This window comes from Nostoc sp. (genome assembly GCF_036919815.1).
In the GTDB taxonomy this organism is placed as follows: Bacteria; Cyanobacteriota; Cyanobacteriia; order Cyanobacteriales; family Nostocaceae; genus Nostoc.
On the sequence record NZ_JBALCE010000009.1, the window covers coordinates 1 to 47,942 of the forward strand.

General features: G+C 41.5%; 47 protein-coding genes. 20 read left to right on the forward strand and 27 right to left on the reverse strand.

The window, feature by feature from the left end; genetic code table 11:
- The first annotated feature begins 142 nt into the window (after window positions 1-142).
- Both V7K15_RS02535 and V7K15_RS02540 read left to right on the forward strand, forming a co-directional pair.
- Complete coding sequence (locus tag V7K15_RS02535) at window positions 143-1,069, forward strand: PstS family phosphate ABC transporter substrate-binding protein (protein ID WP_334902740.1); 927 nt, start codon at window positions 143-145, stop codon at window positions 1,067-1,069.
- Between the two features lie 14 nt (window positions 1,070-1,083).
- Window positions 1,084-1,629 (forward strand): FHA domain-containing protein, encoded by a 546-nt coding sequence (locus tag V7K15_RS02540; RefSeq protein ID WP_334902742.1) that lies wholly within the window; start codon window positions 1,084-1,086, stop codon window positions 1,627-1,629.
- Between the two features lie 167 nt (window positions 1,630-1,796).
- Here the strand turns inward: V7K15_RS02540 and V7K15_RS02545 are convergent, their stop codons facing one another.
- Window positions 1,797-1,991 (reverse strand): hypothetical protein, encoded by a 195-nt coding sequence (locus tag V7K15_RS02545; protein WP_334902743.1) that lies wholly within the window; start codon window positions 1,989-1,991, stop codon window positions 1,797-1,799.
- Window positions 1,992-2,151: 160 nt separating this feature from the next.
- On the opposite strand from V7K15_RS02545, the gene V7K15_RS02550 reads away from it, so the two are divergent.
- On the forward strand, window positions 2,152-3,234 hold the full coding sequence (locus V7K15_RS02550; RefSeq protein ID WP_334902745.1) for a hypothetical protein: 1,083 nt from the start codon (window positions 2,152-2,154) through the stop codon (window positions 3,232-3,234).
- 27 nt (window positions 3,235-3,261) lie between these two features.
- Here the strand turns inward: V7K15_RS02550 and V7K15_RS02555 are convergent, their stop codons facing one another.
- Window positions 3,262-3,555 (reverse strand): hypothetical protein, encoded by a 294-nt coding sequence (locus V7K15_RS02555; RefSeq protein WP_334902747.1) that lies wholly within the window; start codon window positions 3,553-3,555, stop codon window positions 3,262-3,264.
- Between the two features lie 340 nt (window positions 3,556-3,895).
- Between V7K15_RS02555 and V7K15_RS02560 the strand changes: the two genes are divergently transcribed.
- The 4 genes from V7K15_RS02560 to V7K15_RS02575 are packed head-to-tail and all read left to right on the forward strand — an operon-like array spanning window position 3,896 to window position 8,919.
- Window positions 3,896-4,312, forward strand: coding sequence for a GPW/gp25 family protein (locus V7K15_RS02560; protein ID WP_334902748.1), 417 nt, complete (start codon window positions 3,896-3,898; stop codon window positions 4,310-4,312).
- Between the two features lie 2 nt (window positions 4,313-4,314).
- Complete coding sequence (locus tag V7K15_RS02565) at window positions 4,315-6,525, forward strand: putative baseplate assembly protein (RefSeq protein WP_334902750.1); 2,211 nt, start codon at window positions 4,315-4,317, stop codon at window positions 6,523-6,525.
- A gap of 3 nt (window positions 6,526-6,528) precedes the next feature.
- Window positions 6,529-7,677 carry a phage tail protein gene (locus V7K15_RS02570; protein WP_334902752.1) on the forward strand — a complete coding sequence of 383 codons (1,149 nt, stop codon included), beginning with the start codon at window positions 6,529-6,531 and terminating at the stop codon, window positions 7,675-7,677.
- Window positions 7,678-7,719: 42 nt separating this feature from the next.
- Complete coding sequence (locus V7K15_RS02575; protein ID WP_334902753.1) at window positions 7,720-8,919, forward strand: DUF4159 domain-containing protein; 1,200 nt, start codon at window positions 7,720-7,722, stop codon at window positions 8,917-8,919.
- A gap of 273 nt (window positions 8,920-9,192) precedes the next feature.
- On the opposite strand, the gene V7K15_RS02580 is transcribed toward V7K15_RS02575, so the two are convergent.
- The 8 genes from V7K15_RS02580 to V7K15_RS02615 all read right to left on the reverse strand — a co-directional run bounded on the left by V7K15_RS02580 (window position 9,193) and on the right by V7K15_RS02615 (window position 15,968).
- Complete coding sequence (locus tag V7K15_RS02580) at window positions 9,193-9,894, reverse strand: transposase (RefSeq protein ID WP_334902755.1); 702 nt, start codon at window positions 9,892-9,894, stop codon at window positions 9,193-9,195.
- Window positions 9,830-10,390: a helix-turn-helix domain-containing protein gene (locus tag V7K15_RS02585; protein WP_334902757.1), complete on the reverse strand. Its 561-nt coding sequence runs from the start codon at window positions 10,388-10,390 to the stop codon at window positions 9,830-9,832. The genes V7K15_RS02580 and V7K15_RS02585 overlap by 65 nt, the downstream gene beginning before the upstream one ends.
- Window positions 10,391-10,678: 288 nt before the next feature.
- Window positions 10,679-12,646, reverse strand: coding sequence for a VgrG-related protein (locus V7K15_RS02590; protein ID WP_334902759.1), 1,968 nt, complete (start codon window positions 12,644-12,646; stop codon window positions 10,679-10,681).
- 106 nt (window positions 12,647-12,752) lie between these two features.
- Window positions 12,753-13,253 (reverse strand): CIS tube protein, encoded by a 501-nt coding sequence (locus V7K15_RS02595; protein WP_334902760.1) that lies wholly within the window; start codon window positions 13,251-13,253, stop codon window positions 12,753-12,755.
- A 33-nt stretch (window positions 13,254-13,286) separates the two neighbouring features.
- Window positions 13,287-13,910, reverse strand: a complete 624-nt coding sequence (locus tag V7K15_RS02600) for a hypothetical protein (RefSeq protein WP_334902762.1) — start codon at window positions 13,908-13,910, stop codon at window positions 13,287-13,289.
- A gap of 21 nt (window positions 13,911-13,931) precedes the next feature.
- Entirely contained in the window at window positions 13,932-14,447 is a 516-nt protein-coding gene (locus tag V7K15_RS02605; RefSeq protein ID WP_334902764.1) for a phage tail protein, read from the reverse strand.
- A 1-nt stretch (window position 14,448) separates the two neighbouring features.
- Window positions 14,449-14,643 (reverse strand): hypothetical protein, encoded by a 195-nt coding sequence (locus V7K15_RS02610; RefSeq protein ID WP_334902766.1) that lies wholly within the window; start codon window positions 14,641-14,643, stop codon window positions 14,449-14,451.
- 164 nt (window positions 14,644-14,807) lie between these two features.
- Window positions 14,808-15,968, reverse strand: a complete 1,161-nt coding sequence (locus tag V7K15_RS02615) for a hypothetical protein (RefSeq protein ID WP_334902768.1) — start codon at window positions 15,966-15,968, stop codon at window positions 14,808-14,810.
- A gap of 384 nt (window positions 15,969-16,352) precedes the next feature.
- Between V7K15_RS02615 and V7K15_RS02620 the strand changes: the two genes are divergently transcribed.
- On the forward strand, window positions 16,353-16,550 hold the full coding sequence (locus tag V7K15_RS02620; RefSeq protein WP_334902770.1) for an IS4/Tn5 family transposase DNA-binding protein: 198 nt from the start codon (window positions 16,353-16,355) through the stop codon (window positions 16,548-16,550).
- A 21-nt stretch (window positions 16,551-16,571) separates the two neighbouring features.
- Here V7K15_RS02620 and V7K15_RS02625 read toward each other — a convergent pair whose 3' ends face one another.
- Window positions 16,572-17,663, reverse strand: coding sequence for an iron-containing redox enzyme family protein (locus V7K15_RS02625; RefSeq protein ID WP_334902772.1), 1,092 nt, complete (start codon window positions 17,661-17,663; stop codon window positions 16,572-16,574).
- A 100-nt stretch (window positions 17,664-17,763) separates the two neighbouring features.
- Entirely contained in the window at window positions 17,764-20,130 is a 2,367-nt protein-coding gene (locus V7K15_RS02630) for an NACHT domain-containing protein (protein ID WP_334902773.1), read from the reverse strand.
- Between the two features lie 1,183 nt (window positions 20,131-21,313).
- Between V7K15_RS02630 and V7K15_RS02635 the strand changes: the two genes are divergently transcribed.
- Together V7K15_RS02635 and V7K15_RS02640 are read left to right on the forward strand one after the other, a co-directional pair.
- Entirely contained in the window at window positions 21,314-21,484 is a 171-nt protein-coding gene (locus V7K15_RS02635) for a hypothetical protein (protein WP_334902775.1), read from the forward strand.
- A 511-nt stretch (window positions 21,485-21,995) separates the two neighbouring features.
- Complete coding sequence (locus tag V7K15_RS02640) at window positions 21,996-22,310, forward strand: hypothetical protein (RefSeq protein WP_334902777.1); 315 nt, start codon at window positions 21,996-21,998, stop codon at window positions 22,308-22,310.
- A 266-nt stretch (window positions 22,311-22,576) separates the two neighbouring features.
- Here the strand turns inward: V7K15_RS02640 and menB are convergent, their stop codons facing one another.
- Window positions 22,577-23,410 (reverse strand): 1,4-dihydroxy-2-naphthoyl-CoA synthase, encoded by an 834-nt coding sequence (menB, locus tag V7K15_RS02645; protein ID WP_334902779.1) that lies wholly within the window; start codon window positions 23,408-23,410, stop codon window positions 22,577-22,579.
- A 279-nt stretch (window positions 23,411-23,689) separates the two neighbouring features.
- On the opposite strand from menB, the gene V7K15_RS02650 reads away from it, so the two are divergent.
- From V7K15_RS02650 to V7K15_RS02670, 5 genes are all read left to right on the forward strand, one after another.
- A complete protein-coding gene (locus V7K15_RS02650; protein ID WP_334902781.1) occupies window positions 23,690-24,163 on the forward strand; it encodes a hypothetical protein in 474 nt (157 codons plus the stop codon).
- 100 nt (window positions 24,164-24,263) lie between these two features.
- Complete coding sequence (locus V7K15_RS02655; RefSeq protein WP_334902783.1) at window positions 24,264-24,461, forward strand: hypothetical protein; 198 nt, start codon at window positions 24,264-24,266, stop codon at window positions 24,459-24,461.
- A 79-nt stretch (window positions 24,462-24,540) separates the two neighbouring features.
- A complete protein-coding gene (locus V7K15_RS02660; protein WP_334902784.1) occupies window positions 24,541-26,511 on the forward strand; it encodes an N-6 DNA methylase in 1,971 nt (656 codons plus the stop codon).
- Window positions 26,481-28,145: a hypothetical protein gene (locus V7K15_RS02665; RefSeq protein WP_334902785.1), complete on the forward strand. Its 1,665-nt coding sequence runs from the start codon at window positions 26,481-26,483 to the stop codon at window positions 28,143-28,145. The genes V7K15_RS02660 and V7K15_RS02665 overlap by 31 nt, the downstream gene beginning before the upstream one ends.
- Window positions 28,145-28,567, forward strand: a complete 423-nt coding sequence (locus V7K15_RS02670; RefSeq protein WP_334902786.1) for a type II toxin-antitoxin system VapC family toxin — start codon at window positions 28,145-28,147, stop codon at window positions 28,565-28,567. The genes V7K15_RS02665 and V7K15_RS02670 overlap by 1 nt, the downstream gene beginning before the upstream one ends.
- Before the next feature lie 51 nt (window positions 28,568-28,618).
- On the opposite strand, the gene V7K15_RS02675 is transcribed toward V7K15_RS02670, so the two are convergent.
- From V7K15_RS02675 to V7K15_RS02695, 5 genes are all read right to left on the reverse strand, one after another.
- Window positions 28,619-28,969 (reverse strand): hypothetical protein, encoded by a 351-nt coding sequence (locus V7K15_RS02675; protein ID WP_334902787.1) that lies wholly within the window; start codon window positions 28,967-28,969, stop codon window positions 28,619-28,621.
- 107 nt (window positions 28,970-29,076) lie between these two features.
- Window positions 29,077-29,823 (reverse strand): creatininase family protein, encoded by a 747-nt coding sequence (locus V7K15_RS02680; RefSeq protein ID WP_334902788.1) that lies wholly within the window; start codon window positions 29,821-29,823, stop codon window positions 29,077-29,079.
- 190 nt (window positions 29,824-30,013) lie between these two features.
- Window positions 30,014-30,286: a cupin domain-containing protein gene (locus V7K15_RS02685; protein WP_334902790.1), complete on the reverse strand. Its 273-nt coding sequence runs from the start codon at window positions 30,284-30,286 to the stop codon at window positions 30,014-30,016.
- A 22-nt stretch (window positions 30,287-30,308) separates the two neighbouring features.
- Window positions 30,309-30,668, reverse strand: coding sequence for a Mo-dependent nitrogenase C-terminal domain-containing protein (locus tag V7K15_RS02690; RefSeq protein WP_334902792.1), 360 nt, complete (start codon window positions 30,666-30,668; stop codon window positions 30,309-30,311).
- Between the two features lie 538 nt (window positions 30,669-31,206).
- A complete protein-coding gene (locus V7K15_RS02695) occupies window positions 31,207-31,410 on the reverse strand; it encodes a hypothetical protein (protein WP_334902794.1) in 204 nt (67 codons plus the stop codon).
- A gap of 463 nt (window positions 31,411-31,873) precedes the next feature.
- Between V7K15_RS02695 and V7K15_RS02700 the strand changes: the two genes are divergently transcribed.
- Window positions 31,874-34,588 carry a sensor histidine kinase gene (locus V7K15_RS02700; RefSeq protein ID WP_334902796.1) on the forward strand — a complete coding sequence of 905 codons (2,715 nt, stop codon included), beginning with the start codon at window positions 31,874-31,876 and terminating at the stop codon, window positions 34,586-34,588.
- 225 nt (window positions 34,589-34,813) lie between these two features.
- On the opposite strand, the gene V7K15_RS02705 is transcribed toward V7K15_RS02700, so the two are convergent.
- The 5 genes from V7K15_RS02705 to V7K15_RS02725 form a co-directional block, all read right to left on the reverse strand.
- Window positions 34,814-35,569, reverse strand: coding sequence for a superoxide dismutase (locus V7K15_RS02705; protein ID WP_334902798.1), 756 nt, complete (start codon window positions 35,567-35,569; stop codon window positions 34,814-34,816).
- Window positions 35,570-35,889: 320 nt separating this feature from the next.
- The gene (locus V7K15_RS02710; protein ID WP_334902800.1) at window positions 35,890-36,231 is read right to left on the reverse strand and encodes a hypothetical protein; all 342 of its coding nucleotides are present in this window, start codon (window positions 36,229-36,231) and stop codon (window positions 35,890-35,892) included.
- Window positions 36,232-36,578: 347 nt separating this feature from the next.
- A complete protein-coding gene (locus tag V7K15_RS02715) occupies window positions 36,579-37,364 on the reverse strand; it encodes a hypothetical protein (RefSeq protein WP_334902802.1) in 786 nt (261 codons plus the stop codon).
- A gap of 72 nt (window positions 37,365-37,436) precedes the next feature.
- Window positions 37,437-37,817, reverse strand: a complete 381-nt coding sequence (locus V7K15_RS02720) for a hypothetical protein (RefSeq protein ID WP_334902804.1) — start codon at window positions 37,815-37,817, stop codon at window positions 37,437-37,439.
- Between the two features lie 242 nt (window positions 37,818-38,059).
- Window positions 38,060-38,743 carry a Uma2 family endonuclease gene (locus V7K15_RS02725; RefSeq protein WP_334902806.1) on the reverse strand — a complete coding sequence of 228 codons (684 nt, stop codon included), beginning with the start codon at window positions 38,741-38,743 and terminating at the stop codon, window positions 38,060-38,062.
- 169 nt (window positions 38,744-38,912) lie between these two features.
- Between V7K15_RS02725 and V7K15_RS02730 the strand changes: the two genes are divergently transcribed.
- Window positions 38,913-39,155: a hypothetical protein gene (locus tag V7K15_RS02730; RefSeq protein ID WP_334902807.1), complete on the forward strand. Its 243-nt coding sequence runs from the start codon at window positions 38,913-38,915 to the stop codon at window positions 39,153-39,155.
- Here the strand turns inward: V7K15_RS02730 and V7K15_RS02735 are convergent.
- The 3 genes from V7K15_RS02735 to V7K15_RS02745 all read right to left on the reverse strand — a co-directional run bounded on the left by V7K15_RS02735 (window position 39,110) and on the right by V7K15_RS02745 (window position 41,442).
- Window positions 39,110-40,207 carry an ABC transporter ATP-binding protein gene (locus V7K15_RS02735; RefSeq protein WP_334902809.1) on the reverse strand — a complete coding sequence of 366 codons (1,098 nt, stop codon included), beginning with the start codon at window positions 40,205-40,207 and terminating at the stop codon, window positions 39,110-39,112. The genes V7K15_RS02730 and V7K15_RS02735 overlap by 46 nt on opposite strands.
- Before the next feature lie 310 nt (window positions 40,208-40,517).
- The gene (locus V7K15_RS02740; protein WP_334902811.1) at window positions 40,518-40,688 is read right to left on the reverse strand and encodes a type II toxin-antitoxin system HicB family antitoxin; all 171 of its coding nucleotides are present in this window, start codon (window positions 40,686-40,688) and stop codon (window positions 40,518-40,520) included.
- A gap of 25 nt (window positions 40,689-40,713) precedes the next feature.
- A complete protein-coding gene (locus V7K15_RS02745) occupies window positions 40,714-41,442 on the reverse strand; it encodes a GUN4 domain-containing protein (protein WP_334902813.1) in 729 nt (242 codons plus the stop codon).
- A gap of 276 nt (window positions 41,443-41,718) precedes the next feature.
- On the opposite strand from V7K15_RS02745, the gene V7K15_RS02750 reads away from it, so the two are divergent.
- Window positions 41,719-43,140 (forward strand): NADP-dependent isocitrate dehydrogenase, encoded by a 1,422-nt coding sequence (locus tag V7K15_RS02750; protein ID WP_334902815.1) that lies wholly within the window; start codon window positions 41,719-41,721, stop codon window positions 43,138-43,140.
- Between the two features lie 453 nt (window positions 43,141-43,593).
- On the opposite strand, the gene mtnA is transcribed toward V7K15_RS02750, so the two are convergent.
- The gene (gene mtnA, locus V7K15_RS02755; RefSeq protein WP_334902817.1) at window positions 43,594-44,664 is read right to left on the reverse strand and encodes an S-methyl-5-thioribose-1-phosphate isomerase; all 1,071 of its coding nucleotides are present in this window, start codon (window positions 44,662-44,664) and stop codon (window positions 43,594-43,596) included.
- Between the two features lie 1,530 nt (window positions 44,665-46,194).
- Here mtnA and V7K15_RS02760 point away from each other — a divergent pair.
- Together V7K15_RS02760 and V7K15_RS02765 are read left to right on the forward strand one after the other, a co-directional pair.
- On the forward strand, window positions 46,195-47,604 hold the full coding sequence (locus V7K15_RS02760) for a hypothetical protein (RefSeq protein ID WP_334902819.1): 1,410 nt from the start codon (window positions 46,195-46,197) through the stop codon (window positions 47,602-47,604).
- A 20-nt stretch (window positions 47,605-47,624) separates the two neighbouring features.
- The gene (locus V7K15_RS02765; RefSeq protein WP_334902821.1) at window positions 47,625-47,846 is read left to right on the forward strand and encodes a hypothetical protein; all 222 of its coding nucleotides are present in this window, start codon (window positions 47,625-47,627) and stop codon (window positions 47,844-47,846) included.
- Window positions 47,847-47,942: the final 96 nt, after the last annotated feature.

A 47,942-nucleotide genomic window follows, 5' to 3' on the forward strand; every position in this document is an offset into this window, starting at 1 on the left:
AAGCTAAGAACATCGGAAGCTGGGTGCGGTGAAAGTCGCACGCCCAGATTTAACTGAGAGGTGCGGGGAATAATATCCCCCATCGACTCAACCAGGACAGTATCCCTATACGGGAGAAGGGCTGGGAACTTGGACAACAGTCTTGGACAAGAAGCCCGTGAGCGATCGCAAAATTAGAGCGTTGCTGACCCAGCCAAAGTTGGATATAGCAGCTATTTTTAACTACCGAACTTATGCCCCTCAACGGTCTCCACTCAATGAAGTTCTCGAAGCGAACGCCAAGGCAAATTTTGCGATCGCTAGTTTATCAACCCAACTGCCCGAAGGGTTAATTCAGCAAACGATCGCCTACGATGGTCTTTTAGTCTATGTACCTGCCTATAAAAGTCAAAATCTCCCAAGTGCATTGCAAGGCAAGATCACTCTTGCCCAATTGCAGCAAATTTTTACAGGGCAACTTACCAACTGGAAACAGCTAGGTTCAAATTTTCCTGATTTGCCGATCAAACCCTATCGACCGATGGAACCTGAAGCATTACGCCTGTTCCAACAAAAAGTTTTAGGCAACGATCAGAGTCTGATTGCCCAATTTAACAAGATTGAGCAACGTTCAACCTTTGATACCTTGCGCTCCATCGCAGTTGGAGAAAAGCAGGCGCAAAAAACTGAAGCTGGCTCAATTAGTTTCGGACTATTGACCCAAACCTGGGATCAATGCAAGATTTACCCCCTAGCTATTGCCCAAGAAAATGTAGACCCAGTACAGCCCCTGCTAAAAGAGACCACCAACGGCACAATGCAACCTATTTCTCCATCAGACAATCTCTGTCTAGAGAAAAAGCCCTTACTTAATATATCGGCTTTTCATACAGCAACCTATCCACTCAGCGCCCCGTTGATTATTGCCTATCCTAGAGATAATAATTTGCCTGGGAATGTATCAGGGCCACTCTTCGCTAATTTTCTCAAAACTCAAGATGGGCAGTATCTCCTTCAGCAAGCGGGTCTTGTGCCTCTGCAAAATCCACCTAAAAACTACACATTATCGTCATCTATTCTGAATCGTTAGGGAGCGCAATTACTATGGCAATCCAAACTCATCGTTGTCCAGAGCCAAGCTGCTCTTTCTTTAATCAGGTACTACCTCACAACGCTAATATCTGCCCAATGTGCGGTACTTCTTTAGCACAGGCAGTACAACCCCCTGTTATGGTAGCTTCGGCAGCCCGCTATGCTCAAACCTCGACTCCTTCGCCCCAGCTCTCATCAAAAATCAATAGTCAGGAGCGTCCTCAGTTGAAGTTGCTTCATCCTAGCGAACAAAGTTTTCTATTACTTAAGGAGTCTGGCGTCATCGGTCGTCAAAATCTCTCTAACGGGATGCGGCCTGAAATCGATTTAACAGGACTGCCCCATGCAGGTATCGTCTCTCGCACCCATGCTCATCTCTACTGGGATCTTGCTCGACAAGCTTACATGATTGTTGATGATAGCCTAAACGGTAGCTACCTCAATGATAAATTATTACCTCGTGGAGCACCCCATCCATTGAGTCATGGAGATAAATTACAGCTAGGTCAAGAGCGGTTGATTTGCTTACAAGTTGAATTGAACCATACTTCAATTTAAATCGCAACGCATGAAACTCATCTTTGTTTAGTTAGCAAGTGAATCTAGAGGTAGAACATTAGTTTTGTAACTTTATTTTTAGATAAAACAGAAACCAGGGTGCTTAAAATATTATTAGACAGCAAAGAACAGAGCGATCGCTCTGTTCTTTGCTGACATATTTTTAATTAAGATTTTGTGTTTCTATCTGGATGTTCGGTTGTTGTTTGCTGGCTGGTTGTTGCACTTTGATTAAATGGTTTCTCAACCGTTTCTCTGATTTTAGATTCAGCAATATCGGTTATCTTGTATCTCATTTGATCAGATATCCTATCAATAAATCCGCCGAAAACTCTCCTAAAAAAGTATCCAATTGATTCCATGATTTTCACCTCATAGTTGAAACGACATTAGAAAGTGGCTTTAATTAAATTCATGCTAGTTCAGCAAACTATGAAATATCAGTAGACTTAGGTCTGATTTCAAATATATTCATACTTGTCAGAATATAGTTGCTAGCTAATCCTATATTTCCAAATCATTATGACTTATTCTCAACAGACACCTGAAGAAAGAGGTTTAAAGCGCGGTAGGGACAGTTCTGAGCGCTCGCCAACGCCCGGTTCCCAGAAGAAAACGCCCAAAACGGATGGGAGCAAGGCATTCTCTTCATCTAAGCTGCTACGCAGCAACTTACTGGAAAGACTCAGCCCTGCTCCATCTGCTAATCCTATACAAGGAGAAGTCCCCAAGTATAAAGATGCTGAAGTTGGCATCAATCCACCAAGTACAGACGTTCAAATGGGAGAATCCACGGATTCCCATCGAGATCCTTCTACTCGAATGTTAGATAGGGTCGGTCGACTGCTTCATGCTAAAATACCTCAGCGGAAGTCGGATAAAACCCCACACCTTGCTTCAGTTAAGCTAGGTAAAGATATATACATAGCAGGTAACTCAGGAAAGAAAAACGTGAGTTTGGCGAATTCCACGACAGCCGAAGAAAAAATGTTAGAGATTACCGCACCAGAAGCAAAACAGAAATCACAGAAAGGTAATCAGTGGATTAGACAAGATATTTCAAAATTATCAGCCTTAAGAGAAGGCAGGTACCACTCGGAAGAAGATCAAAGTGGTGATTTAAGTGAAATCAAGCAAGCGATAGAAAATAATTCAATGATTTGGTCTCAATTGAATCAGCCTGAATCAAGTAATGGAAGCAAGCACGGCGAGATGGCTTTACATGAGCCAATATTGAAATATGCAAACGAAAATCGACAGAGTGGGGACAAAAAGAAAGATATATATGTTGGAGGAGTACAAAAAGACTGTTTATTCTGTCACTGGTCCCATGCCATTCTGAATAAATATGTATATGCAGACCTTGGACATGAGGTTATGACATCAGGGACTCATGGTAATGTATTTCCTGGCTGGATAGCCCCGCAAGAACTCCTTCAAAATCAAGAGGCACTGGCGGCTTTTAACGAAAAGTTGAAAACACTCGATAATACCGATAAGGGTGTATACTGGTCAATGGATAATGACGGAAAAGTAAACTGTAATGGCGATTATCAGAAGGTAGAAGGAAATTTGCAGTACCCTTACGGGTCTGATTCGGAATGAAATTATTTAGCTATTGATTGATTCTGGTCAAACTCGAATGCCACTAAGAAAAGCTGTAAGGTTTGTGGTTTCAGTAGTTTGCAATTGCTTGCGTGATTCATGCCGAGGCTTTGTCATCAAAGGGTAAGCTTGTTTCTTGACTCGTGCTTCACTCCTAGCAGGGCGATGTCTGACGACAAGCCGCTTCTCGTAGAGAAACTGCGCCAATGCGTCTACGCTAACTGCTTTGTGAACAATAATTTTAAGTAAAGTGCGATAAATTCGCTGGTGTTTTGTGTCATGAACAGCTTTGGGCAACCCTTTCACTGTTTCTGCATCCATTCCACAGCAGTGGACAAGGGAGCGATCTCTCCCTTGTCCACTGCTAAATGGTATTAATGCTTGTAGTGCTTATCTAGAGTTGCTTTCAGCTTTTCTGAGTGCCATTCATATTAGATACAGTAATTTAGAGCGTATCTCTTTACCAAATAATTTCCTTGCGACTTTAAGATAGTTCCTTCTAATTCGTATTCTTTTTTAGCTTGAGCATTTCGATTTTAGTTTTAGAGTGTATTTATAGTCTACTTTCAGCCCTTTTCTAAGCATATAGACCTTAGGCTGATATAATTTCTGCGATCGCCAGATACTCTAAGTGTTATAACCGAAGCTTAGGGTCGATGAAATGGCAAACCTAATAAATGAGTCGTTATATAAATATTTAGGTACAGGCTTATCTTTCCCCTTGCAAAGCAATGTACAGGGAGGACTCAAGCTGAGTGCTGAAGCTCAGAAGGTTAAAGAGGCAATCTGGTTAATTTTGCGTACTGATTTAGGCGAACGTGTCTACCGCCCTGATTTTGGCTGTCGCTTATCAGAACTAGCTTTTGCCCCCTTAAATAACGATACTTTACTAAGAATTCGGATCTACGTACTGGAAGCATTAAAAAAATGGGAGCCTCGAATTGACGTTGATGAAGTTCGCGCCGATCCCGACACGATCGCTGGGCGCGTCAATATTGTCATTGACTATCGCCTCAAATCTCATCCCGACCTTTACAGTTTTGTCTACCCGTTCTATTTAGGTTCAGAGGTGGAGTAATCGTGAACTTTGACTTTTTACCTCAGCTTCCCAGTTCTCGTCTGGACGATCGCACCTTTGACGATTTAGTAGAAGAATGCCTGCTGCGTATTCCCCGTTATTGTCCAGAGTGGACCGATCATAATCTCAGCGATCCTGGCATTACCCTAGTCGAGCTATTTGCTTGGCTCACCGACCAGATGCTGATGCGATTTAATCAGGTTCCCCGTAAAAACTATGTAGCTTTTCTAGAACTATTGGGAATCCGTCTACAGCCGCCAGCCCCAGCTCAAGTTAGGCTGACTTTCTACCTCAGCACTCATTTACTAGAAAACTACACCATTCCACGCGGAACAGAAGTTGCAACAGAGCGCACTGAAACTCAGGAAGCCATTGTTTTTACTAGTGATCGAGACCTGTTAATCGCTCAACCGACCTTAAAACATATTTTGTCCGCACCAGAGGCGGGTAATACTCCTCAATCGCTCCAAGATCGCACCGGGGAATGGCATCGTCAACATGACGGTCTTGCAGTGACTCACGAATTCAAACTATTTCCGCAAAAGCCGCAGTCTGGCAATAGCTTTTATCTCGTGATTGAGCCTGATACCCCCTTGGAAGGAAATGTTTTGGCAATCGCCTTCACAGGGGCGCAAGGTACGCCTACAGGCATCGATCCGAACCATCCTCCCCGCAGTTGGGAAGCCTGGGACGGCGAGTCATGGATAAAGGTGCTTTTGCAGGAAGCAGACGACACCACCAATGGCTTTAGCTTTAACGAGAATACAAGAAATGGCGATCGCTCACAGCAGGGCGGTGATGTGATTCTACATCTGCCCGAACGCTGGCCTACATCTAGTTTTGATGCCTACCGAGGTCGTTGGATTCGCTGCATCCTCATCGAATCTGGCGCACGCCAGCCGGGATATTCAAATTCTCCTCGAATTAAAACAATTGCGATGCGTGCTATTGGCGGATCGGTGCAGGCTAGTCAATGCGTTCTGGTACAGGAGGAAATATTAGGTATCAGCGACGGGAAGCCGGGGCAGAGCTTTGAAGTTGAGACTGCGCCTATTCTGGAACGCCAGGGAGAGGAGCAACTGCTTGTTCTTCCTCTTGGGAAGCCCCCCGAAATCTGGCAGGAGGTTGAAGACTTTGCTGAATCAAAATCCCAGGATCGGCATTACGTCGTTGATGCATTAGCAGGTAGTATTCAGTTTGGGCCATTGATTCGAGAACCTCAAACGCTTAAGAAGCAAACGCAAACTCGCGCCTATCTACAGCAAGTGCTGCCAGTAGATCGATCGCCTAGTCGAGACCTTCACGAGCAAATGATTGAGCAACAGTATGGTGCAATTCCTCCTCGTGGTGCTGAAATTATGTTTACCTATCGTACCGGGGGCGGTAAACAGGGAAACGTGCAGGCGAAGACGCTGAATTTTATGAAGACGGCAATTCCTTATGTAGACCGCGTGACCAATTATCATGCTGCTGTCAACGGTGCTAATGCCGAGTCTCTTGAGCGGGCTGTCTTGAGAGCGCCTCAAATGCTGCGATCGCACGATCGAGCTGTCACTGCTTCAGATTTTGAAGCCTTAACTCTTAAAGGCAGTGGCGGTGCGATCGCCCGCGCATTGTGCTTACCGATGTCTGCCAGCCAAACTGCCGGGAGCGTGTGCGTGTGCGTCGTCCCTCAAGCCAATACCGATTTGATTGAACTAGGACACGGGATTGCTCCAGACAACTTCAATTTAAATTCGGCTCTGCGCGATCGGGTCTTGCAGTATCTAGATGAAAGACGTTTGCTAGGCATTCAGTTGCAGCTACAGCAGCCCAACTATCTTGGCGTATCGGTTCAAGCCGAAGTCACCCTAGAGCCTGCTTATAAGAACCCAAGCGCTCAAGCCGAGATTATCCACAAAATCAAAGTCGCCCTCTATCGCTACCTCAATCCTTTAACTGGCGGCGTAGAGATGACAGGCTGGCCTTTTGGTCGCCCTCTGTACCCGTCAGACATAATGGCTCTGCTTCAGCAAATAGCAGGGATTCAATATTTGGGCGCTATCTTGCTGTTTCCTATTCAAAAAAATGGGGAATCTTGGCAGAGGCAAACAACGCCTGTAAACTACATAGATCCAGGCTCTTTGGGTTTACTCTGCTCCTGGGCAGATCCGCAGGCACGCACAGGACATAGTGTGAATGTTCTGACAGACCAATCTGCAGTGAGGATTTAGGGTATGGTGCCAGTACTTACCTCCAAATCAGCTAGTCTTCAGATATCTCCCATGCAGATTTCTGCGACCGCCTCCCAAGGAGGCAGTCGGATGCTTGGATCTGAAGCCATAGAAGGCTCGCAAGCGCAATCTGAAATTGTGGTTCATCCGGGAGAACTCTGTCGGGTTGCCCTTGAGATTAAAAACTGGGAGTCTCAACCTCAACAACTCACCTTAAAGCTAGATGGGACGTTCCCTTTGGAATGGTGTCAGGTGCAGACGGATGCTGATAGCGCCCCTGAATTCGGGACAGCCCCAGAGCAGAACTCAGTGGCCCAACTGTCAGGCACTGCAATGGAGGCTGCGATCAACCTTGTAACGCTAGAAGTAGCTGCCAAGAAAAGCAGACATGCTGACTTATGGTTTCTGATTCCTAACGATTTTTTTGAGGGTCAAAATGCGCTTCAGGGAAGTAAGGGAAACCAACTCAACTTTCGAGGTTGTCTGTCGATTTATGCTAGCCAAAGCCTGAGTCAAGGGTCAAGTTCAGATCCGATTCAAGAATCCAATTTTGAGCTAAATGTTCGACCGCGGAGTAGCTATACTGCTTTTTTGCCAATAGTCTATCAAGAAGTTGACTACATTCATCGCTTCATCAAAATCTTTGAGCAAGCGTTCGATCCGGTAGTAAATAGCTTCAGTTCAATGTGGGCGCATCTAGACCCGTTAACTGCACCTCAGGCGCTCCTGCCGTTTCTAGCTCACTGGGTAGACTGGCCAATTGATGCACAGCTAGATTTAACCCATCAAAGGCGGCTGATTCGACGTGCCGTAGAAATTTATCGCTGTCGTGGAACCCGTAAGGGACTTCGATTTTATTTACATTTATATACGGGTTTATCGCTCGATGAACAAATTGACCGGGAAGAAGATAAATCAATCAGCATTACCGAACCCTTTGGTCAAGGATGTGTATTTGGACTAGCCTACGTGGGAGAAGATGCGGTTATAGGCGGTGGCAAGCCCTATCATTTTGATGTCCGCTTGCGTGCCCAGCCAAATAGCCCAATCGATGAGCAGCTAGTCCGGCGAATAATCGATCAGGAGAAACCTGCATTCTGCTCCTACAGCCTGCGGATAGAAACAGACCAGATAAAAACAGAAAATTACTGAGCATTCACCTGAAACTTATTCAATCGAATTGGAGAAATTTTTGTGGGTCATCCTTTTCCAAACCCTACTATCGCCCCCATGCAGCGCCAACAAGTTAGAGATGGCTTGCTCCTAACTGCCGAGCGTTGGCAACGCGCCCATGACTATCAGCGCAAACGCCAAAATCTTCACTATCAGTCAATCAATCAGCCAGGGATTGTTTGCGGGTTAGGAGTACGGGTAATTCCAGCCCCAGAAGAAGTTGCCGCTCAATATCGAGACAATCGCTGGGTGCAAATTCAGCCGGGAATTGCCATTGATTTAGAAGGAAATCCAATTGTCGTGCCTCATCAAATCAATTTTCGGATCGCAACCGAGTTAAAGGAGTCGGAACCTGTCACTGTTTATTTGGTTGCTCAGTATCGAGATCCCGATCGCCTGGGGGGAAACCCCGATCAGGAAGTTGTACAGGAAACCTTCAGAATTGACGAGAGAAGCCGTCCCCCTGAACGTTCAGATGTGGAGCTTTGTCGGATTCTGCTGCGACGATCGCAGCAGGAAATGCTCCGCACACCTGCCGATATCTTTTTTCCGGGATACGGCGATTTAGACTTGCGTTATCGCCGTCAAGCCCAGGCAAGACCCCAAGGCTTGGTTCAAATTGCTCAAATTAACTCTGATGATGAAGATTGTAGCCGAAATTTTTTCAATCTCACTTACTTACTACGTGCTGTTGAAGATATTTATCCATCCTTAAAAGGTGCAGAAACTGTCAATCCTGTCACTTGGGATGGAGATTTGCATCCCTACGAGCTGCTATATCTGACTGGGCATCAGGGTTTATCGCTAAACAACCATCAATTCTCGAAGCTTTCAAGCTACCTGAAGTCGGGGGGCACTTTGCTGGTCGATGCCCCCGCCCAGAGTACAGAACTGATTCAATCAGTCCAGGCACTAGCTCAACATTTGCAGACACCACTAAAGTCTTTACAAGAAGCCCGTCGTGACCATCCCTTGCGGATAAAGCCGTTTCTATTTTCTGCGTTGCCAATAATGGATGGAACTAGAATTCAACTTTTGTCTGGCGGAGGAATTATTCTGGTGATCGGTAATCTGGGCGGATTATGGGGTTTAGATGAAGAATTGCAGCGATCGCGAACTGACATCAGAACTGCTCAAGAGTTAGGCATAAATATCCTACATTTTGCTTGGAAACGCAAACAGATGATCGATTTACAGTCTGAAGGGGGCGCTATTGCATAAATAAACCCAGTAAGATTAAGGGTTTCAAGTGAAGAAGTATATAAAAATAAACCTGATGCAGCTCTTCTGGGAGCTGACTTTTCATGGGATGTGGAAAGGGAAAAGCAATTCCTGCACCAATATAATTAGGTTTTTATAGTAGGTAATCAGTCGTATCCAGCATACTAGTGCATCGCGGCAGAAATAACTAACCAGTCGAAGCAGTATTGGGGTAGCCTAAAAACTTCCAAACAAATGGCTTTGCAAATGTCCGATTAAAGTAATCAATGAAACTCAAAATTTGGCATTTAAGATCCAATGTTGAAGTAAAATTGCCACGTCGAAGTAAACGACGTACCAGTATACTAAACCAACACCGGAGGCGGAGCGTCTCCGGCTCCGCTCAATTTGATTAAGCCATGAGCTATGTTTTGGAGTATAAACAAAGCGAATACGGTGGCTTGTATCAGTCAAAAAAGCTGCACGAGACTCCATTGAATGTAAAATGCCAGATTTACCTTTAATGCCCAAATCGACATTTAAACCACAACTTGTTGCTACAAGTCGGACTAATGACTCAGACTTATGAGTATTGAGTTGGTCGGTGACAAAAATCCATCCATCAGATGGTTTGGTAGCTATAATTGAAGCGATATGGCAGTTAAAATCATCTTCATTGCGTGTTGGAGCAACAGTAGAATGATATATCCCTCCATTCGCTACATCCCATGATGCGATCAGAGAAAGTGTTCCATGTCGAATATATTCAAATTCTTGAAGTTCGATTTTACCCGGTTTCATTATATCTGTTGGATAGGCTCTTTCAATAGCCTGAATACCTGTCATCTCATCAGTACTTATAATATTTATGTTCTGGCTCTTTAATTCTTGTGCCTGTTGGTATAGCTGACAAATTTGATTAAACTCTTGTTTAAATGTTTCTGGGTTTTTCGGATTTGCGTTTAGCCAGTAACGATTTAGATGTGCTTTTAACATCACTTGATTTTAAAAAACGACCCACACTGCGTGGTGAAATTTCTGTAAGTATTCCACGTTTGACTGCAATACGAGCTAGTTCAGTTGGTGTCCAATGCGTTACTGGAAGTTCTGAAGTTGCTGGGAGTTCACAGGCAAGCGCAACAATTTGTACTATTTCTTCGAGACTAAATTTCCCTGGATTACCCCGTCGCTGTTCGTCCGTAAGAACCAAAATAATTTTTCTGCATAACGCTTCATCATCTATACCCTCAGACTCTGCTTGGTTCAATGATGTAACTGCATCTAAAAACCGATTTCGCCATAGTCTGACGCGGTTTCGTGTTAGTCGTAACGACAACGAAATCTCTGTATTTTTCATACTTGAAGCAGCGTCTAATATCAATTGTGCCCGTTGCACCAATCGATAAGGATTTGTGTGGGCACGAATTATCTGTTCTAGAAGCTGCCTTTGTTTCTCTGATAATGCGATTACCCTTGCTATTGGTTGGGGCATTGCTCGCCTCCCCTCGATAACTAACTTGTCATATTAAGTTTATCAGTATTTTACACGTCCTCAAATACTGGTCACTTATTTTTGCCGTGCTGCACTAGTTAATTTTCCATCGGAAGATGTTGCTCTATTTTCAGTCAAGCTATATTGTCAAGTTATCGTCACACGAATTCACCTTGTAACGATAGCTTGAGAATATATCTTTCTAGTTTTTTAATAGCTGTGACGGAAATTAACTTATGCGCTTGTAAAAAAGGATTCAGCAGTCTAGATTGTGATTTTCTTCAATACCTAAATAGGTACGCCCTGTACAGTGACTGCGGGAGCATTCAGCAAAATAGCACTAGCAGTCATAGTAATTGCACCAACTGCATTCATAGTAATTGCACCAGCTGCATCAATAGCAATTGCACCACCTGCATTAATAGTAATTATACCACCTGCATCAATAGTAATTATACCACCTGCGACAACACCAATTTCACCACCTGCGACATTACTAATTCCACCACCTGCGATATTAGTAATTTCTCCACCTGCGTTATTAGTAATTGCATCAGATTCCAAATCTATAGAAAGAGGAGCAATATTATTAATCATTGTATTAGCTTTGACGTTTATGCTGCCATCAATGTCATTCAAAGTGACGGTTTGCCCCTGAGCAGTCTCTATTTCGATAAATTTTTCTGTATCATTAAAGCTGAGGCGATGGCCAGAACCAGTTGCAGTTTGGACATAATATCCTCGATTTTCAGTACCTTTATCATCATCAACAAATTTTACTATGTGACCAGCACGGGTTTTGATGGTACGTAGTCTCACTTGACCGTTTTGAATTGTGTCATCCACAGTTTCAACTGTTTTATCCTTACCATTCCAAACTCCACCAATAATATAGGGTCGATGAATATCTCCATGCTCAAAGGCAACCAGAACTTCATCGTCGATCTCAGGCAAGCAATAAAATCCTCTTTCATTGCCTGCTCCTAGCCCTACCACCCTAGCCCAATGGCTTTCATCCTTCATGGTTAAAGTAGGGAATTTTACTTTAACGCGCCCCCAACCTTTTGGATCATTATTATTAGTCACCAAACCGACTAAATTCGTTTGACCAGGCTGAAGATGGGTTTTGGGCGGTAGTGTAGAAAGTAAGCTACCTTCTCTCAGCCCTCGAACTGTAAAATCAGTTTTGTAAACTCTACGACTGTAGCGGTGACAGGTTCCAGTAATATAGTAATCACCGCTATAGCGAGTTCCCATATCGGCAAGTGCAACGACTCGTCCAGGTCGAATTTTTGGATTTCCCTCAGCTTTAGCATCTGCCGTCACAAATTCTCCGCTCAGCTCGTTGCAGAGAGCTTGAGCCATTTGCTTTGCTTCTTCGGGGCTGTTAACGGGTTGGTCTACTACAATCATCTTCGTCGGTTGCTTCATTCTAAAATCTTGACTGATGCTGCTCCCGTCTCCATTTCCCGTCACCGTGACTAACTGTTCCTTTGAGGCGGTTTCTGAGATTAAATTTTTCTGACTATAATCCCAGCTATTAACCTCGACCGAACTGACTTGTTCAGTACTGGTAACTCTTACGTCGAAGCTAGTAATATCTTTAATCCACTCTAGCTTGAGAGAGGCTTCACTTTTGGGCTTGCGAAAGTAAAGCTTATTGTTCTGCACAAAGAGTTCAAACCCTATTCTTGCGGCGCGCTCCCGGAGAAACTCCATATTGGTTTGATTTTCTTGGAAAACATATTCATGGACGACACCACTCATATCCACTTGACCAATTTTAATCCGCGCCTCGGTAGCAACACGCCGCACAATATCGCTATCTGTACAGTTTAAGAAAGATCGGTTGTAGCGACCCCGATGCAGTCGATGGGAAACGTCATAGCCGCGCACAATAATATGGGCTTGAGATCCATGGGAAAATTTGATTTCAATACCTGTAATTTCGCCCTCAATTAACCGCTGCTCTTTTTCACCCACTCGAAATTCAGGATCTTCTGTCGTACTAGCCTCAAATCCAATCGCGATCGGATCGCCAATTTTAAAGTACTTTTCGTTTGTCCATGTCTCGCTTTTCTCGCTGGCGGCGACATAGACATTATGGATTTTGAGAATAAACATACTTGGCATATGTAAACTTTCATCCACAATGATTTCCAGAATGTCCTTCATTAGTTCATCTGGTGCATTGGCTCCACCCAGTCTGAGTATAGGCTTGGATAAATAAAGGGTTTCACTATTTTTGGTAGACATTGGAAGATACTCTCAGTATTGTTAGGCAAAAATTTAGAGATTGTTCCCTTGACATGTGGGATAAGTAAATTCTTGGATTGAGATAACCTTTAGCAGGTTTTAGAATTTAGTGAAATCTTTTATCAATGGCTCCTGTTATAGGTGTCTTTCCCCCCGGTATATTTTCAGGATCGACTTCTTCGAGCGCAATATTAACGATCGCTTTAACTGGAGTGCCATCAGCCAGAAATAGAGTGAGTCGATAGTTCAAACTCGTCATAACACAGTGAAAATAGCTATCGTGCCAGGTCAAGATATAGACTGGCGGACGAGCATGAGCATTGGTACGAGTCGTTGCACCCTTTTTAATATTGTTAATATAGTCTTTAAGAACAGATGTCTTTTTTTCATAAGTATCAAATAACAAATTCTGTAATGTAAACGAATAGGGTTCTACCCCAGAAAAATTCACCTTTGGCAATAAAGTGCTTCCCCGATTGCCTACATCACTATCCCAAATTATTCGCCGAGTAAAATCAAGTTCTGACGGATTAAACATGAACTCAATATCTTTGGCTTGTCCGCTGGGGTCACTATGAACTATCAGCTTTGCTTTTTCAAGTTTCATTGCGTTTTCCTCAACCTTTTGAATGCATTAAAATTACCAGGGTAAACAGCCTACAAATCGTCCCCGTCGCTCGCGCTCGTGGATTAGACGATAGTGCAAAAGCTGCTCGATTTCCTGGGTCAGCTGTTCTAGTACATCTGTTGACTGTTCAGATTTGGAGGAAGATAAAGCGCTCTTTGCAGAGTCTATCTGATCGTTTGTAATCGTTTGGTGCGAAAAGATTCGGTTGCTTTGATGGAAGCCTCTACGTTCCATCTCAGGGTTTAGATGCGGACTGATGCGATCGCAAACCATCTGTGCAAGCAACTCTAAATCTTCTGCTGCTTGCTGAACAGTATTGACGGCTGGAGTTAGGACTTCCTGAAGTATGGGGTTTTGGGGCGCAAAAGTACCTGGTGGAAGCTCACCCTCCTGCTGGGTCAAGAGCAACAGGGCTTTAGCAGGTTGGTCATGGCGATCGTTGTCATAAGCCAGTAAGTCTCGGATACTAGAGTGTTGTGTCAATTGATCGGTTGATGTCTTGGCAGCATTACTCCGATTGAACTGCCGCAATAGGTCATGAACTGTCTTATCTGCTTCGTTGTCTACATCATCGTCAGAAGCGCCGTTAGAGCGCTCTGACGATTTGGACTCAATAGGGCGGTTAAACTCACTCATGATTAAACTTCCAACTTACGTTCATTTCCAGGTGCTTTCACCAAAATATCCCTTCGCATCCCTAGAGACTGCATCACCACCAGCAGACTGCTTCCCAATTTTCAAACCCTCAAAGGCTAAAGTTAATTCTTCAACTGCAACCATATTGCCATCAGCCTCTAAACTAGGGAGTTTCCACCCCACTGGAATGGCACCAATCAGGCACCAGCTCTTCATGATTTCCCCAGCTTGGTTGTATGTCAAAATAGTAACGTTGCGTCGCTGCGTTTTTTGCTCAAATAATTCGCTTAACCACTGCGAAAACGTATGGTCGTCAGTTGTCCCCCGCTTTAGTGTGATATCTGAAAAACGAGTTTGTCCTAAACTAATTCTTTGCTGCTCGTTTACGCCACCCTCGTGATATACCTCCTTTTCCACCTCAATACTGATGCCTGAACATTCTGAAAATGAGGCAACTATATTTTTCCCAATTTCTATATAGAATCGGTTAGTTGTGACGTAGTTCTCAACGTGAGAATTGGATTGTTGTGTAGCCATTTTATTGTCTTCCTGTACTAGAGTTACCAATTCTTTCTCTTTGAATTTTGATATCTGCGTGGAGTCGTTCGTAAACGCGATCGCATAATTGATGCATTAGCATCGGATTGTTGAGATATTGCCCTGCTAACTGTGCCAAACGGTTATGCTCAAAATCTGTGTAGGTTAAGTTTGTATGACGAGAGTTTTGGGACATGAACATCACCGAATCATTGATGGGCGTTAACTTCCCAAGGACAGGCTCAGATGACCGCTATATAATGTGCGTATTTCCGTGGGTAAGCTTATATTAGAGTGGTTAATGAAGCATGAGAATAGACAAACGTCGGATTTCAAATCCCAAAAGGCAATTCTTTAAAATTACTTCCAACTTTGAATCAGCATCTGGGCATCCTTGAAGAAGTGGCTCGTCTCAGAAATTTGTTCAGCCATCGCGATCGCATTGCGAAATTTACCATTTCTAGCTAACTCTTTGGCATAAGAAAGTCGACAAAGATCCAACTCCCGCAGTTTTTTGTGATACTGCTCCGAGCTAGGCGGCTCTTCTGAAACCATTACGTTATAAGTAGAACGATTGATGCGGCTTGAAGATGGCTGTTCTAAAGTCTTTACTAGAGCTAACTGCCTGCCTAGATGAAAACGAGATTGTAGTTGCTTTAGGTCAATCTTTCTCCAGATTGAATCAAAAAATTGCCCTGTGATACTTATAAAGCGAGAGGTAAACGAGCCTGATGTCCGAAACATATCTCGAAAAATACTTGGATGGAATAGTTGAACATGTGCCCAATTTTTTGGCACAATCGTCAGTGTTGATGACTGCGGAGATTGTGGCATCCCCAATTGGAGAACCGTTTGATCCCGCTCAGTAGACAATGGCAGCATTGCTTGATAAACCGTTCGATCCGCTGGATTATGAATGGCTGAGTCCGAGTATTGGACAATAGTCCGATCTGTTAGGTTTTGAATGACCGAATCTGAGTATTGGACAATGGTGTTGTCATGGTTTTGAATTACAGCAATCCTAGCAGCATTAAGATTTTTAGAATCATCCTGTAAGGAAAATTCAGCAATGGGATTTGGCGTAAGGCTTACTGCCTCAACGGTTCGGGTAGGTTGGGATGAAGAGCCGATCCGTTCTATCACTCCAGGTTTTTGCGGCGAGAGAGATACATGATTGACCAATACTACCGAAAAAGGAGAGTCTTGGGGACTTGGGTTCGGTAGTCTTTGCAAAACGGTCTTGTCATTTCCTGCTTCTGCTTCTGGAAAAGGACTTGCGACTTGCATGATGGTCACATCTTCAGAGATTTTTGCTGACAATGGTTCTGCCTTGATGTCGGTGTTTATTGGGATCTGAGAAGGTCTGACCGATGGAGTTTTGACTGAGTGACTCCTAGTCCATTCAGGCTGGGGCGATATGCGTAGGCGTAGCTCGCCGGAGGCATCGCTTACTTTTACCTGTTCGAGTGCCTCCGGTAACTTTTGCTCTGAGGGGTCAAGATCGTTGGATAGATTCTGCATAGAGGACTGTCTCATAATCATTGAGGTATAGATAAAGACATCAATAAACATTTATTTTTTAGACGACAAGTCTAAAAAATATTGGTTGTTTTCGCACCCTTCTGAGTGCCTATCCAATTAGCACAATGTTGAAAGAAGATAATCTCAAATTGGGGCAGAGGAGAAACGCACAAAACAGCCATACTTTTAAGCAACTACTTATATCTAGACTATATAACTCTATATAAGGGAAGTTTAAAGCAGAAGAGATCAGACTTCTGTCTGATTCTGATTTCCTCACATAAACAGAACCTTACTTTTCCCGTTAAGTCTCAGAAAGGATTGTAAAAAAAGCACAGCATACACGGTACACTAATTGAAATTCGGTGCTAAAGGTGACAAGCAATGTTGGATTGGTGGGAGAAAAATTTTGCGACCTGTGAGTTAGGCGATCGGCGATTAAATGAGCGTGCAATATCGATAGGCTATGTTCTAACTCTTGTATTTGGCAAAGTGCTGTCGGAAATCTTCAACAGTGGAACCATACTCAAGAGAGCCTATGAATTTTTGCCAACCCAAAAGTGGAATTTTCAAAGCTATTAAGTAAGTGGCACTTTTTTACAGCTATTCGGCTTCCACCCCTAACCTGAGTGCCAAATACTGGTTGTACCGCCTCATAGCTTCCATGCGAAGCGCACCTCCTATAGCCAGTTCCAATCCTGCTTCTGGTTCCACTTCAACGATCGGAGCGATCGCATTGTTCAGCCAGCCTGCACCATGTACCTCATCGACTTCTATATGGTCGTAAAAATATTCGCATTTTACCCGCGCATCGGGATAGAGGCGCTCCAAACCAGCAACAACTGCACGATTGCGATTTTGGTCGAAAATTTCGGGCATCCCTAAACTTCCAATTCCTTTAAAATAGTGCTTCCGGTTCAAACCCAAGCAAAAGTACAGGTTATGACCTGCGTAGGGACGCCAGTCTTCCCAAATGGGGAGTATTGGTTGCTCTAGACCAAGGGAAGCAAGCATCCGCGTAAACTGCCTAGCGTGTGACTTCTCTGCTACTCCATTACCACACTCATCCCACATATTATTAACGATTTCAGCTTTCACTGTCTCTGAAAAGTGGAGTTGTGCTAAAGCTAAGGCATCGCAAAAACGATAGTTTAAAGTCGCATCTGAGAGTATAAATATATTGAATTGCTCAATAGAGGCTTGGTTTTGGAAAAAGTTTAATAAGCATTTATCAAGATTCGACTCTGTGTGTGCCTGTTCAATAAACCAATCACAAAGTAATTTTGGATGTTTTGCTTCAGAGGGGGATGGTAATTGCTTTTGAATGCGTGGCAGTTCATAATTAAGCCATGCCTTTTCAATTTTATTACGAATTGTTAATAACCAGGGGCTATGTTCGTGTATGCAAATTGGTGATAGCGGGTGGCTAAGACTTACTTCGTAGATACTATAAAGAGTTTTATGAACTTCCAAAAGTGCTATAGATTCTTCATCAGTAAATGCTGAATGCAGGATTATTGGCAAATCTCGGTATAAGATATTAAGGATTGTCTCAGCTTCTGGAAGCATCTGGTGAGCATTAGAAAGAAGATAGACAATTTGTTGTGATAATGTACGTGCCTTTTCTGGAGATTGAGGAGTTGTCAAAGAAGGTTTTAAGTTAATTGCTCGGTCACTTGATGAATTTAATAGCATTTAGGTTAAATAAATTTCTTCAGTTTAATATCAATTAAGATTTTTTGAATCAACTGAATATCTAAAAAATAATTCAGTCCATCAAAAAAATAGACTAATCTCAGAGAAATTTTGGCAAGAATAATGTTTCCAAAATCTCATCACGGACTTGAACACTAACAAGGCAATCTGTTTGAAGCAAACAGTCTATTAAAAGGTTGTTTGCATAATAATAATCTTTAAGCTTTTCTTGCTCTTCTTCGTTAAAATCTTTAAAACTAACTCCTAACAGTTTCTCACCTAATAGTTTTTTACTTGCAACTTCTCTGACTTTATCTGCACCGTGCTTTAATTTCTCTTCATTTTCTTGCATAGGATTATTTACATCAAAAAAATCACTCATTATATTCTCTAGTTCTTCTCGATTATCTTGCCGTAATTTTTTGGATTGGATACCATAATTAGCAGCAATTCTCATAATTTCATCAGCAGAAGTTGCATTAATTACTTTTAGGCTCGCTTCATCAGTCATATCATCATATTTTTTGGCATGAATAATCCCTTCTTCCAAACTATCAATATCCTGAAGTATACGAGTAAAACAATTACCGCAAGTCAAGTATTTTGTTCGTGGTTCCAACAAAAAACAAAGCTGTCTATCTGGGTCGATATCATAATCAATATCAAAATAAAATGCCCGAATAGCAGCATAAAATTTCTTTGCTTCTAGATTATCTTTTATCTGAAATGGGTGCAGTAGCGATTGAGACTTTTTGTTTACATGCTTCAGATATTTCTGGAGATTATCTTTACCTTCTAAAATTTGATCAGCTTTATCCTTCATCAATCTAAAAAGTTTGCTAGCATCTAGTAATATCTCTGCTACTAGGAGGAAAATCTCCCTCCATTTGCGATTTATTAGATGTTTAACTAGCTTTTGCAATTCTTCTTGATCATTTTGTAATTTATGATAATTTTTAAAGTCCTCATCCTGATCTGATTCTTCATCTAATGGTTGGGGGATTAAGCTCACAATTCTTTTAGCAACAAAATACTCATGAAAAGTAAGATGAGAAAATGAATAAATTCCTTTAGCTCGCTCAATGATCACCCCATGTTGAGCTTCCATAGATTTCAAAAGGTCTTCAATATCTCCCTGTGAGATATTTGACTCACTATCATGATTTGATATTTTCTCGATATATTTTTTCAGAATGAGCTTGACTTCTAACGGGGTAAAAAAATACTTCTCCTTTTCAAAAGTACTGTAAGCAATTTGACGGAGTAAATCTTTTTTGCGTGGAAGCGATAATTTTTCATAAATTTGGTCACGATGAATTCCACGTTTAGCATCCCATTTTTTCAATAAAACATCTAATCCTTCATGGTAACTTTCCGAACGATTATTTGGTAAACTTTCAGATTCTTCAAATACTAAGCATAGAAGAGTTAGTAAAAGAGGAGTAACAGCTAATTGATAGACACGATTATTCTTCTTTAGGGACTTAATAAACTTCTCTGATTTGACTAATTTATTCTTGAACCAATTGCTGGCGAATTCACTTATTTGTTTATCATCAAAATCAGCTATCTCTACTTCTGTGAATTTATCAAAGGTATATTCCCATGCCGCAATTCGACAAGCGATGACAAAATGATTGTCAAAATATATCCTAGAAAAACTTCTAACTTCTTTTAAAGTATGCTCTTGATATTCGGCGCTAACTTCATCTAATCCATCTAGTAAAATCAGAGCAGAACCCTGCTTAAATAATTCGCTAAGTTCTTCTTCTGTTACGTCACACCCAGAGTACTGCTGCCTAATATATTCAAATAAACTAGGTTGACTTGGATCTTCAGCAAAATATTTTAGAGGAATAAAAATAGGCACAAGGTTAGGTTGAAAAATACCCTGATTGCACTGAATTGCTAGATATCTTAAGAAGGTAGTTTTACCTGATCCCGGCTTTCCTAGTACAATTAATTTCTTATATTTTTCAACTGCTTTTACGCCAATAACTCGCTTTTCTAGAACTTTACCCAAGCCAAATCTGTCAAAATCATCATATCCACATTCTTTAAGTAATTCATCAATTGTTTTACGTCGGAGTGCTGTTAGCTTCTCCAAAATATTCACATCGGTATAGATTTGACTCAACTCAATCGGTTGTGTCATATCTAATATACGCATCGTTCCGCACAACTCTTGGGTTAGTTCTTTTACCTGAGTCCGCACCTTTTCAACTAAATCTTGAACTGAAGGTGGTAAATATCCATACACAATCTCTTGGTAATCAATTTCTAAGGCTTCACAAATAGTTGTAAAGTACTTTTCCCAAACGTTCTCGCCGTTAAAAAACTTACTGATAACAGAACGGTTGCAACCCAATTGAGCAGCTAGAGACTCTTGGGTGAATTCTCGCTTGCTAAAAGCCTCATGTGCTTGCTGGAGTCCTTTTGGAGATGCTTTCAAAGAGGGTTTTGCCATTGCTGTTACAGTTAGGGCGATACATTCTAGCAATTATAGCCAAAATAAAACCACATAGTAGGTTTATTCAGCAGCTTTGAATATAAATAAATAGACAAAAACTTAAAATAAGTAAACATACTTGCCAAATAAATAATAGCCAGTTATTATACGGATAAGCCAAAAGGGCGAATCATAGTCGCTCTGGCAGGAGTAGACCTATGACTCACAATGACTTTATGCAACTCTCACTAAGGGAGTGTCTAGACACTCTGCCCAGGTTTATTGGGACAGAAAGCCCCTATTATGCTTCTCTCAAAAGAGTTGGGAAAGATAACCAAAAAATTACTTTTCCGAATAGACACTCAATCACCTGTCCTTATAAGGAGCTAATTGATGTAGCTAAGGAGTACGGTCTTACCCCATCACTTTTGGGCATGACCACTTTGTTGTCGGAGCAACCTCCTAATAGCCCGATTGATTTTTTTCGTTCCAGGGTTATTGTTGTGGCAATAATCAGTGGTTTCGGGATCGTTAAAGTCGAATTCCCTGACTCTAGGTCATTTATTGGCAAAGTGGAAATATTTTATCGAGGGCAGCGAATAAAGACTAGCTAATAGTTTTTGAGTGGTGAAGGAAAAATAAATTCTGTCCTCTCAGTCTTTACACACTTCAGTTGGAGCAGCTGGTACAGCTGACACTTACTAACAATTAAATATCTACTCGTTAATTATTCAACTAGCCTTGAGGATTAGATACTAATCACATGCTGGTTCAAGTGGGTTTCCACTTGACCAGCTTTTTTGTTGGAAGTTACATATAACATGCTCCCTCTGTTGCATCTGTTAAGAGCTTGTTGTAACCGAAAGTCTATTTATCCCAAAATTTAAGTCTTCAAAAAGGGCAAAACCATGAAAAATCATCTAACTGACGACGGTAATTTCTTGTTCAAGTTGGCTTGTAAGGGGTTGAGATTTTTTCTGCTGAGTCTGTTTGGTTTCGTGATTGCGTATGTCATATCTCAAGTTTTTGGAGCTGACACAATTGTTCAGATGCTATTATCTCCAAGCGTATGGGAGTGGCTTGGACGCATCGCAGTGTTTATCTTCTGCTTTTTTGCAGTTGCCATCATCTATGAGTCTTCTCGTTAATTGTCTATCGACATTATTTTGTAATCCTTGCGGTATCGGATTAGATGATCGTCATGAATAAAGTTTTTTTGAATATTTCTTTGGTAGCCATTGCATTGCTACCCCTTGGTTTAGCAGCTAAAAACTCTAGTTATATCCCTTTAGCTGCTGCGATTATTCCTACATCCATAACTTGTTTGTTGGAGCTAAATCGGAAAATTGAAGAGAGTGAAGATTCAGACTGACTTAATAATTTAACTCTAATTGGGGTAGATTATATATTCATGCTGATGATATTCCGCCACGGGCTGAGGCTGGGGGAATTAGCACCCCTACTAAGGGCGATCGCTATCAAACCTCACGCAGCCCAATCTCTACACAGTAATTCTGCTACCACATAAAATAATTCTAATTCTTCATAAAAAAGATATTTTACTGCGAGATTATACTGAATGTCCTATGCAAAGTAGACTATTTATCTGAAATTATCTGCCTTAAGTTAAAAGGCTGGATAAATCAAAAGCTTTAGTTTTAGTCTTGATCCCTAATATTTTTTAGCCAAAATATATAAGTAACGACTCTAACGATTATTTAAATATATGACAAGATTATAAAAACATCCTAAAGTTTAGTTTTTCCTTGGGATCGCTGAAACCTATACAAAATAATGGCTTCTTACCTTTTATCCGTATTTATATATAGAAGCAAAATATAAGGATGAAATTCAGCCGGAAACGACACTAAAGATAAATCCAAATGAAACCCATTAAATTTTTAGCATCTGCCTGTAGATATTGCCGTCATTACCAGCCAGAGGGTCGCCGTGGCGGAATGTGCCAGCAGTTGGGAGCGCCAGTTAAAGCAAGTTGGAAAGCTTGCTCTTTGGCACTCCCACCTTTTGCACCTTCTTGGGAAACCTTGGAAGATGCCTGGATTTTGCCAGACGCAGCCCCAGTTTTAACATCTTCTCAATCTCTAGCCTCAAATTTAGACAATGCTGCTCTTGCCCCTGTAGAGGAAACAATTCCCTCTATCTTTGAAGAGGTAAAGACTAAAGCAGGGGTTATTTAGTCATCCATTATTACTGGACTGAGTTTGTAGTCTGCTTAAAATAAGATTTTTTTTAAGATTTTTCCTGCTGTAAAAGTTGACATTTATAGGACTTACGCAAAATTCTCTCAAAAACCTGATTTGTCGTAGCGGTAATTCATGTAGCTTTAGCTTTCCTACGGAACGCTACGCGAACCCGCAGGGTATTACCGCTACTTCGGAACTTTTTTGCGTAAGTCCTGAATTACAAAAATCGCACCCTTTAGTAAGGTGCGATTTTTGTAATTTTAAGGCAACCAAGGAAAAGAGCGAAAATCTGGTGGACGCTTTTCGAGAAAGGCTTGTTTGCCTTCAGACCCCTCTTCTGTCATGTAATAAAGTAGGGTGGCATTGCCAGCGAGTTCTTGTAAACCAGCTTGTCCGTCACAATCAGCATTGAAGGCGGCTTTGAGACACCGAATTGCGATCGGACTTTTTTCTAAAATCTCCTGCGCCCATTGAATACCTTCGGCTTCTAGTTGTTCCACTGGGACGACGCAATTAATTAAGCCCATTTCTAGAGCTTGTTGTGCATCATATTGGCGGCAGAGAAACCAAATTTCTCTGGCTTTTTTTTGTCCGACGATGCGGGCGAGATAGCTGGCTCCAAAACCACCGTCGAAACTGCCGACTTTCGGGCCAGTCTGTCCGAAAATAGCGTTATCAGCAGCGATGGTAAGGTCGCAAATCAAGTGTAGGACATGTCCACCACCGATCGCATATCCAGCCACTAAGGCAATCACTACTTTCGGCATGGAACGAATCAGGCGTTGTAAGTCTAGGACATTCAAGCGGGGGATGCCAGTATCATCCACATAACCCCCATGTCCCCGCACACTTTGATCGCCACCAGAACAGAAAGCATATTTGCCATCAGTGTGTGGGCCATAACCCGTAAATAAAACAACACCAATAGTAGTATCTTGACGAGCATCACAGAAAGCATCGTAGAGTTCAAAGACTGTTTTGGGACGAAAGGCATTGCGTTTGTGGGGGCGGTTGATGGTGATTTTCGCAATGCCATCGTTTTTTTGATACAGAATATCTTCGTAGGTTTTGGCAGTTTGCCAGTTAATTTGCATTGGTATGGAGTGCGGTGTTGTGCTTGAGAATTTTATCGCGGTATTAGGGACAAGCGATACCTGCGGTGGGCTACGTCGGAGCAAAAATTGGTGACTCAAGCCTTTATAATCTGGTAATTGTCTGGGTGTTGAAGAATAAAAATGCGATGTGACACCATTTTTTACAAATTATCGCCCAATCAGTCATTATTACAATCACCAGCTTTGTTCTGCGAATGGAAATTTGAGTTATATATCTGGGCATTCTAAATTTAAGAAACTTAGTAGAGAGTCATTCTTATGTCTACAGCCCAAATTAGTGCAACACTGACACAAACAGAGAGAGATGCTGTGTTGCATGCAATTAGCACGATTAAAGAAAAGCTACCATTTTTGGTTGATTTGAGTTCCGACGATCGCAAGGCTTTACCGAAGATGGGAGATAAGAGTCGGGCGTTTGTAAGCAAAGCATTAGAGGTGGCGGCGCAGAATCCAGAGTTTTTGCCGCGATCGTTTGACTTGGAGGAGATGCGGAAGGATGTGCAGTTATTTGAAGCGTTGTATCCGGTGTTGTTGTCACTGACTCAGTTACAAGAGTTGGTGGATGATACAACTATGGCCGTGGGTAGTGAAGCTTATGCAGCCGCGTTGCAGGTATATAACTATGCCAAAGCCAGTGGACAGGGCGCGGGTTTAGATGCAGTGGTTGTGGAAATGGGGCGACGATTTGCCCGTAAAGCTGGAAAAGCCAAGTCTGAAAAGGCAGCGTTGTAGAAAATAGCTCGGTAGTTGCACTTAAAAGGTGCAAGGTTGAAGCTCAGAACTTGGATGTTGGAGTTAAAAGCTCGGCGTTCCGAGTTCTGAGCTTCATTTTTTGAGCAAAAAGGTCGAAGTTCCGAGTTCAAAGCTTGAACGTTCGAGCAAAAAGGTCGAAGTTCCGAGTTCAGAACAGCAAGCTTTGGGTTCTGAAGTCAAAATGCCGAGTTCAAAGGTTGGGAGTTGGTATTTTGAGAGCGATCGCCCCGTGGTCGATTACAAAAATTTTTTGTGCAAAGGCTTCAAGACGGCGTAAATATAAGCAACAAAAGGATCTTAAGTAAAGAAAATGCTGATAAAACATAAAAAGATAAAGTTTTTATAATTTAGTAAGAATGCCTAAGCTGCTAGCGACGCTCCCAGATGGGAAGATTTGTGATTTCATTGACCAAAAAATCCGTAACGATACACCCGAAGAGTATGTTCGTCAAAACATTGAGCGTCGCTTAGTCTTAGAATTGAGTTACTTGCCAGAACAAATTGAGGTTGAGTATCCAATTAAACAAGGTAGTAAGACAGTCCGGGCGGATATCGTCATCTTTCGTGAAGGAGAACCACACAATCAGGAGAACGTCCGAATTATTATTGAGTGCAAGAAAGACTCGATACAGCCCTCAGCTAGTAAGGATGGAGTTGATCAACTCAAGTCTTACATGGCAGCTTGCGATAATTCGGAATGGGGAATGTGGACAAATGGCAAGAAAAAGACGGTCTTTCGTCGAGTTAAGACAGAGGAAGGCGTTGTTTATGAAGAACCAAATGATATTCCTTCAAAAGATGGTGGTCTTGAAGAAGTTGATCGCCCAACTCGTGAATCTCTAAAGAATGCAGTTGGAGACAATATGCTGTTTTCTTTCAAGATTTGTCATGACCATATTTATGTCACTGATGGACTACAAAAACAACCCGCGTTTTTTGAGCTTTTGAAAGTTATTTTTTGCAAGATTCATGATGAGCGGAATTTTCCAAACCCTTTAGAGTTTTATGCAACTGCCCGTGAAAAAGCAAGTAATGATGGAAGGCTAACTGTTGTAAATAGAATTAGTAAAATTTTTGATGCTGTCAAAAAACAGTATCCTGCTATTTTTGATACTAACGACCAGCTAAAACTTCAGCCGCGTTCCTTAGCTTATGTGGTTGGTGAACTCCAGCGATATAGTTTTCTCAGTACGAATATTGATGTGAAGGGGAAAGCCTATGAGGAACTTGTTGGAGCTAACTTGAGGGGCGATCGCGGTGAATTTTTCACACCTCGAAATATTCAAAGAATGACTGTTAGGATGCTTGATATAAAAGTAACTGACAGAATTCTCGATCCTGCTTGTGGCACAGGTGGCTTTTTGGTCATTGCAATGAATGAAGTCATCCAAAAGCTAAAGCAACAAGCGGGAGTCACTGAGCAATCTGATGTCTGGATGCGAGATGCCTTAAATTCTAAAATAAGAGAAACTGCTCAAGCAAACTTCTTCGGAGTTGATATTAATCCAGACTTGGTAAAAGCTACCAAGATGAATAATGATGGGGCTGGCAATATTTTCCGGCATGATTCATTATTACATCCGCATCAGTGGGAAGAGAATTTTCGCAAACAGTTTGCAAAAGCCCTTGATATTGATCCTAAAAGTTTACGTGGCCCAAAGGATCTAGCTTATTTTGATATCATTGCTACAAATCCGCCTTTCGGCTCGAAGTTACCTATTAAAGATCGTGAAACTTTGATTCAATATCAGCTTGGTCATATTTGGCGGGAAACTGAAACAGGTTGGGAAGCAACCGATCAACTTCAAGGCTCTGCACCCCCAGAAATTCTGTTCATTGAGCGATGCTGGCAATTTTTAAAACCCGGTGGACGCATGGGAATTGTGCTACCAGATGCGATTCTGGGTGCGCCTGGATTACTCTACGTGCGATACTGGATGATCAAGCATTGCCGCATTGTCGCCTCTATTGATCTGCATTCCGACACCTTTCAGCCTCGTAATGGTACTCAAACCTCAGTTCTCATTCTTCAAAAAAAGACAGAAGAAGAAATTAATCGAGGAACCATGCCAGACTACGAAATCTTTATGGCAGAGGTAAAGGCGATCGGGCATGATAAACGGGGTAATACTATCTACAGACGAAATGAGGACGGTGAAGAAATACTAATGCCAGCCGATTCAGAATCAATTCCACTAATAGAACGAACGGCAAGCGGCGAAGGCACAGCTAGACCTTTACCTCGTCAAAAAGTTGAAGATGATGATACCCCATTTGTAGCAGATGAGTTTCTTGTGTGGAAAAAGCAGGTGGTTCTGGGATGGTAAAATACGATTTTCAACCGGAATATACGCCGATATCTTCGCCTGATGAGTCTGAGAAACTGTCAACTACTATCAGACTTAGCGAGATATTTGATGCAGGCGTTCGCTTAGAGGCATCTGCTTTTAGCATTGAAGCTCATAATGCGGTTACAGCTTTGGAAAACAGTGGTTTACAACTCATGCCGCTCTATGGCGAAGCTGGCCTTTGTCAGGAAGCTCATAATGCTTTCCGATTCAAACGAATTTATGTAAGCTCTAAGCAAGGCGTACCGTTCCTTTCTAGTTCAGAAATCATTAGTTTACGACCCAGAATTGATAATTATTTGAGTTGTAAGTACACCAAAAATTTAAACAAACTGTTGATTCAAAAATGGGATGTATTAATTTCATGTTCTGGGACTATAGGCAATATTAGTTTAGCAAGTGACACATTTGCAGGAAAAGCACTTTCCCAACACGCTATCCGCCTTCGTGCTAATGATGCTGATACGGCAGGTTATATTACTGCTTTCCTGCGTAGTCGATATGGTCGTCCTCTGTTAACTCAATCAACCTATGGTTCAGTTATTGTACATATTGAACCAGAGCATCTGAAAAGAGTTTTGATTCCCGATCTACCATCAATTGGTCGGATTGCAATTGGTCGGTTAATGTGCAAAGCAGGTGAACTCCGCGATGAAGCAAATCGGCTATTGGACGAAGCAGATCGGTTGCTGCATGAGCGGCTGAACTTGCCTTATTTAAATTCTATTGCGCCAACAGGTAAAAGTTCATCAATTGCCAAAGTAAAAGCCTCTCAACTTTTAGGACGCTTAGAAGGTAGCTTTCACGATCCGATTGCTATTGCTGCTGAAAAGCAGTTGAGGGAATTGTCCGTTGAAGTTACCACTGTAGGCGATTCACGAGTTACTACAGAAATTAGACCTATTACTAAATTCCGTAAGCGAACATACGTTAAAAAGGGTGGAATTCCCTTACTTAGCAGTAAGCAAATTTTTCAAATTGATCCAGTTGATGTTAAAAGATTAGCCAAAGGCGCACACACCAAGGATTTACCTGAAATTCAACTACAAGAAAATATGATTGCCGTAACTCGCTCTGGGACAATTGGGCGAGTACAAATTTTTCCTGCGTACATGGCACAATGGACAGCAAGTGAAGATGCAACAAGAATTCTAGCTTCAGAAGGCATGCATCCAGGGTATCTTTATACTTGGTTAGCATCTGACTACGGTTACTGCTTGATTACTCGACATTCCTATGGTTCAGTAATTGTCCATATTGACCGTGAAATGCTTGCTTCTGTCTCAATTCCTTTACCTGAACCAAATATTAGAGATGAAATTGGCAACTTAGTTCTCAAAGCTAATCAACTACGGGACGAAGCTTGGCGCAATGAGCAGGAAGCCATCAGCAAGCTTGAGAACCTAATTGTCAAAAAACAAACTCCTCAAGTTCAAATTGATACTGTTCAACAAAGATCTGAATTAAGCGAACTTTCTTTTGACCCTGCTGCTGTGCCTATTTGGGAATTGGTAGCTGAAATCTCTGCCCAAGTCCCTGATGAAGAATGGCAAAAACTACCCACAGATTTAGCTAAGAGATTTGATTACTACCAGAAACAAGGCAAAGATTGATGCGGGTTGTGTTTGCAGATACAGGGTACTGGGTGGCATTGCTAAATCCTCGTGATGATTTACATAACAAAGCGATAAATCTCTCAAAAGCTTTACAGCCTGCTCATATTGTCACCAGTGAAATGGTCTTAACTGAAGTACTGAATGATTTTTCATCTAGGGGTGAGTACTTTCGACAAGCAGCCGCCAATCTTATTAGGAGCCTCTATCGCCACCCAAACACTACCGTCATTCCACAAACCAGTATTCAGTTTCAGGTGGCGTTGACGCTTTATGAGCAAAGGGCAGATAAGGAGTGGAGTCAAACTGATTGCGTGTCATTCAAAATTATGCAGGAGCAAATTATTGCCGAGGCGCTTGCCTATGACAGACATTTTGTGCAAGCAGGTTATACAGCTTTGATGCGAAATTGCCAAGTATGAGATGATTTAAGAGCGATCACGTTCTAATTTCCATCATTCAACCTAAAATCCTCAAGTTTCAGCCTCAGAACTCAAAACTTCCCCTTCTGAACTCGAACGTTGCACCTCGGAACTCGAACATCCGAGCAAAAAGCTTGAAACTTCCCCTTGTGAACTTGAACGTTGCACCTCAGAACTCGAAAATCCAAGCAAAAAGCCTGAAACTTCCCCTTCTGAACTCGAACGTTGCACCTTAGAACTGGAACATCCGAGCAAAAAGCCTGAAACTAAAGGAAATCCTTGAGCTAAAGTTGATAAATTAGATTCCGCAGACGCAGACAGTGTTTGCGAAATTTCAATATCTAAATTAGATTTGCCAGACGGTGCCTGGGCAATTTGCCATTCTAGATAAAAACGCCGCATCTGTTCTAGATTCGTTTTTGAAAAACCCTTATCAAATAACTATTCTCAAGATATTTTATGCAGAGACGCAATTTTACTCGCATCTCTACAGCGTCTTTCTATGACTTTTATTCAGCGTTTACAAATTCCAAATATCCATTGCTAAGTTCTTTCACCGCCAAATCATAAAATTGTTTACCGTGTTCAGGCGTTGCTAAAGCCGGATTTGATCCCATGCGTCCATCTGGATAACGCACTCGAAAGTCAGCCGCACTATAAATCCTGTGTCCGCTTGCAACTTCTGGTGAAAGGGGTGCTTGCTTAATCGCCTCTGGATAAACGTACTGCGTCAGGGCTATTTCACTTGGGGTTGCATGAGAACCTTCTTGATCCCCATATAATTCTTTAGCTAGCTTATATACAGAACCGCACATAAACCAGTTTGCCACTTGACATTGTACCTGTTGAGCATTGGCAATCTGCAAATCTTCTAAATGAGCATAAGTTTCTGAGAAAGCAGCTTTGAGAGTAGCGATATTTCCACCGTGTCCATTAATAAAGTAGAACTTGCTAAAACCAGCTTTGGCTAAACAAGTTACATAATCTCGCACTACTTGAATTAAAGTGCTGGGACGCAGACTGATTGTGCCAGGAAAGGAAGTATGATGCAGTGCCATCCCCACATTGATTGTAGGACCAACGATCGCTTGGGTTGCATCACCGACACCACGAGCGATCGCTTCTGCACAAATGGCATCAGTGCCAATTAACCCCGTTGGCCCATGTTGTTCTGTGGAACCAATAGGGAAAATAATCGCCTTTGACTGCTGTAAATAAGCTTCGACTTCTTGCCAAGTACTTAAATGCAGTAACATTTTTGATGATTTTCCTCAATAAAATTGCGGTGGAACAAAACTTTTTTCTGCTAAACAGTATTTTCTGTAATTAAACTCCCACTAATACGATTATCAACTCTATTGCTTTGAAGTGGCCGCGATCGCACAAGATCCCCGACAACTTTTATGAAGTCGGGGATCTATTTCTGCCATCACTTTTGGCTATTGACTATTCAAAGTAATAATGCTTCTTGACGTCCCTTGTAATTTCCCATGTGCAGGACATACCAGCGGGAAAAATCACTAAATCGCCTTTACCCATTTGCACTGGCTGTCCACTATCAGGAGTAACAACTACATCACCTTCCAAAAAGTAGCAAGTTTCTTGAGAATCATAAGCCCAAGGGAATTTTGAGACTTCCTTTTGCCAAATTTCCCATTTAGAGACACCTAATTCATTGAGACGTTCTTGACTGGGTTGATGCTCAATTTTAATTTCCATATTGTGTTTTCTCTAGTTATGTTCAGCAATAAGATTGGATATCCTCTCCACACTGATCTACTAAATAACACAAAGCGCGAAAACGCAAGTAGACAAGTTCATTATAAAGCGGATTCAGCTTACACATTGGCGGAATGTGGCCTATTTTGCGACCAAAAAACATAATATCACGCTCGAATGGACACTGAGCAGGAATCAGTTTAGCAATAAATTTGGCTAATTTACGATTCTGAATTTCAATTTGGTCGAGCCATTGACGTAATGGTTGCAGTAAATCTAATTTAGGTTGAGGAAATTGCTTTTTACTACCTGCTGGTTTTTTTGGTTCTAAAGGGTTAATAAAAGCAGGCAGAAAAATACGCTGATTCTTTGTTTTAAGCATAGTTGTAGGCAAGGTTTTCCTTGTGTAGATGAATTATTTGCCGATTAAGAATATTACCATGTAATCTGTCGGGTCAATTTGCATTGTGCTTGGAAATTCCGAAGTAAAGTAGCAGAGTGCAAATAATTTACATGGATCTTTGGGGGGAGAAATCGTTTAACTAATTGTTATTTAAACCCACCAAATCATCAAGAACTGTCCCGCTAAATACAAAATAACAAAGAAAATATAAAAATTGTATTTCTTTAACTTATGGATTTCTAATCTTGAAGATAGCAATCTTATATATTAGATATAAATGCCTAGTTCTGAAACTGTCTAGTATCTAAAGATATAGTTTATGGCAAACAAACATAGTTTTGTTCTCACCTCATATACATTTTGCTAGGATTAACCCCTAATATTTCTCGATTTTAGCGTATTGAATATCCATAAATTTGTCTTATATACTACACAAGCTAACCTAAATATTATCTAATAAGCGGCTTTGACCCCTCATTTACAGCGCTGGACTTATCGGAACTCACTGGCTTACCCCTTATACCATTTCACTAAAACCCTGATACATATAGATTTCGTGTAGGGGCACGGCATTGCCCATTGGTGTCAACTTCATCTGAAATCTTCTGACTGTATGAGTTTTGCCCTCACCCCCAGCCCCTCTCCCATATTGGGAGAGGGGAGAAAATTCTCCAGAACCCCGAATCCCATCTTGGGATTCGGGGTTAGGGGATGAGGGCAACCGTGGAACCCTTTTTTTGCCTGACTTCTACCTTAAGTTGATACGTATGGGCATTGCCGTGCCCCTACCAACGTATTTGTATCATAATTAAAGTCAAACAGTATTAGTTGTCGTAGTTTTCCGGGGTCAATCAGCTATGGTTGTTTTCTATAGGATATTTGTCTGATCAAGCAACACCCGCTCTATCTAATCATGAAAAACTTATTTTTCAAATATCTCAAGTCGTTACGGTCTGGATATTTGCTGATATATTCTAGATTCTGTTGCTCTAATTTTGACAGCAATTTAGGTGGAAATGCTTTTGATAAATGCTAAATATAAACGTTTTGTTCTTTTGCCAGAAGTGCTATATTGGCACTTGACCTCACCGAGTACAAACTATGCTTAAGCCCACAGGACAGCGAAGTAAAGGTGTTGTACTCAGTACTAGAGGACAGTCAGGGGAAGCAGGGGGAGTGGGCAGATGAACAAAAATACTGGGCAAGGTGGTGTTTTTTCCCTGTTTAAAGGCGTACCTCTAAGTTACATCCTGGTGGCGTTGTTTGTGCTGCAAATCTTCCTAGCTGTGGGATTGACTGCATATTTATCAATCAGCAACGGGCAAAAAGCAGTCTATGAGGTAGCTAGCGAATTGCGTCGTCAAGTTGCCAATGGAGTCGAGCAGAATTTACAAACTTATCTATCAACCCCGCGTCAGGTACTACGCAGTAATCAAAATATCATTGATATGGGGTTGCTGAAGATCGAGAATCTTGCAACCTGGGAGCCATATTTAATCGAGCAGTTAAAGATTTTTCCAGATGCGTTGGCGTTAACGGTAAGCAATGAACAGCAAGAATACTTAGCGGTAGAGAAGCTAAACGATCGCCAATTTTTGCTAAGATATGCCTCTAAGTCAACTGGGTACGATCTCTACAGCTACAAAATTGATTCTCAAGGTCAACGTACCCAACTACCAGAGGTGATCAAAAACTATGATGTGCGATCGCGTCCTGATTATCAAGCAGGAGTTACCGCCAGAAAATTCAGCTTTAGTCAGATTTTTGTACCCCTGACTGAACCAACACTCCTGATTAGTGCTTCTCTTCCTATCTATAACTCCCAAGGTGAGTTACTCGGAGTCAACAGCACTCTAACTCACTTATCAGAAATTGGGGATTTGCTGCAAAATATCAAAGTTGGCAAGTCTGGGCAGATTTTTATTATCGAGCGATCGGGGCTATTAGTCGCAAGTTCCACAACAGAACAACCATTTCGCTTACAAAATGGTAAACCGATTAGGTTGGTAGCTTCTCAGAGCGGGAATTCTTTGACTCAAGCAACTGCTAAATATTTAGCAACTAAATTTAGTAACTTTGACCAGATTCAAAGTTTACAGCAACTAGATTTTTCTTTTGAGGGCAAACGTCAATTTTTAGAAGTTAGACCGTTACAGGGCGAACCAAATGTCAACTGGTTGATTGTGGTAGCTGTCCCAGAAGCAGACTTTATAGGACAAATTGCTCGCAACATTCAAACGACAATTTTTGTCTGTCTGGGAGCATTGGGATTAGCTACTATATTAGGGATTCTCACCGCCCGTTGGATAACTCAGCCAATTTTGGACTTCAGCAGGGCGACAAAAGATTTAGCTGATTTTACCAATGGCGAAGATTCAGTAGTGAAAGTACAGGGTATTAAGGAACTAGATGTGCTGGGCGGATCTTTCAACGAGATGGCGCAGCAGTTACGCAAAACCTTTACTGCACTGACTACGAAAAATCAAGAGTTAGAACTGCAAGTTAAGCAGCAAACTCAAGAATTACAGCAAGAGATTCAAGAACGCATCAAGAGTGAGCAAAAACTAGGCCAGCATAGTCGAGTACTGGCGGAACTGGCAAATCACAAAGCGGTTTTTGAAGGAAATCTGGAAACAGCATTTAAAGTTATCACCGAAAAAGCAGCCAATGCTTTAGAAGTAGAGCGAGTGGGTGTGTGGTTATTTAATAGCGATGCCCTTCTCTACGAGAGGCTACGCCAACGACAGGCTCAGACCTACGGTGGGCTGCGCCAAGGCACCAAACTACAATGTATAAATCTCTATGAACGTAGCAAGCAGACACATTCGGCAGGTTTAGAACGCAACCTTGCAGATTATCCGATTTACTTTAAAGCTTTGGCGGCTTCTCATACCATCACCGTTACCGACACTCGCACCGATCCCAGAGTACAAGAATTATGGAGTGAACTGCTAGAACCAAATAATATTGTATCCCTAATTGATACTGACCTTTGGGTTGGGGGCGAAGTGGTGGGAACAGTATTGTATGAGCAGATTGGTATTAAGAGGACATGGGAACTGAGTGAGCAAAATTTCGTTAGCGCCATCGCGGAATTTGTCGCCCTGACTTTAGAAGTATGCGATCGCAAACGGGCAGAATCCGCTCTGCATGAGGCTAAAGAAGTGGCCGAAATGGCAAATAGTGCCAAAAGCATCTTTTTAAAAAACATCACCTATGAACTGAGGACTCCCTTAAACTCCATTCTTGAAATCACACAGTCACTCCAAGATGAAATATACGGACTTCTGAGTGAAGAACAGCGCCAGTCTCTAAATATCCTCGAATCTAGTGGTAAGAACCTACTAGAATTAATTAAGCAGATCCTTGACCTTACCGACATTGAATCCAGCAAAATAGAACTGCAACTAGCTGCTACTTCAATTCGGGGATTATGTGACTCCAGCCTAAGTTTTGTCAAACATCTGGCGTTCCAGAAAAATATCCACCTGAGTATACAAATACCGGAAGAACTCGAACCCATCCAAGTCGATGAACGCCGCATCCGCCAAGTATTTATCAACCTGTTGACTAACGCTATCAAGTTTACTAAAGAAGGAGGTAAAGTCTGGATTGAAGTTCAGCCAAATTCCACAAATAAATATATCTTTTTCAGCGTGGTAGATACGGGTATTGGTATGCTTTCCGATGACCTTTTCAAATTATTTCAACCTTTTATGCAGGTTGAAAATTCCTCTACCCAACGTTCAACAGGCACCGGTTTAGGATTAGTGATGGTACAAAAAATTGTCGAGTTGCACGGTGGGACTGTCCATGCTGAAAGTCAGTTAGGGAAAGGTAGTCGATTTACAGTCAAACTTCCTTGGAAAAAGGTGGGGGAGTGGGGAGTGGAGAATTAGAATTAATTATTAATTTCACATCAAAAAAATGGCAGCAGATGTTGTTTCTGTTGCCACTTTTTAAGCGCCCATAACTCAATACAGTTCAGTTAAGAAAAATTTTCCTTCTCTTTCTTCTCTCTGTGTTCTCCGCGCCTCTGCGGTTCGTTAAAAAAATTGAATTTCACAAAGAGTTAAGCCTTAACCCAAGTGTATTAGACTATAACTTTAAATTGTTGTCTGGTTTCACGCAAATCTACTTGCGGCTGCAAACCGCTTATTAATCTCATCCCAATTAACCACATTCCACCAAGCATCTAAATAATCGGCGCGGCGATTCTGGTAATTAAGATAATATGCATGTTCCCAGACGTCATTACCCAAGATGGGATATTTACCTTCACTTAAGGGACTATCTTGGTTAGCTGTAGTTGTCACTTCCAACTTGCCACCTTTGTTACGCACTAGCCAAACCCAACCACTACCAAAACGACCAGCACCAGCTTCGTTAAACTGTTTTTTGAAAGCTGCAAAAGAGCCAAAATTTTGATTAATCGCGGCGGCTATACTTCCTGTTGGCTCTCCCCCACCTTTCGGCTTCATAATTGTCCAAAACATTGAGTGGTTGACATGACCACCGCCATTATTGCGTACTACTTTGCGGATATCTTGGGGTACATTGTCAAGTTTTTGCAACAGTTGTTCAACAGTTTGGAGCTTGAGTTCTGGGTGTTTGTTTAAGGCTGCATTCAGGTTTTTCACATAAGTTGCATGGTGTTTATCATGGTGAAACCGCATCGTTTTAGCATCGATGTGTGGTTCCAGTGCTTCGTAGGCGTAAGCTAAAGGCGGTAATTGGATAGTCCCTGTTGTATTTGCTGTTGTGTCGGCAGTTGCAGTGTTTCCGTTAGGAGATTTCTCTGCTAATGCACAAGCATCTAATGCAAAAGTACCCGCACCTGCTGTAAGTAAGAACAAGAAATGGCGTCGATTAATAGTCATATAAGTTTTTGGAGCGAATCCATTAAATCTGTATTACAATTTTTATTTTCTTAGATTATGGGTATAAAAAATTGGGAATTGGCAATTATTTCTGGCAGTTTAAGAAACTTTTTTTAGACTTGTAATATTAAGTACTTATATTCTAAACGTTATGTATTTTTACTTAAACGATCTTTTTACAACTAATCATAGGTTCGCACCCAACCACCAAAAATAAACTCCGCCGCCACAAGAGACGCTACGGGGTGTTTAGGGAATTATCGGGTTATTGGGTCATTAATCGAGGTCCTCAGGCATTCCAGCCACCTTAAACTTTTTTCTTACTTTTTTCCTCGCTTAAAATCAAATATAGGCTGATCAACGCCTTGGGGTAAGTGTAAATGAAACACATACTTATTTATGTTAGTAGGATCAGACTGGTCAACAGTACGCTTAGTCCCGTATCCCCAAGTCTTTCTTACGTATTTACTGAAGAACGTTCGCGATCCTTCCCGTCCGGTTCCGATATTCCTTCCCTTATTCTCAAATTCATCAAGCATTGATCCTTTCATGAGTAGGGTGACAATTATATGTATTTGACTATTTTCTTTAGTAATAGGCTTAAGTTCCTCCTTAGATTTAGGAGCAATATCGCCGTATTTATCAACACTTTTAGTTGTCATTTTATTAATTCCTAGTTGTTTGGGGTTTCGTATTTTTGGTGAAATGTCGGGAAATAATTGTTTGACGACATACCCTCAAAAGTTAACTTTGCTGAAGAATAACCAAGCATAGCCAATTTAATAAACCTACCCTAAATTATTGCTAGAGGTCGGTTGTGAGGCTTTCAAACCTCTGACATTTATTTAAAACTACTCGCACTATTCTCTAGCAGCGATCGCAAATCATCCTCAGCATTCTTTTTGGCGATTATCAACGCCGCGAACAGGTTTTTTAAGCTGCTACCATTTTTGAGATTATGGGTAATTGCTAATGCTGCATTTCTGATTACTGGTATTAGTATTAGTAATCATATCTCTAATAATTTCTCCACTTGCAAGTCATATAATTTCTTGAGATAAGCATTTAATCCACTAATATACAAAAGGTCATATATAGTAAATTCTATTTTACCATTGTTCTTAATTAACTCTATTTTATGCTCTTTCTTAATTAAATCCATTGGCAGAAATCCTGCTGATGTAATTTTAAATCCTGCTGATGTATTTTTATATTCAGCTTCTTTATTTTCTGTTTGTTTATTTTCTGCTTCTTTATTTTTTACATTTTTCTCAATAAACATACAAACTAAAAAGGTATTTGCTTCAATCTCTTTTTCAGTTATTGACCACTTAACAGTATCATAAGTGCCTTTACGTGTTTTAACCTGAATTCCTCCTGGGCTTGAATCAAAAGCAAACGTAAAATCAACTTTACGTGTTTTAACTTGAATTCCTCCTGGGCTTGAATCAAAAGCAAACGTAAAATCAACTTTACCATCCCCCTCATTTTTGATTGTATAGTCAACTCCAGTAATAAAATTAGTTAAGCGGTTTTTGACAGCTTCTTCTCCCAACTTGCCTATAAAATTATTACGATAATTAAAATATTTTTCTTCTCGATCTTTAGACTGATATTTGTTACACATTGAATAAGAAAATTTACTTATTTGCTTTATTTTACTTTTTTCTGAAATAAAGGTTATTTCACTATTTTTACCTGGTATTTGACAATCCAATAGACAAGAATATTTAATCCTTTGTATAAAGTCTAATTGTTGTTCTCGTAGTAATTCAATCGCATTTATACCAGCCATGATTTCCATTTTTACAAAAATATTTATGAATATTCCAAGTGAAATTGAAAAGTTAATTGTAATCGCATTATTTTAGTTGCTACATAAGCTTTTAATTGTCGAATTATCATTTTGAATACACTCGTTTGTCATTGGTGTACTTCGACTAGAATGAAATAGGTTTGATATTGGTTGAAAAATTACAACTGAGCCAATAATAAATACAAATATTTTTAAACAACCCAAATAAGTACTGTATTGTGCTGCATTTTCACGAGCTATCTTTCCTGCTGTTAGTATATCTGAACGTATCTTTGTATAAGTAATATATGGATTTTCTGATGAGACTATTTCATTAGATATATAGTTTTGTGTTTCTAAATCTATTCCGGTTCCTGAAGAGAAAATTTCTTCAATAAGACTAGCGACTAATTCATCTGGGCTTAGGATTTTTAGCACATTAGTATTTGACATATCTGTATCAGGTAATTATTAAGTCCGACATAAAAACATCCACCAAATTAGGAATAGTAATTTTTGGAGTTGATTCTACTATTTTAACTTTCTATTAATAAAAAACACTCAGGAACTTTACGGTTTTGTTTCCCAGTGAAAGGATCTTGCAATAACCGTATATACCATGAAATCTTAACTATCATCTCAGGAGGACGTTGACGATACAGGCATCTGTTAAGAAAATGTCGGGAAATGAGTTTTTATGAATAACGCACTGAAAAAATTTGTTCAACAGTTAGATTTAAATCTGGAAATGTTGGCGACTCTATACGGTCGTCTCCTCTAAACTGTTTACTACGATATTCACCCTCATCACTTAAAGAGTAAATTGTGATTGTTGGTTGTTTGGGGTCGCCTATCAATTCCTTGCTACCCAAAGCAGCATAATCCACAATCCAATATTCTTGAATACCCATTTCTTCATAATCGGCAAACTTTTTATGATAATCATCTCTCCAGTTAGTACTGACCCTTACGGGTTCGTCAGTTGCTTCAACGCGGGGAACCCGCGCAACGCACTGACTCACCACTTCAATCACCAATGGAATTGAATCTGGTTTACTAAGGATAGATTGTTTCTCCCATAATGGTTCATTACCCAAATTAGAAAAATTCATTAATAAGACATCAGGATAGTAGCCTGACATTTTATTTTCTGGCTTCACTGTGGCGGTTTTAGGTATGCCGTAATAAAGTTTAAGACGAAGACACTCATACCCTAACATCATTGTTAAAAAAGCTACTATTTGCTCGTGTTTCCCTGATGGTGGCGGCATTTGAATAATATCTCCATCGTGTAATTCATAACGAATGTTTTCCGGTTGTGTTTCTAAAAACTCTAAATATTCATCAAATGTAAATAGTTTTTGTAGTGATTGAATCATTATTTCATCCTGATTATGGATATAAACACTTTCACTGCTGTAACCTGAAAATTAAGAGTTAACGGGGTGTAGCGGTGAAAGGTGAAAGTAAATCGGCATGGACGCGCCAAGGTTATTACTCAGCAAGAGATACAGCAAATTTTCGCTATTGGGTTAACAAATGACCGCGATGGCTACGCCCCCCGCAGGCATTGCACGAGGCAAGGGCAAGGTCAGAGTTACGGTCAAAAATTGGATTAACGGCGGTGTGGTGATGATTCTGGATGCGATCGCTAACCTATCCCTCGCCACGAATTACAGCGATTGCCCCTACACCCCGTCACAGCGATCGCACACAAAACAATTATATTTTATACTCCGAAGCGCTTATAATATTCTGTCCCCAGTTTTGGGATCAAACACAAATAAATGATTTAAATCGAGTTGTAAAGAAAGGCGATCGCCTGGACGCAAACGCACATTTCCACCTACCTGAATATTCAATACCACCGCCGAACTAAGTAAACCAGCCCGAATCAAAGTTTCCCTCCCCAAAGGTTCCACCAGTTTAACTTCAACCGATAACAGTCCTGAGTTTTGAGTACTCAGTTCTGAGTCAGTGTTGATTTTTATATGCTCTGGACGAATCCCCAAATCAAAACTGTCTCCCTGACGCAACTGTAATTTTTCTTTCACAGCTGCTGGAATTGCTAATAACTGTCCACTCACATTAAAACCGTTATTTTGATAGATTACAGGCAAAATATTCATTGGCGGACTGCCTAAAAAACTTGCCACCATCTGATTAATGGGACTTGCATAAATAGTTTGGGGATCGCCGATTTGTTGAATCCGGCCTCGATTTAGCACGACAATTTTATCAGCCAAAGTCATTGCTTCAACTTGATCGTGAGTGACGTAAATTGTTGTAATGCCTAATTCTTGATGTAGCTGTTTCAATTCTGCCCTTGTATCATCGCGCAATTGGGCATCTAAATTAGATAAAGGTTCATCAAGTAAAAATACTTGTGGTTCACGAGCGATCGCTCTTCCTAATGCTACCCGTTGTTGCTGTCCCCCAGAAAGTTGTTTGGGCTTACGATCCAGCAGGTGATCGAGAGAAAGCGATCGCGCCACATTCATCACCCGTTCTTGAATGATTTTTCGGTCAATCTTCCGCATTTGCAAGCCAAAGCCGATGTTTTGCGCCACGCTCATGTGAGGATAGAGAGCGTAGTTTTGGAACACCATCGCCACATCCCGTTGTCTGGCTGGGATATTATTCACCAAGCGATCGCCAATAAAGAGTTTACCTGATGTGGCAGTTTCTAAACCCGCGATCGTTCGCAAAATTGTAGATTTACCACAACCCGATGGCCCGACTAAAACCCAAAACTCGCCATCAGGAATTTCAAAGGTAATGTCTTCAATAGCGGTGACGTTATTAAATCGACGCTTAATGTCTTCTAAACGAACGTTTGCCATTATCTGATTTGATATTTTAGGTTTAGGTTCTGCGGCACTTCCAACTCACTATTAGGGGCTTTTATTTGTCCGATCCGAGGAACTGTGAGGCTGCTTTTTAAGTGCAGAAACTTGCCTTTCCTGCACAATTCTAATCAGAAATCTTAGAGCCTGATTGACGGCATCAGCATTAGGAAAAACCTCTGCAACATCAGGTTCTAAACGAATTGTTGTCTTACCAAAGCTCTTGCGTTCAGCGCCAAACTTTCTGACCTTTAGGCTCTTTAAGTCATACTATGAGCGTAGACTACAGCCGGAAACTTTTGACTTTTCAGACATACTCTAAACAAAGTTCAATTACTTCTTTCATGTTAATCATCAACTCATCAATTGTTTCTCCCTGACTGTAACAGGCTTGTAACTGAGGGACTTCTCCGACATAGTAGCCATCTTCATCCCGTTCAATGATCACGTAAAATTCTCGGTTGGTGGGATTGATCATAATCTATTTGTAGGTAGGCTAAAAATCATTTTTCTGGATTCTTCGACCAAGCTGGATGAGAGAGTAAAGAAGCAAAGACTCGTACCCCGCGAAGTTGATTAGAGAGGGGTAAGTGACCTCTAGGCGCACTCAAATTCCAGGTAAACTCGTTAGGGTATCGCGTCCAGATGTTACCTGCTTTCCAGCCAATTTTCGGCCAGAAATTCTCCCAATTTTTACCCAAACTTAACCAGATTTCTCGCTGCACTGAAAAGCCAAACTTACCTTCGGAGTGGACTAACCAGAGGTGATTAATGGTTTGCAAGTCAACAGCCGAGGTATTTTCTACCTCACTAAAATACAACCATTTTCGTTGTACAGCCGTTGTCCCTGATAGTTCACACATTTTTTCTATGGTGACGCGATCGGCTGCTTGGAAGTCTTGAGCCGCCAGTAGTTGTTGCAAAGAATTGTAGTTAATCCCGCACTCTGATTTTAGAGGTACAATTCCCTCAGGAAAACAAGAGCGTAAAAATTCTTGAGCTTGAGGTGCATCAGAGTTATAGAGAACTTGGTAAGCTTTGCCATCAACCCAAGTCGCTGGGTTCTCACGTCGTTTCAGTAAAAATTCCATCAACACGTCTAATCCTTCATTACCCAACTCAGCCAACTGTGGGATTATCTGTTGTTGGACTTTTTCAGACCCAGTGAGTAACGGTAGTCGCAAGGAGTCGATGTCATTAGCAGGGCTTGATAAAATCATTGGGTCTGTCATGCAATTCTGGTGTTAGCGGTCAGTGAAAGAGTGGTAAGCTATTGGGCTTCTCCAAGGTGAAGCACTGATAGCGAAAAGTAGTTTACTATTTTTGATCGTACAAAATTGCGATCGCTTCACTGAAATCCCGCACTTAATCCCCAAATAATGTACAAGGGAAATAAGGGGAAAATCTGCGCCTGATGACTTGGTAAACAAAAGACATAGTAAAATATGCAAGCCTTGCCACATAAGGATTTTTTGACTAGCAGCGTATCCATTAGGAGTGTGTGAACTATGTACGACAAGATTACCCCCCCCGCAACCGGAGCAAAAATCACCTTCAAAAATGGTGAACCAATCGTACCGGACAATCCAATTATCCCTTTTATTCGCGGTGATGGTACAGGTATAGACATCTGGCCTGCTACTCAAAAAGTGCTAGATGCTGCGGTAGCCAAAGCATATAAGGGTCAGCGTCAAATTAGTTGGTTCAAGGTTTACGCTGGGGATGAAGCCTGCGATTTATACGGTACTTATCAGTATTTACCTCAAGATACTCTCACGGCAATTGAAGAATATGGTATAGCGATTAAAGGGCCTTTGACTACTCCCGTTGGGGGGGGAATTCGTTCTTTAAATGTAGCGCTGCGGCAAATTTTTGACTTGTATACCTGCGTGCGTCCTTGCCGTTACTATGCAGGTACGCCTTCACCCCACAAAAATCCCGAAAAGCTGGATGTAATTGTTTATCGGGAGAATACGGAAGATATTTACTTAGGCATTGAATGGCGACAAGGTAGCGAAATCGGCGATCGCTTAATTAAAATTATCAATGAAGAACTGATCCCCGCCACCCCAGAACATGGGAAAAAACGAATTCCTCTTGATTCTGGTATTGGCATCAAACCGATCAGCAAAACTGGTTCCCAGCGCCTAGTCAGACGTGCGCTCAAACACGCTTTGCTATTGCCCAAACACAAGCAACAGGTGACTTTGGTGCATAAGGGCAACATTATGAAGTACACCGAAGGCGCTTTCCGCGATTGGGGTTATGAATTAGCAATTAGCGAATTTCGCCAAGAAACTGTCACTGAACGGGAATCTTGGATTTTGAGTAACAAGGAAAAAAATCCGAATATTTCCTTAGAAGAAAACGCCCGCCAGATTGATCCGGGGTTTGATTCTCTCACCGAAGAGAAGAAAGCGGAAATTGTCAAGGAAGTTGAAACTGTTCTTAACACAATTTGGGCAACCCACGGCGATGGCAAATGGAAAGAGAAAGTTTTGGTAAATGACCGGATTGCTGACAGTATTTTTCAACAAATCCAAACCAGACCGGATGAGTATTCGATTTTGGCGACGATGAACTTAAACGGCGATTACTTATCTGATGCCGCCGCCGCCATTGTTGGGGGATTGGGAATGGGACCAGGGGCAAATATTGGTGATTCTAGTGCTATATTTGAAGCTACCCACGGCACCGCACCCAAACACGCCGGTTTAGATCGGATTAATCCTGGTTCACTGATTTTGTCTGGGGTGATGATGTTAGAATTTCTGGGTTGGCAAGAAGCCGCAGACTTAGTTAAGAAAGGTTTAAGCGATGCGATCGCAAATAGTCAAGTCACCTACGATTTAGCCCGGTTGCTAGAACCACCAGTTGAACCCTTAAAATGTTCGGAATTTGCCGAGGCAATTATTCAGCATTTTGGTTAAGTCTCATAGCCTCTGAGAAACCTCACCCTGGTTTTGCTTCCGCAAAACCTGTCCCTCTCCTTAGTAAGGAGAGGGAGAAGTTTTGAACTTTTGTTTAACACAGGGAGAGGTTCATCGAACTCACGTTCAATTAACTCCTTAGCCCACTCAAACGAACTCAAAGTTTTGCTCAGTCTTCTTTATAAGACTTTAGCTATTAGCTTCAGAATTCATTTTGGGGCGGTTGTTAGGACTGGTGCAAGATTTTAGTTTCAATCATCGTGTAATATCATGTCCGCTTGATTGCTTATTAAACCCGAAGAACCCCACCCCGCCGGCGGGGAGCGGATTAAGGGGTGCGGTTCTTTTATTATGGGTAATCTGGCGGACATGATATAAATGGCTATTTTTAGATTTGGGCATTCAATAGTATATTTGTATTTGATAACCCGCAATTTGGGTTATTAATTGATGTTAAGCGACTTGCTGTGGCTGTGATTTCACCAATTCCCCAGGAGCAAATGCTCCATTTTCTGTAATGATGGCTGTAATCAATTCAGCCGGAGTCACATCAAAAGCTGGGTTGTAAAAATCTACACCCGCAGGTGTGAGAATTGTATCGCCAACTTGATAGATTTCTGTTGGATCACGTTCCTCAATGGGAATTTTGCTGCCATCGGCTAATTCAAAATCAACGGTAGAAAGGGGTGCAGCGACAAAGAAGGGTATATTATGTGCTCTAGCTGCGATCGCTACACTATATGTACCAATCTTATTAGCAGTGTCGCCATTAGCAGCAATTCGATCAGCACCCACAACGACAGCATGAATCAAACCCTGTTTCATGCAATGGGCTGCCATATTATCAGTAATCAATGTCACTGGAATACCTTCTTGCACACATTCCCAAGTCGTAAGTTTTGCGCCTTGTAAGCGGGGACGGGTTTCGTCGGCAAATAAACGCTCTAAACGTCCTTCTCTCCAAGCAGAACGCACAACACCCAAGGCTGTACCATAACCAGCAGTAGCTAGCGCCCCAGCATTACAGTGAGTAAGAATCGTCAGCTTTTCTGGGGTAGTGGGCAACACTGCCAAACCATTGTCACCGATCGCGCGACAGGTTTGCAAATCTTCAGCATTGATTGCTTGGGCTGTTTGTAAAAGGGTTTGCTTAATCTCTTCTACTGTTCCCAGCGTTTCGTAGGCGGCTGTCATCATCCGGCTAATTGCCCAAAATAAATTTACCGCCGTCGGACGAGTAGAACGCAACAACTGGGCTACTTTATCTAAGTGTTGCAAAAATTCGTGGCGATCGCTTGTTTCAATTTCCCTCGCACCAAGATACATTCCATAGGCCGCAGCCACACCGATTGCAGGCGCACCTCGCACAATCATCGTTTTAATCGCCCGCGCCATATCTTCGCTGCGGTGAATTTCCACAAATATATATTCGTTGGGTAAGCGAGTTTGATCAATTAATGACACCGAGTTGTTGTGCCAAATAACCGGATAAACCTGGTTTGGAGAATTTTGGCTCAGTTTCATCGTTGTAGGATTCTTGTTTCACAGGGATTATAATAAATTTACCCTCAGCAAGCAATACGGTTGGTGTTAGACAACCTTAGAGGTTGTTTGAAAAGTGTTTTGTTGTGCTTTTAATCGAATTATTACCCCCCTTAATCCCCCCTTATAAAGGGGGGAAACAATAAAAAAATCCGGTTCCCTCCCCTTTATAAGGGGAGGGCTAGGGTGGGGTAATAACATTTGATACATCAATCATGACTTTTCAAACATCCTCTTAGACTGTGTAGGTTGGGTTGAGGAACGTAACCCAACATTTTCGGCCATTGGTTGGGTTTCACTTCCCTACGGGACGCTGTTCGCGTTCCTTCAACCCAACCTACTATTATCGTTAACCCAAGCGTATTGCCTCAGCAAGTATCGTCAGTTTTTCTAAAATCAGTAGAGATAGCGCCATCAAGATACATTCTATATCCCGCAGCCACACCGATTGCAGGCGCACCTCATACAATCATAGTTTTAATCATATGACAATTTTTAATAAATCTTTAGGGAAAATCTCCGCTTTTCTGTTTGGAATGGTCTAGCATTCCATCGTCCTGTCGGTGCGATCAATCGGTTACGCAGCATAGTTTATCCAATTGTTACTGAGTACCGCCACAAAAAACGAGGAGTCAAATACCAGGAACCAACAGTCTGACTTTTCACAGGAGTTACAACAGAATAACTGTTGCAACTTGCAAATCCAATTTCAAGCTAGCCCAGAGATATCTATTGATGATTTTACTATTGTTTGGGATGAAGAGAAATCACCTTTACTTAAATGTTACTTGATAGGGCGTGTTTGAACTAACGGCAGCGATCGCTAATAGAGTAAAGGTGGTTTTATCTGGCTCATAATCCTGATAATTTATCAAATTTAGAGATATCACTGAGTAATAAAAAACATTACAAATAACTAGATTATCTCACTAAAAAGCAGTTTAATAGTAAATGAATGGTATAAGTTGAAAACCTATTATCTAAAATCCCTCAGTATTGATTAGGACTTACGCAATAACTCTGTAAAACTTTAGTCCTTTGCCGTAGCCAAGCCCTCCGGGTGACGCTCGTACCTCGCTCTCCGTGGCGCTAACAGCAGTCGCTCATGGAGTAAACCTACGCGAAGGCGCTAGCCTCTCCCTTTGGGAGAAGACGGCGCTGCTTCACCGCTTTGCGTGTACGTTTTTTCATTATTTTGCGTAAGTCCTATTTATATCGCAATACGCTTGGGTTAGCGTTGAAAACCTTAAACTGTGTAGTTTGGGTTGAGGAACGTAGCAAGATCCCTTTCGAGGGTTTGTTGGGTTTCACTTCGTTCAACCCAACCTACGATTATCCTTAACCCAAGCGTATTGATTTATATCTCAGATAACGACAGTTATTTTGGTATTGCGTGTAATCAAACACAATTGATGTTGCTACATGAATTAGAAATACTCACACTGTTTTATGCGCTTACATAATATATCTTGGAAACGAATCAGCAAGAGGTATTATTACCTTCTGCTATCTGTGACTCTAACGTTCCTGTTGCTGTTAACTTCAGCAGGGTTGGGTAAAGCACAGGAAACTAATAGTGTCAGCCAGCCAAACAATAGCAATTCTGGTCAGACAAGCCCGACAACATCCATTCAGCCAACTAAAACTCAAGCGGCAATCATAACCGAATTTACGTCTATAAAAAGCATCAGTCCTAGAGATTTTTACGTCAGTATCCCTCAATCGATTATACCAGAAGATGAGAGGAGGTATAGCAACGAACATATCAATGTAGTGGTGACAGGAGAAAACTTTCCCAAGCAAGACAATTCGCCTCAAAATAAAATTGAGATAAAAATTGGTAAGTTCTCTAATATTGCCACCGCTACTGCAAAAGTTGCAGAAAATCGGAAAGCGATTTATGCCAGCTTCAATAACGAGCAACTAGCGAAATTGAACACCGGAAAAAATCCTGTGATTGTTGAGGTGGGAGGTAATGCAACTAATATTGACCTTCAAGAGGCTGACGACAAACTTGAGGTAATGGTAGAGCGCCCTGTGAGCAGGACGACAACGCTGATCGTGTTTCTAATTACAGCATTTTGTGTATTCATACTTTTGGTAATAATCTATTGGCTGACAAGAGACGCCTATTCCCTAACGAGAGAGGCAAAAAAACCCAACTTGCCAAAATCTTTTTCAGAAAACAACACCAAAAAACTAAACTTATTAGAATGGTTCATCGTGGATGTCCAAACTAACACTTATAGTCTGGCGCGTGCCCAGTTTATCTGGTGGTTGACTATCATCGTTTTTGGCTATCTATTTCTTTTGATTGGACGCGGATTGTTTCGACGCACATGGGAGTTCATTCCGCTATCAGGATTTGGCTATACCTTCCTAATTAGTTTAGCAACACTGGTAACGGCGCAAGCAACCTCTGAAATTCGTGGTAATAAGGGTTCTGGGGAAGTTAATCCTGGGTGGTCAGATTTGGTTATGCATGGTGGCGTAGTAGCCCTAGAGCGCGTACAGCAAATAGTTTGGAACTTAATTATTGGCGTTGCTTTTATCGTTATCCTCTTGGTCACTTATCCAACTGCATCTTCTTTCCCAACTATCCCCTCTGAACTGTTAGCACTAATAGGAATTAGTGCCACTGGTTACATCGGGGGCAAAGCTATCCGCAAGCCTGGTCCTAATATTAATCAAGTAGTGCTTTACGGGCCGGCTAAAGAATCCAATTTGCCTCCCGATTACATTACCATCGCTGGCGCTAACTTCTCGCTAGGAGGGAAAATATTAAACTCAGAGGAAAAGGAGGAAGTTAATACACAGATAAAAGGTGCTGGCGTAATAGTTCAAATGGTGTACTTAGACAGCACTAATAACGAAATTCCAAAAACACTGATTGAGATAAAAAAGACGACATCGTTACAATAAAAACTGATCCTGATGCTCCTATGGAGTTTTGCAGAAGATTTAAAATCCCTCTCAAAGACCTTAAAAGGCTTCCAGTTAACTGGCTAAAAGAATTTTCTGAGCATTATGATCAAGGAGAAGTAAAAATAACTATTATCAATGCTGATGGGCAGAAGGCTGTCTGGAATGGTTCGATTATCACACCTGAACGGGAAATACCTCCGCCAGCTACAGAACCAGAAGAATCAAAATCTGATGCTTAATTTCTAGGGCGTGTCATCAATTAAGCCAGATAACAGTAGCAGCAAGATAAATTGCACCAAGAAAGTTTATTGCTCGCTTATCATAACGTGTAGCGA

Excerpts from the sequence above, each read along its gene's own strand:
- V7K15_RS02540 (WP_334902742.1), top strand. The coding sequence starts at position 1,084 with ATGGCAATCCAAACTCATCGTTGTCCAGAGCCAAGCTGCTCTTTCTTT.
- V7K15_RS02545 (WP_334902743.1), bottom strand. The coding sequence starts at position 1,991 with ATGGAATCAATTGGATACTTTTTTAGGAGAGTTTTCGGCGGATTTATT.
- V7K15_RS02550 (WP_334902745.1), top strand. The coding sequence starts at position 2,152 with ATGACTTATTCTCAACAGACACCTGAAGAAAGAGGTTTAAAGCGCGGT.
- V7K15_RS02555 (WP_334902747.1), bottom strand. The coding sequence starts at position 3,555 with ATGGATGCAGAAACAGTGAAAGGGTTGCCCAAAGCTGTTCATGACACA.
- V7K15_RS02560 (WP_334902748.1), top strand. The coding sequence starts at position 3,896 with ATGGCAAACCTAATAAATGAGTCGTTATATAAATATTTAGGTACAGGC.
- V7K15_RS02570 (WP_334902752.1), top strand. The coding sequence starts at position 6,529 with ATGGTGCCAGTACTTACCTCCAAATCAGCTAGTCTTCAGATATCTCCC.
- V7K15_RS02580 (WP_334902755.1), bottom strand. The coding sequence starts at position 9,894 with ATGTTAAAAGCACATCTAAATCGTTACTGGCTAAACGCAAATCCGAAA.
- V7K15_RS02585 (WP_334902757.1), bottom strand. The coding sequence starts at position 10,390 with ATGCCCCAACCAATAGCAAGGGTAATCGCATTATCAGAGAAACAAAGG.
- V7K15_RS02590 (WP_334902759.1), bottom strand. The coding sequence starts at position 12,646 with ATGTCTACCAAAAATAGTGAAACCCTTTATTTATCCAAGCCTATACTC.
- V7K15_RS02595 (WP_334902760.1), bottom strand. The coding sequence starts at position 13,253 with ATGAAACTTGAAAAAGCAAAGCTGATAGTTCATAGTGACCCCAGCGGA.
- V7K15_RS02600 (WP_334902762.1), bottom strand. The coding sequence starts at position 13,910 with ATGAGTGAGTTTAACCGCCCTATTGAGTCCAAATCGTCAGAGCGCTCT.
- V7K15_RS02605 (WP_334902764.1), bottom strand. The coding sequence starts at position 14,447 with ATGGCTACACAACAATCCAATTCTCACGTTGAGAACTACGTCACAACT.
- V7K15_RS02610 (WP_334902766.1), bottom strand. The coding sequence starts at position 14,643 with ATGTCCCAAAACTCTCGTCATACAAACTTAACCTACACAGATTTTGAG.
- V7K15_RS02615 (WP_334902768.1), bottom strand. The coding sequence starts at position 15,968 with ATGCAGAATCTATCCAACGATCTTGACCCCTCAGAGCAAAAGTTACCG.
- V7K15_RS02620 (WP_334902770.1), top strand. The coding sequence starts at position 16,353 with ATGTTGGATTGGTGGGAGAAAAATTTTGCGACCTGTGAGTTAGGCGAT.
- V7K15_RS02625 (WP_334902772.1), bottom strand. The coding sequence starts at position 17,663 with ATGCTATTAAATTCATCAAGTGACCGAGCAATTAACTTAAAACCTTCT.
- V7K15_RS02630 (WP_334902773.1), bottom strand. The coding sequence starts at position 20,130 with ATGGCAAAACCCTCTTTGAAAGCATCTCCAAAAGGACTCCAGCAAGCA.
- V7K15_RS02635 (WP_334902775.1), top strand. The coding sequence starts at position 21,314 with ATGAATAAAGTTTTTTTGAATATTTCTTTGGTAGCCATTGCATTGCTA.
- V7K15_RS02640 (WP_334902777.1), top strand. The coding sequence starts at position 21,996 with ATGAAACCCATTAAATTTTTAGCATCTGCCTGTAGATATTGCCGTCAT.
- menB (WP_334902779.1), bottom strand. The coding sequence starts at position 23,410 with ATGCAAATTAACTGGCAAACTGCCAAAACCTACGAAGATATTCTGTAT.
- V7K15_RS02650 (WP_334902781.1), top strand. The coding sequence starts at position 23,690 with ATGTCTACAGCCCAAATTAGTGCAACACTGACACAAACAGAGAGAGAT.
- V7K15_RS02660 (WP_334902784.1), top strand. The coding sequence starts at position 24,541 with ATGCCTAAGCTGCTAGCGACGCTCCCAGATGGGAAGATTTGTGATTTC.
- V7K15_RS02670 (WP_334902786.1), top strand. The coding sequence starts at position 28,145 with ATGCGGGTTGTGTTTGCAGATACAGGGTACTGGGTGGCATTGCTAAAT.
- V7K15_RS02675 (WP_334902787.1), bottom strand. The coding sequence starts at position 28,969 with ATGCGGCGTTTTTATCTAGAATGGCAAATTGCCCAGGCACCGTCTGGC.
- V7K15_RS02680 (WP_334902788.1), bottom strand. The coding sequence starts at position 29,823 with ATGTTACTGCATTTAAGTACTTGGCAAGAAGTCGAAGCTTATTTACAG.
- V7K15_RS02685 (WP_334902790.1), bottom strand. The coding sequence starts at position 30,286 with ATGGAAATTAAAATTGAGCATCAACCCAGTCAAGAACGTCTCAATGAA.
- V7K15_RS02690 (WP_334902792.1), bottom strand. The coding sequence starts at position 30,668 with ATGCTTAAAACAAAGAATCAGCGTATTTTTCTGCCTGCTTTTATTAAC.
- V7K15_RS02700 (WP_334902796.1), top strand. The coding sequence starts at position 31,874 with ATGAACAAAAATACTGGGCAAGGTGGTGTTTTTTCCCTGTTTAAAGGC.
- V7K15_RS02705 (WP_334902798.1), bottom strand. The coding sequence starts at position 35,569 with ATGACTATTAATCGACGCCATTTCTTGTTCTTACTTACAGCAGGTGCG.
- V7K15_RS02710 (WP_334902800.1), bottom strand. The coding sequence starts at position 36,231 with ATGACAACTAAAAGTGTTGATAAATACGGCGATATTGCTCCTAAATCT.
- V7K15_RS02715 (WP_334902802.1), bottom strand. The coding sequence starts at position 37,364 with ATGGCTGGTATAAATGCGATTGAATTACTACGAGAACAACAATTAGAC.
- V7K15_RS02720 (WP_334902804.1), bottom strand. The coding sequence starts at position 37,817 with ATGTCAAATACTAATGTGCTAAAAATCCTAAGCCCAGATGAATTAGTC.
- V7K15_RS02725 (WP_334902806.1), bottom strand. The coding sequence starts at position 38,743 with ATGATTCAATCACTACAAAAACTATTTACATTTGATGAATATTTAGAG.
- V7K15_RS02730 (WP_334902807.1), top strand. The coding sequence starts at position 38,913 with ATGGCTACGCCCCCCGCAGGCATTGCACGAGGCAAGGGCAAGGTCAGA.
- V7K15_RS02735 (WP_334902809.1), bottom strand. The coding sequence starts at position 40,207 with ATGGCAAACGTTCGTTTAGAAGACATTAAGCGTCGATTTAATAACGTC.
- V7K15_RS02740 (WP_334902811.1), bottom strand. The coding sequence starts at position 40,688 with ATGATCAATCCCACCAACCGAGAATTTTACGTGATCATTGAACGGGAT.
- V7K15_RS02745 (WP_334902813.1), bottom strand. The coding sequence starts at position 41,442 with ATGACAGACCCAATGATTTTATCAAGCCCTGCTAATGACATCGACTCC.
- V7K15_RS02750 (WP_334902815.1), top strand. The coding sequence starts at position 41,719 with ATGTACGACAAGATTACCCCCCCCGCAACCGGAGCAAAAATCACCTTC.
- mtnA (WP_334902817.1), bottom strand. The coding sequence starts at position 44,664 with ATGAAACTGAGCCAAAATTCTCCAAACCAGGTTTATCCGGTTATTTGG.
- V7K15_RS02765 (WP_334902821.1), top strand. The coding sequence starts at position 47,625 with ATGGAGTTTTGCAGAAGATTTAAAATCCCTCTCAAAGACCTTAAAAGG.